The sequence below is a fragment of the Streptomyces sp. SAS_270 genome, assembly GCF_052543295.1.
The window spans coordinates 57,549-115,219 of sequence record NZ_JBMNDS010000002.1 but is presented as its reverse complement, the minus strand read 5'-3'; the positions used below and the strand labels follow the sequence as shown (position 1 = coordinate 115,219).

48 protein-coding genes and 2 tRNA genes (2 of these 50 cut by a window edge) are annotated in these 57,671 nt (G+C 70.7%); 27 read left to right on the top strand and 23 right to left on the bottom strand.

Translation table 11 applies throughout. The features are described 5' to 3' along the window. On the bottom strand, window positions 1-6 hold the 5' portion of the coding sequence (locus tag ACN6LB_RS01945; RefSeq protein ID WP_356132215.1) for a hypothetical protein. Its footprint begins 306 nt before the window's first position; only the first 6 of its 312 coding nucleotides appear in the window; the start codon lies at window positions 4-6; its stop codon lies beyond the left edge, outside the window. A gap of 448 nt (window positions 7-454) precedes the next feature. Here ACN6LB_RS01945 and ACN6LB_RS01940 point away from each other — a divergent pair, with 448 nt between their 5' ends. Next, complete coding sequence (locus tag ACN6LB_RS01940) at window positions 455-1,381, top strand: bifunctional DNA primase/polymerase (protein ID WP_445024259.1); 927 nt, start codon at window positions 455-457, stop codon at window positions 1,379-1,381. Window positions 1,382-1,502: 121 nt separating this feature from the next. Here the strand turns inward: ACN6LB_RS01940 and ACN6LB_RS01935 are convergent. Together ACN6LB_RS01935 and ACN6LB_RS01930 are read right to left on the bottom strand one after the other, a co-directional pair. Beyond that, window positions 1,503-1,589, bottom strand: a tRNA-Ser gene (locus ACN6LB_RS01935). Window positions 1,590-1,636: 47 nt separating this feature from the next. After that, window positions 1,637-3,172: a S1C family serine protease gene (locus ACN6LB_RS01930; protein ID WP_445024258.1), complete on the bottom strand. Its 1,536-nt coding sequence runs from the start codon at window positions 3,170-3,172 to the stop codon at window positions 1,637-1,639. Between the two features lie 257 nt (window positions 3,173-3,429). Here ACN6LB_RS01930 and ACN6LB_RS01925 point away from each other — a divergent pair, with 257 nt between their 5' ends. The 3 genes from ACN6LB_RS01925 (at window position 3,430) to ACN6LB_RS01915 (ending at window position 6,222) form a co-directional block, all read left to right on the top strand. Next, window positions 3,430-4,239, top strand: a complete 810-nt coding sequence (locus ACN6LB_RS01925; protein WP_356132197.1) for a glycerophosphodiester phosphodiesterase — start codon at window positions 3,430-3,432, stop codon at window positions 4,237-4,239. A gap of 158 nt (window positions 4,240-4,397) precedes the next feature. Further along, on the top strand, window positions 4,398-5,114 hold the full coding sequence (locus ACN6LB_RS01920) for an ATP-binding protein (protein WP_445024257.1): 717 nt from the start codon (window positions 4,398-4,400) through the stop codon (window positions 5,112-5,114). Between the two features lie 142 nt (window positions 5,115-5,256). Further along, the gene (locus tag ACN6LB_RS01915) at window positions 5,257-6,222 is read left to right on the top strand and encodes a DUF5926 family protein (RefSeq protein WP_356132189.1); all 966 of its coding nucleotides are present in this window, start codon (window positions 5,257-5,259) and stop codon (window positions 6,220-6,222) included. Window positions 6,223-6,453: 231 nt separating this feature from the next. On the opposite strand, the gene ACN6LB_RS01910 is transcribed toward ACN6LB_RS01915, so the two are convergent. Continuing rightward, window positions 6,454-7,167 (bottom strand): hypothetical protein, encoded by a 714-nt coding sequence (locus tag ACN6LB_RS01910; RefSeq protein WP_445024256.1) that lies wholly within the window; start codon window positions 7,165-7,167, stop codon window positions 6,454-6,456. Between the two features lie 56 nt (window positions 7,168-7,223). Next, window positions 7,224-7,889 carry a bifunctional DNA primase/polymerase gene (locus tag ACN6LB_RS01905; RefSeq protein WP_445024255.1) on the bottom strand — a complete coding sequence of 222 codons (666 nt, stop codon included), beginning with the start codon at window positions 7,887-7,889 and terminating at the stop codon, window positions 7,224-7,226. 471 nt (window positions 7,890-8,360) lie between these two features. On the opposite strand from ACN6LB_RS01905, the gene ACN6LB_RS01900 reads away from it, so the two are divergent. The 4 genes from ACN6LB_RS01900 (at window position 8,361) to ACN6LB_RS01885 (ending at window position 14,354) form a co-directional block, all read left to right on the top strand. After that, window positions 8,361-9,881 (top strand): PP2C family protein-serine/threonine phosphatase, encoded by a 1,521-nt coding sequence (locus ACN6LB_RS01900; protein WP_356132459.1) that lies wholly within the window; start codon window positions 8,361-8,363, stop codon window positions 9,879-9,881. Between the two features lie 98 nt (window positions 9,882-9,979). Beyond that, window positions 9,980-11,455 carry an aminopeptidase P family protein gene (locus tag ACN6LB_RS01895; protein WP_445024254.1) on the top strand — a complete coding sequence of 492 codons (1,476 nt, stop codon included), beginning with the start codon at window positions 9,980-9,982 and terminating at the stop codon, window positions 11,453-11,455. 157 nt (window positions 11,456-11,612) lie between these two features. After that, on the top strand, window positions 11,613-12,980 hold the full coding sequence (pdxR, locus tag ACN6LB_RS01890; RefSeq protein WP_445024253.1) for a MocR-like pyridoxine biosynthesis transcription factor PdxR: 1,368 nt from the start codon (window positions 11,613-11,615) through the stop codon (window positions 12,978-12,980). Between the two features lie 81 nt (window positions 12,981-13,061). Beyond that, complete coding sequence (locus ACN6LB_RS01885; protein ID WP_445024252.1) at window positions 13,062-14,354, top strand: MFS transporter; 1,293 nt, start codon at window positions 13,062-13,064, stop codon at window positions 14,352-14,354. On the opposite strand, the gene ACN6LB_RS01880 is transcribed toward ACN6LB_RS01885, so the two are convergent. The 4 genes from ACN6LB_RS01880 to ACN6LB_RS01865 all read right to left on the bottom strand — a co-directional run bounded on the left by ACN6LB_RS01880 (window position 14,329) and on the right by ACN6LB_RS01865 (window position 18,185). After that, window positions 14,329-15,171: a triphosphoribosyl-dephospho-CoA synthase gene (locus ACN6LB_RS01880; protein ID WP_445024251.1), complete on the bottom strand. Its 843-nt coding sequence runs from the start codon at window positions 15,169-15,171 to the stop codon at window positions 14,329-14,331. The two genes, ACN6LB_RS01885 and ACN6LB_RS01880, sit on opposite strands and share 26 nt — an antisense overlap. Before the next feature lie 201 nt (window positions 15,172-15,372). Then, entirely contained in the window at window positions 15,373-15,981 is a 609-nt protein-coding gene (locus ACN6LB_RS01875) for an acyl-CoA-like ligand-binding transcription factor (RefSeq protein WP_445024250.1), read from the bottom strand. Next, entirely contained in the window at window positions 15,978-17,600 is a 1,623-nt protein-coding gene (locus ACN6LB_RS01870) for an MFS transporter (protein WP_445024249.1), read from the bottom strand. The genes ACN6LB_RS01875 and ACN6LB_RS01870 overlap by 4 nt, the downstream gene beginning before the upstream one ends. Before the next feature lie 129 nt (window positions 17,601-17,729). Continuing rightward, on the bottom strand, window positions 17,730-18,185 hold the full coding sequence (locus tag ACN6LB_RS01865) for an ATP-binding protein (protein WP_445024248.1): 456 nt from the start codon (window positions 18,183-18,185) through the stop codon (window positions 17,730-17,732). Window positions 18,186-18,434: 249 nt separating this feature from the next. Here ACN6LB_RS01865 and ACN6LB_RS01860 point away from each other — a divergent pair, with 249 nt between their 5' ends. The 9 genes from ACN6LB_RS01860 to ACN6LB_RS01820 all read left to right on the top strand — a co-directional run bounded on the left by ACN6LB_RS01860 (window position 18,435) and on the right by ACN6LB_RS01820 (window position 28,582). Next, complete coding sequence (locus ACN6LB_RS01860) at window positions 18,435-19,280, top strand: hypothetical protein (protein WP_445024247.1); 846 nt, start codon at window positions 18,435-18,437, stop codon at window positions 19,278-19,280. A gap of 159 nt (window positions 19,281-19,439) precedes the next feature. After that, window positions 19,440-20,186, top strand: a complete 747-nt coding sequence (locus ACN6LB_RS01855; RefSeq protein ID WP_445024246.1) for a YcnI family protein — start codon at window positions 19,440-19,442, stop codon at window positions 20,184-20,186. Between the two features lie 105 nt (window positions 20,187-20,291). After that, entirely contained in the window at window positions 20,292-20,942 is a 651-nt protein-coding gene (locus tag ACN6LB_RS01850) for an SCO family protein (RefSeq protein ID WP_356132155.1), read from the top strand. Between the two features lie 68 nt (window positions 20,943-21,010). Continuing rightward, the gene (locus ACN6LB_RS01845) at window positions 21,011-21,454 is read left to right on the top strand and encodes a copper chaperone PCu(A)C (protein ID WP_445024245.1); all 444 of its coding nucleotides are present in this window, start codon (window positions 21,011-21,013) and stop codon (window positions 21,452-21,454) included. Between the two features lie 13 nt (window positions 21,455-21,467). Then, window positions 21,468-23,522: a copper resistance CopC/CopD family protein gene (locus ACN6LB_RS01840; RefSeq protein WP_445024244.1), complete on the top strand. Its 2,055-nt coding sequence runs from the start codon at window positions 21,468-21,470 to the stop codon at window positions 23,520-23,522. Window positions 23,523-23,530: 8 nt separating this feature from the next. Then, window positions 23,531-24,871, top strand: coding sequence for an iron uptake transporter deferrochelatase/peroxidase subunit (gene efeB, locus ACN6LB_RS01835; RefSeq protein WP_445024243.1), 1,341 nt, complete (start codon window positions 23,531-23,533; stop codon window positions 24,869-24,871). A gap of 70 nt (window positions 24,872-24,941) precedes the next feature. Beyond that, window positions 24,942-25,874 carry a prephenate dehydratase gene (pheA, locus tag ACN6LB_RS01830; RefSeq protein ID WP_445024242.1) on the top strand — a complete coding sequence of 311 codons (933 nt, stop codon included), beginning with the start codon at window positions 24,942-24,944 and terminating at the stop codon, window positions 25,872-25,874. A 624-nt stretch (window positions 25,875-26,498) separates the two neighbouring features. Next, complete coding sequence (gene serS / locus ACN6LB_RS01825) at window positions 26,499-27,776, top strand: serine--tRNA ligase (protein WP_356132143.1); 1,278 nt, start codon at window positions 26,499-26,501, stop codon at window positions 27,774-27,776. Next, complete coding sequence (locus ACN6LB_RS01820; protein ID WP_356132140.1) at window positions 27,773-28,582, top strand: HAD family hydrolase; 810 nt, start codon at window positions 27,773-27,775, stop codon at window positions 28,580-28,582. Before serS ends, ACN6LB_RS01820 begins: the two co-directional genes overlap by 4 nt. A gap of 61 nt (window positions 28,583-28,643) precedes the next feature. On the opposite strand, the gene ACN6LB_RS01815 is transcribed toward ACN6LB_RS01820, so the two are convergent. The 6 genes from ACN6LB_RS01815 to ACN6LB_RS01790 all read right to left on the bottom strand — a co-directional run bounded on the left by ACN6LB_RS01815 (window position 28,644) and on the right by ACN6LB_RS01790 (window position 32,891). After that, window positions 28,644-28,728: transfer RNA gene (locus ACN6LB_RS01815), tRNA-Ser, on the bottom strand. Between the two features lie 280 nt (window positions 28,729-29,008). Next, entirely contained in the window at window positions 29,009-29,248 is a 240-nt protein-coding gene (locus tag ACN6LB_RS01810; protein ID WP_445024241.1) for an SGM_3592 family protein, read from the bottom strand. 129 nt (window positions 29,249-29,377) lie between these two features. After that, window positions 29,378-30,097 (bottom strand): ABC transporter permease, encoded by a 720-nt coding sequence (locus ACN6LB_RS01805; RefSeq protein ID WP_445024240.1) that lies wholly within the window; start codon window positions 30,095-30,097, stop codon window positions 29,378-29,380. 10 nt (window positions 30,098-30,107) lie between these two features. Continuing rightward, entirely contained in the window at window positions 30,108-31,019 is a 912-nt protein-coding gene (locus tag ACN6LB_RS01800; RefSeq protein ID WP_356132131.1) for an ABC transporter ATP-binding protein, read from the bottom strand. Then, on the bottom strand, window positions 31,016-31,921 hold the full coding sequence (locus ACN6LB_RS01795) for an ABC transporter permease (RefSeq protein WP_356132127.1): 906 nt from the start codon (window positions 31,919-31,921) through the stop codon (window positions 31,016-31,018). The genes ACN6LB_RS01800 and ACN6LB_RS01795 overlap by 4 nt, the downstream gene beginning before the upstream one ends. After that, complete coding sequence (locus tag ACN6LB_RS01790) at window positions 31,911-32,891, bottom strand: ABC transporter ATP-binding protein (RefSeq protein ID WP_356132455.1); 981 nt, start codon at window positions 32,889-32,891, stop codon at window positions 31,911-31,913. Before ACN6LB_RS01790 ends, ACN6LB_RS01795 begins: the two co-directional genes overlap by 11 nt. 270 nt (window positions 32,892-33,161) lie before the next feature. On the opposite strand from ACN6LB_RS01790, the gene ACN6LB_RS01785 reads away from it, so the two are divergent. The 7 genes from ACN6LB_RS01785 to ACN6LB_RS01755 all read left to right on the top strand — a co-directional run bounded on the left by ACN6LB_RS01785 (window position 33,162) and on the right by ACN6LB_RS01755 (window position 40,371). After that, window positions 33,162-34,004, top strand: coding sequence for a M24 family metallopeptidase (locus tag ACN6LB_RS01785; RefSeq protein ID WP_356132124.1), 843 nt, complete (start codon window positions 33,162-33,164; stop codon window positions 34,002-34,004). Next, window positions 34,001-35,755, top strand: a complete 1,755-nt coding sequence (locus ACN6LB_RS01780; protein ID WP_445024239.1) for an SDR family oxidoreductase — start codon at window positions 34,001-34,003, stop codon at window positions 35,753-35,755. The genes ACN6LB_RS01785 and ACN6LB_RS01780 overlap by 4 nt, the downstream gene beginning before the upstream one ends. After that, window positions 35,752-36,657, top strand: a complete 906-nt coding sequence (locus ACN6LB_RS01775; protein WP_445024238.1) for a metal-dependent hydrolase — start codon at window positions 35,752-35,754, stop codon at window positions 36,655-36,657. The genes ACN6LB_RS01780 and ACN6LB_RS01775 overlap by 4 nt, the downstream gene beginning before the upstream one ends. A 53-nt stretch (window positions 36,658-36,710) precedes the next feature. Next, a complete protein-coding gene (locus ACN6LB_RS01770) occupies window positions 36,711-37,655 on the top strand; it encodes a MerR family transcriptional regulator (RefSeq protein WP_445024237.1) in 945 nt (314 codons plus the stop codon). Window positions 37,656-37,777: 122 nt separating this feature from the next. Further along, window positions 37,778-38,326: an RNA 2'-phosphotransferase gene (locus ACN6LB_RS01765; RefSeq protein WP_445024236.1), complete on the top strand. Its 549-nt coding sequence runs from the start codon at window positions 37,778-37,780 to the stop codon at window positions 38,324-38,326. A gap of 93 nt (window positions 38,327-38,419) precedes the next feature. Then, window positions 38,420-39,322 (top strand): LLM class flavin-dependent oxidoreductase, encoded by a 903-nt coding sequence (locus tag ACN6LB_RS01760; RefSeq protein WP_445024235.1) that lies wholly within the window; start codon window positions 38,420-38,422, stop codon window positions 39,320-39,322. A 161-nt stretch (window positions 39,323-39,483) separates the two neighbouring features. Continuing rightward, on the top strand, window positions 39,484-40,371 hold the full coding sequence (locus ACN6LB_RS01755; protein WP_356132106.1) for a Cof-type HAD-IIB family hydrolase: 888 nt from the start codon (window positions 39,484-39,486) through the stop codon (window positions 40,369-40,371). 30 nt (window positions 40,372-40,401) lie between these two features. Here ACN6LB_RS01755 and ACN6LB_RS01750 read toward each other — a convergent pair whose 3' ends face one another. The 6 genes from ACN6LB_RS01750 to hisC form a co-directional block, all read right to left on the bottom strand. Continuing rightward, window positions 40,402-41,448: a peptidoglycan DD-metalloendopeptidase family protein gene (locus ACN6LB_RS01750; RefSeq protein ID WP_445024234.1), complete on the bottom strand. Its 1,047-nt coding sequence runs from the start codon at window positions 41,446-41,448 to the stop codon at window positions 40,402-40,404. Between the two features lie 211 nt (window positions 41,449-41,659). Beyond that, on the bottom strand, window positions 41,660-43,384 hold the full coding sequence (locus ACN6LB_RS01745; protein ID WP_445024233.1) for a sensor histidine kinase: 1,725 nt from the start codon (window positions 43,382-43,384) through the stop codon (window positions 41,660-41,662). A gap of 44 nt (window positions 43,385-43,428) precedes the next feature. Beyond that, window positions 43,429-46,935, bottom strand: coding sequence for a thiol reductant ABC exporter subunit CydD (gene cydD, locus ACN6LB_RS01740; protein WP_445024232.1), 3,507 nt, complete (start codon window positions 46,933-46,935; stop codon window positions 43,429-43,431). A gap of 100 nt (window positions 46,936-47,035) precedes the next feature. Beyond that, the gene (gene cydB / locus ACN6LB_RS01735) at window positions 47,036-48,043 is read right to left on the bottom strand and encodes a cytochrome d ubiquinol oxidase subunit II (RefSeq protein WP_445024231.1); all 1,008 of its coding nucleotides are present in this window, start codon (window positions 48,041-48,043) and stop codon (window positions 47,036-47,038) included. 20 nt (window positions 48,044-48,063) lie between these two features. Continuing rightward, the gene (locus tag ACN6LB_RS01730; RefSeq protein ID WP_445024230.1) at window positions 48,064-49,572 is read right to left on the bottom strand and encodes a cytochrome ubiquinol oxidase subunit I; all 1,509 of its coding nucleotides are present in this window, start codon (window positions 49,570-49,572) and stop codon (window positions 48,064-48,066) included. A gap of 308 nt (window positions 49,573-49,880) precedes the next feature. Next, a complete protein-coding gene (hisC, locus tag ACN6LB_RS01725; RefSeq protein WP_356132087.1) occupies window positions 49,881-50,960 on the bottom strand; it encodes a histidinol-phosphate transaminase in 1,080 nt (359 codons plus the stop codon). A gap of 408 nt (window positions 50,961-51,368) precedes the next feature. Here hisC and ACN6LB_RS01720 point away from each other — a divergent pair, with 408 nt between their 5' ends. The 3 genes from ACN6LB_RS01720 to ACN6LB_RS01710 all read left to right on the top strand — a co-directional run bounded on the left by ACN6LB_RS01720 (window position 51,369) and on the right by ACN6LB_RS01710 (window position 54,854). Beyond that, window positions 51,369-52,481 (top strand): LacI family DNA-binding transcriptional regulator, encoded by a 1,113-nt coding sequence (locus tag ACN6LB_RS01720; protein WP_356132084.1) that lies wholly within the window; start codon window positions 51,369-51,371, stop codon window positions 52,479-52,481. 256 nt (window positions 52,482-52,737) lie between these two features. Further along, window positions 52,738-53,805, top strand: a complete 1,068-nt coding sequence (locus tag ACN6LB_RS01715) for a metallophosphoesterase (protein WP_356132081.1) — start codon at window positions 52,738-52,740, stop codon at window positions 53,803-53,805. 182 nt (window positions 53,806-53,987) lie between these two features. Continuing rightward, the gene (locus ACN6LB_RS01710) at window positions 53,988-54,854 is read left to right on the top strand and encodes a hypothetical protein (protein WP_445024229.1); all 867 of its coding nucleotides are present in this window, start codon (window positions 53,988-53,990) and stop codon (window positions 54,852-54,854) included. Between the two features lie 95 nt (window positions 54,855-54,949). Here the strand turns inward: ACN6LB_RS01710 and ACN6LB_RS01705 are convergent, their stop codons facing one another. Together ACN6LB_RS01705 and thiC are read right to left on the bottom strand one after the other, a co-directional pair. Continuing rightward, a complete protein-coding gene (locus ACN6LB_RS01705) occupies window positions 54,950-56,482 on the bottom strand; it encodes a VWA domain-containing protein (RefSeq protein ID WP_445024228.1) in 1,533 nt (510 codons plus the stop codon). A 79-nt stretch (window positions 56,483-56,561) separates the two neighbouring features. Next, a protein-coding gene (gene thiC / locus ACN6LB_RS01700) for a phosphomethylpyrimidine synthase ThiC (protein WP_356132073.1) crosses the window boundary here: on the bottom strand, window positions 56,562-57,671 show its 3' portion. 693 nt of this gene lie beyond the right edge of the window; 1,110 of the gene's 1,803 nt are visible here — the last part of the coding sequence; its start codon lies off the right edge, out of view — the gene reads right to left on this strand; the stop codon is at window positions 56,562-56,564.

Below are 57,671 nucleotides of genomic sequence, written 5' to 3'. Positions count from 1 at the left end.
TGCCATGTGAATTCCTCCAGAACCGGGTGTACGCCCCGGCGATGCACCGGGAGGTACGGAAGTACGGCTTGTTCCAAGGCAGTTGGCCGACCGCCTCGGTACTGATCACAACGTCGCGAGACCAGAATTGCCCACCGAATCCCCGGCGAACCACCCCGGAAGCACCCATTCCCCCTGAAGCGTGAGGACATATCGATAAACCCTCTTCGCGACGACAAATCCGCAGCTCAGGCGTGAGCAGGTGACCCCAGCCCAAGCGCCGCACGGGCTGAATCGTTTCGGCACATTTTCGGCCAATCCCACCTCGGGGCGGCCAGTGGGCATGCCAGGACAGAGCGGGCTCGCCTTCGATCCGGGGCGGCACTGAGCACGGAGGCGGCGCTCACCCCCCCTCGAAGTCACTCCACCCGCGAACCCCCTTCCCTTTTTCGAACACCCGTACGAACATGGAGTCATGGCCACCACCGACCGGAAGGCCACGACCCTGGCCCTGGCCCACGCACTGTCCGCCGCCGAACGCGGACTGGCGGTCATTCCGCTGTCCCGGACGAAGCTCCCGGCCCTGCGCTCCCCGCACCGCGACTCCGCCGCCCCCTCGCCCCTGCCCGCGCCTCCGTTCGAACAAGCGGGCTCCCCGCCCCCGCCCTGCCATGGCGAATGCGGCCGCTTCGGACACGGCGTCTACGACGCCTCGACCAATCCCCGTCGCATCCGCGAGCTCTTCGCCGCCGCCCCCTGGGCCACCGGTTACGGCATCGCCTGCGGGCTGCCCCCGCACCACCTCATCGGCATCGACCTCGACACCAAATCCGATACGGACTCCTCTGCTGCCCTGCGCGAACTGGCCCTGCGCCACCTGTTCACGATCCCGGCCACGGTCGTCGTACTGACCCCCAGCGGCGGCCGCCACGTCTGGCTGAGCGGCCCGCCGGACGTGGTCGTCCCCAACTCGGCGGGCCGGCTCGCCCCCGGCATCGACATCCGCGGCGCGGGCGGCTACCTGGTCGGCCCCGGCTCACGCACCGAACACGGCGTCTACGGCACGGCTCCGGGAACAGCGCATCTGGCACCCGCGCCCTGCCCACCCGAACTCCTGCGCCTGCTCACGCCCCCGGCGCGCACACCCCACCGCGCGCCTTCCGCGACCGGCCGGCATGGCCAGGGCCTGGTGCAGTTCGTACTCGCCGCGCACGAGGGCCAACGCAACACCCGCCTCTTCTGGGCCGCTTGCCGCGCCTACGAGAACGGCATCGGCCCCGAACTCGCCCACGCCCTCACCGAAGCCGCCGTCCGCACAGGCCTCACCGAACGCGAGGCCCGCTCCACCCTCGCTTCGGCGGCCCGCATGTCGACACCACACCGAGGCCAAGAACCCGACTGACCGTCAGCGGGCCGCACAGCACCTCACGCCGCCGGGCCGGACCGGTCGCGGGACCGCCCACAGGACCGGACAAACCGAGAGCCTCCGACCAATATCACTGGCCAGAGGCTCTCAACCACTGCGGTGGGTGTGGGATTTGAACCCACGGTCACATCGCTGCGACGACGGTTTTCAAGACCGTTCCCTTAGGCCGCTCGGGCAACCCACCCCGCGCCGCCCACGCAGGGTGGGTGGTGCGGGGACAAGACTAACCGGTCAGCTGTCGCCCTCGCGCTGGCCGAGGGTTACGTCGGTGGTGTGGGTCTTTCCGTCGCGGGTGTAGGTGAGCTTGACGGTGTCGTCGGGGCGGTGGGTCCAGATCTCGCCGATGAGGGTGGGGCCGCTGTCGATCGGCATGTCGTCGAGCTTGGTGATGACGTCGCCGGGCTTGAGGCCGGCCTTGTCGGCGGGGCCGCCGGAGGTGATGGCGTCCGAGTTGCCGGCACCCTGCTCGGTGATCTTCGCGCCGTCCGTGCCCTCTTCCAGAGAGACCGACGCGCCGATGACGGGGTAGACCGGCTTGCCCGTCTTGATGAGCTGCTGGGCGACGCTCTTCGCCTGGTTGATCGGGATCGCGAAGCCCAGGCCGATCGAGCCGGACTGGCTGGTGCCGCCCAGACCGCCGCTGCTGGAGGACTGGATTGCGGAGTTGATGCCGATGACCGAGCCGTGGGCGTCCAGGAGCGGACCGCCCGAGTTGCCCGGGTTGATCGAGGCGTCGGTCTGCAGGGCGCTCATGTACGAGGCCTTGCTGCTGGCGCTGCCGTCGCTGGAGGCCACCGGGCGGTTCTTGGCGCTGATGATGCCCGTGGTCACCGTGTTGGACAGGCCGAACGGTGCGCCGATCGCGATCGTCGAGTCGCCGACAGCGACCTTGTCGGAGTTGCCGAGCGCGAGGGGGTTCAGGTCCGACGGCGCGTTCTTGAGCTTGATGACCGCGACGTCGTAGCCCTGCGCGTGGCCCACCACCTCGGCGTTGTACTTCTTGCCGTTGGGGAAGGTCGCCGTCAGCTTGCCGCCGTCGACCGCTTCCGCGACGACGTGGTTGTTGGTGAGGATGTGCCCCTGCTTGTCGAAGACGAACCCGGTGCCGGTGCCGCCCTCGCCGCTGCTGCTCTCGGCCTCGATGGTCACGGTGCTCGGCAGTGCCTTGGCGGCCACGCCCGCGACCGTGCCCGCGTCGCGCTTGACGTCGCCGCCGCTGTCGGAGGCCGAAACCGTTGTCGAACCGGACGAGTTGTCGTTGCGGTCGGCCAGCGAGTAGCCGATGCCGCCACCCACGCCGCCCGCGACCAGCGCGGCGACCAGGATCGCGGCGACCAGGCCACCGCGCCCGCCGCCGGACTTCGGTGCGGGCGCCGCCTGCTGGTAGGAGGAGCCCCAGCCGGCCCCGGACCCGCCCCCGTCGGCGTACGACGGAGTGGCGGGCGGCGGGGGCGGCCAGCCCGCCTCCGCGGCGGAACCCGGTGCGCCGGCGCCGTGCCCGTACGCCTCCGAACCCTGCACACCCTGATCCTGCGCCTCGGGGCCCTGGCCGGCAGCGGACGCGTACGCCGGCTGTCCCGCGAAAGTCGCCTGCTGCTCCGGTGCGGCGGGGGCGTGCGGAGGCACCGCCGGGATCGGGGTCGTCGGCGCGCCCCCCTCGGGCGGAGTGGTTCCCTCAGCGTGTGCGGAAGCAGCGGGAGTGTCCACCGGCACAGGAGGTGCGGACGGGGCCGGCGGTACTGCGGTGCCCTCGTTCTCGGTGCTCACAGCTCTTCTCCTCGATCCACGGCTGTTGTTCTCGGTCGCACTCGGTCACGCTCATTCACGCTTGTCGACGGTCCGGCGCGATTCAGCTGTGCATGTGCTTTTGTATGCCGTCAGCTTTTCCCACCGGCCGTCAGAGCACCATAAGCGGTAGCTGTGGGTCCGAGGCGATCCTTTATATCGGAGCTTTCCGGCGAAACGGACTCATTCGTGACGCCTCCGCCTGCACGCCTACCCCTTCGCGGTGGCACCATGACGCGGTGACCCACGCACGACAGCACCCGATTCAGGTCGTCGCCCACCGCGGAGCCTCCGAAGAGGCCCCCGAGCACACGCTGGCCGCGTACAAGAAGGCGATCGAGGACGGCGCCGACGCCCTTGAGTGCGATGTACGACTGACCGCGGACGGCCACCTCGTCTGTGTGCACGACCGCCGCGTCAACCGCACCTCGAACGGCCGCGGCGCGGTCTCCGCCCTGGAGCTCGCCGACCTCGCGGCACTGGACTTCGGCGCCTGGAAGAACCGCGACGAGGCCCCCGACTGGGAGTACGCGCCTGAGGACCGTGAGGACACCTCCGTACTCACCCTGGAGCGACTGCTCGAACTCGTCGCCGACGCGGGCCGTCGCGTGGAGATGGCGATCGAGACGAAGCACCCCACGCGCTGGGCGGGCCAGGTCGAGGAGCGGCTGCTGCACCTCCTGAAGCGCTTCGGCCTGGACGCCCCCGACTCCGCCGCCGAGTCGCCGGTGCGCGTCATGAGTTTCTCGGCGCGCTCGCTGCACCGCATCCGGGCCGCGTCCCCGACCTTGCCCACGGTCTATCTGCTGCAGTTCGTCTCACCCCGGCTGCGCGACGGACGGCTGCCCGCCGGTGTCCGGATCGCGGGCCCCTCGATGCGGATCGTGCGCAGCAACCCCGGGTACATCGAGCGTCTCAAGCGGGCCGGGCACCAGGTGCACGTATGGACGGTGAACGCGCCGGAGGACGTCGATCTCTGCGTTGAGCTGGGCGTCGACGCCATCATCACCAACCGCCCGCGCGCGGTGCTGCGGCAACTGGGCCGCTGACCCCGCACCGTTCACGACTCAACAGCGCGCCCATTAACCCCGCATCAACGCCCACACCTCGCCCAAGCGTCATGCCGCCGCCATCCCCACCGTCGAAATCAAGCCACCCGATTACAGGGAGTGCACCGGCGCGTTCGTTCCGTATTCGATCGTTACGAGTGCGTCAGCACACATGGATTGGCCGGTTTCCGGTCCAGTCCAAAGGGGCATCCACACCGTGGCGTGGGGCAAAGGAGGTCTCGGGGGTGGCGTTGGTGGTGGCACAGGAGGTGCCCACGTCGTCGAGCATGGCCGTACCCCATGGCCCTGCGGGCGTGGGGGAAGCAAGACACCGGATGCGGGATCAGCTGCGCTCCGGTGGCGTGGCGGAACCGGTCATCGACGATGCCGTACTGATCCTTTCCGAACTGCTGAGCAACGCGTGTCGGCACGGTCGGCCGCTCGGCGACGCGTTGGCCGGAGACGGTGACGTCCGCGCCGCGTGGCGCGTCGATCCGTCCGGAAGACTCACCCTTGAGGTGACGGACGGCGGTGGTCCGACCCGTCCGGTTCCGGCCACGCCCTCGGTCACCGCACACGGCGGCCGCGGGCTGAACATCATCACGGCACTGGCCAAGGACTGGGGCGTACGCGACGACGCCCGTGGCGAGGTCACCGTGTGGGTGGTCGTGCAGGACGACGTGAGCGCGGCGCAGGGCGCCGACGACTTCGCTACGCGCGTCATGTCACCGTCCCCCTCACCGCCGTCCCCGGCGGCATCGGCTTCGGCTTCGTCGTCCCCCGTGTCGATCCCGGCCGCGCGACGGCAGCCACTGCTGCCCGGCACCGCGATACCCGGCCTGGACTTCGCGGACGCTTTCGAGGACCTGGACTGAGCGGACCCGCCCACAGGGGACGACTCGGTGCGTCGACCCGGTGCGTCGACCCGGTGCGTTGTCCACAGGGTCCCGTCGGCCGTCGTACGAACGGCTAGGCTCGCGCTCGTACGAGACGCGCCGTAACCGGGAGACACCCACGATGGCCAAGAAGCGACCCCAGACGAAGGCCCAGCGGCCTCAGCTGCAGGACGGGGAGATCCCGGTCGTAGGGGCTCGCGAGCCCTGCCCGTGCGGCAGCGGCCGCCGCTACAAGGCCTGCCACGGCCGCGCCGCCGCGCACGCCGTGACCGAGCTGGTGCAGCGCCCCTTCGAAGGGCTGCCCGGCGAGGGCGACTGGATCGCGCTGCGCGAGCTGGTGCCCGCCGCGACGGTCGAGCTGAAGCTCAGGGAGAGCCTTCCCGAGGGAGTCCCCTCGGTCACGCTCGCCACCGTCCTGCCGATGGCGTGGCCGGCACTGCGCCGCGACGACGGCTCGGTGCTGATCGGGCTGCAGAACGACACGCCTTCCGGTGACCTCAGCCGCGATCTCGCGGACACCCTTCAGCGCGCGCTCACGGCGAAGCCCGGTACGCCGGTCGAGGGGCGGCGCGCCACGGGCGACGGGCCGCGGTTGCAGGATCTGCTCGACCCCGAAGGCGCGTTCGAGCCAGTTGTGCACTCGGGCTTCGAGTTCTGGGTCCCGGACTCGGAGAACGCGAGCCCCGAGGTGGCCGCTTCCCTGGAGCGGGCCAACGCCGCGGCCATCCCGACCGTGAAGCTGACCGGCGTGGACTCCGCGTACTGGTGCGAGACGCCCGACAAGAACCACCTGCGCTGGGTCATGCCGCACCCGGAGGAACAGCTTCTGGACGCTCTCGCGCGGCTGCACGCGGCCGGTGGATCAAGCCTCGGCGAGGGCACCCGACTGGTCGGTTCCTTCCGTGCGCACGGGCTCACGGTGCCGGTCTGGGACCTGCCGACGGGGGTCACGGCCCAGGACATCGAGAAGCCCGCGGCGGAGTTCGCCGAGCGCCTCGCGACCGCTCTGGCCACGGACGCGCCGCTGACCGCGGACGAGCGCCGGGCGCGCGGCGGCCTCACCAATCGACAGGTGACTCTCAGCTGACACACAGACGGGGCGCTGACCGACCAGTCAGCAGTCCGGCGCCCCGCACAGTGGGTGACTCCTGTCACAACTCCCCGTTGTGACAGGTAAATCCGTGTCCGAATAGCCGAGATCGAATTTGCGAACCGCCGATCTCTTGTTACCGTTCGAGTAGCCCGGTTGCTGGTGCATCCCCCGTCGCCAGCAACCGGGTCTTTCCATGTCCGGCCAGCGGCTGCCGTCCGTCCGGCCTCAACCAGCGCTCTGATCAGCCGAGTTGTCCGCTTCACTCGCGCTGCCCGCGCCACTCGTACGACTTCCCGAGCGCAGCATCAGCGGCGCACTCCCGGCGCTCTTCGCGAACTCCGCGACCGCCGTGTACGCCCCCGCGTCCCCCGTCGTGCGCTCCCTGGGCGTCTCGCACGCCCCGGGCTCGTCCTCCGCGTCCACGACGCAGTGCATCTCCACGGTGCGCCCGTCGGGCTTCATGAGGCTCAGCACGGAACTCAATTCCTCACCCGAGGCGTTGCGGTAGTAGGTGCGCGCCCAGGTGTCCCGTCCCTGCGTCAGGACACAGGTCTGTGCCTCGATGCCGTCGGGGGAGGAGAGTTCGGGCCCGCAGCCGGCCGCGGTGGCCAGACCGAGGCCGAGCAGCAGGGAGGGGCGTCCCGATTCGGACGCCCGCGCCCCGCCGTCGCCGCGGCCCGCAGAAGCGCCGGAACCGCCCTTGTCATCGGCGCCCGAGGCATCGGCGCCCGAGCCGTCAACCCGTGAGGCATCAGCCCGCGGGACATCGGCAAGCGAGCCGTCGGCGCGCATGCGTACGGCCGCGGGCCCCCCGTCGCCCACGGGCCCCGCGGACGCCACGGCCAGAGGCAGCGCGACCGTGGCCGCCACGACGCCCGCGAGCACGAGCAGACGGACCCTTCGGGGGTCTGAGGGGCGGGCCCCGGAATGACGCAGCATGAGAGGGAAGATAACTACGCCGGGCGGGCGCCCGGTTCACCGCGCGCCCGACATCCCTACAACTCGGGCGCGCTCACACCCGTACGAGTGAGAGCTTCGACCACGGTGTCCACCACGGCCTCCACATCGGGCACCCACGGAGCGGCCGAGCCGGCCAGTGGAGCCCGCTCCCAGCGGATCTGTCCCTGGCCCGTCTCGGACGGCGGCAGCGCGATGTAGCCGCCTTCCCCGTGGAAGCGCAGGGAGCCCGGAACGAAGTCCTGGGCGTAGAGCAGCTCGCCCAGTTGCTCCATCGAGTACGGCGCCACGAGCAGCGCCCAGCGCGTGGGGGTCGCGACGACCGGACCGAGGCGCATGCCCGCCTGGTCGAGCGCCACGAGTGCGCGAGCCGCCGCGAGGGCGGGCAGGCTCACCGCGCAGGGGGCGGTGCCTCCGGTGGCCAGCACGATCGGTGCCGACGGCCGGTTCGTCCACCACCAGCGGACCATGCGCTCGTCCGTGGTCGCGGCGAGGAGGCCGGGGTCGAAGGGGTGGGCGCCGGGCACCGTGCATTCCGGGTCCGGGCAGCCGCAGCGGGCACGCCCCTGCGGATCCGGAGCCACACCCGGGAGTACGGGCCACTGCCATTCGGTCGCGAAGGTCAGGGCCGCGCTGAGCATCTCAGGCCTCCCGTTGTTTCGCCTGGACAGGAGCCTGCGTCGCCTTCCGAGGATCTCGCGCATGAGCGCTCGTTCCTTTCCGTTGCACGCCTGGCAACACTGTGGACCATCACACCATGTGTCGATCACTTCACTGTGCGTACCTACTGGCGCATCACACCCCTGCTGGAGACAAGGGGAACCCCTATGGGCCGAGCGTCTGGCTGCGTCCGCGTCCATACCGCGTCTGGCACAAGCATGGGCATGGCGCGGGGTGGCGGAGTCTGGCGTTTCGCGTCCCGCGTATTTCTCTCCGCCTCCGCCACGGGAGGATGGGGCACGGTCGTCGGTGGTTAAGACGCCCGGGTCCGTTGCCAGGTTCCCGGGTGGATCTCGACCACCCCTGGCCTTCACCGAGTACGTACCCATCACGACCGCTGTGACGCTCCGTCGAGCAAGGCCAGTCGACCGCAATAAGCCGTTACCCGAGTCAGTTTTAAGCCAACTTTGCATTTCCGCAAGTGGCCCATGGACACCAGGAATCCCAGCAGGACAATGCTGGACATCCCCTCACGAGTGCGTGTACATGTGGAGACACCGCTAGCGGCGCAGAACGACATGGGGGTTTGCGATGCTATTGAGCAATACGCACCGGTCGGAAAGCCGGACGCCATGAGTGCGCCTCACCTTCCGAAAGTGGCCGGAATCGATTCAACGGTCCCCGCGCCCGCACACACTGTCGCGCCGACGCCATCTGTCACGGGTACCCCTTCGGCCACCTCTTCCATCGGCCCGGGTGCCGTTCTCCAGGACCGACTCGCAGGCTGGGTCTCCGATCTCACCACGCTCCACGAACTCACCGAACGTCTTGCGCGCACCGCAGCACTGGACGACGCACTCCAGGAAGTGCTGCGCGCCGGAGCCGCCCTCGTGGGCGCCCGGCGCGGCCTCGTCGTCCTGGAGCCGGCCGACGGACTCGGTCCCGACACCACCATCGGCCTGGGCCTGGGCCGGGCCGATCTCGGTCACATCGAGACCGTGCCGCGCAGCTCCATGTCGTACGGCAAGCTCCTCGACACACCGGCCGGGCTGCCCGGTGGCGACGCCGAGATCGCCCGGCCCGACCTGTTCGCCGAGGACGGGCTCGACCCCCGCCACCGCGAGGTGGCCGCCCGGCTCGGCTACGCGGCGAGCTACGCGCTCCCCCTGTCCACGCCGGCGGCGGGCCGCCTCGGTGCGGCCGTATGGCTCTACGACGAGCCCGCCGAACCGGTGGAGCGCCAGCGCCATCTCGTCGGCCTCTACGCCCGGTACGCGACCGAGCACCTGGCACGGCTGGTGGAACTGGAGCGCACGCGCGCGTGCATGGCGACCATCTCCGAGGAGCTGCTGCCCCCGCGGCTGCCCCGGGTCGCCGGCGTCCAGCTCGCCGCCCGGCACCGCACGGGTCCGCGCGGCGGCGGCGACTGGTACGACGCGCTGCCGCTGCCCGACGCCGCGCTCGGCCTCGCGGTCGGCTCGGTCACCGGGGCGGGGCCCAGCGCGGTCGCCGCGATGGGACGGCTGAGAGCCTCCCTGCGGGCGTACGCCGTGATGGAGGGCGAGGACCCGGTCGCCGTCCTGTCGGACCTGGAGCTGCTGCTCCGGCTGACCGAGCCCGCCCGGTCCGCGACCGCCCTCTTCGCCTACTGCGAGCCCGCCCTGCGCAAGATCACCCTGGCCGGCGCCGGACACAGCCCGCCGCTGGTGATCGGCGAGCGGCGCACGGAGTTCGTGGAGACCTCCGTGTCGGCGCCGCTGGGCATGCTGGCCTGCTGGGAGGCGCCGAGCGTCGAACTGTGCGCGGAGCCCGGCGAGACCGTGCTGCTGTACACCGACGGCCTGCTGCACCGCACCGGCGACCCCATGGACCGCGCCTTCAGCCGGCTGCACGCGGCGGCGGCCGGCGTCCCCAGGGCGCTGCGCGGCGACCCTGACGCGATCGCCGACCACGTGCTGCGCACGGTGCTGCCGGACGGCCTGGACAAGGCGGGCGGCGAGGAGGACGTGGTGCTGCTGGCGGCGCGCTTCGAGTGAGGCCGGCGAGCCGCCTGTAACAGGTCTTCCGGCCCTGGGCCCCCTTCCGTACGACCGTACGATGGATGGGGTCCAGTGCCGTATCAAGGAGGATGACCGTGGCGGACGAGCTCACCCCGGAGAACCCGGAGACCCCGGAGAACCCGGAAGAGTCTGAAAAGCCCATCAAGCAGCGCAAGAACGGCCTGTACCCGGGCGTGTCCGACGAGCTGGCCGAGAGCATGAAGTCCGGCTGGGCCGACACCGAGCTGCACGGTCTGGAGCCGGTCGAGCAGGCCGGGCACACCGCGCGCCGCCGCTCCGCGCTCTCCGCGCGCTTCCCGGGCGAGCGCCTGGTCGTCCCCGCGGGCAACCTGAAGACCCGCTCGAACGACACGGAGTACCCCTTCCGGGCGTCGGTCGAGTACGCGTACCTCACGGGGAACCAGACGGAGGACGGCGTCCTCGTCCTGGAACCCACCTCCGACGGTCATGACGCGACGATCTACCTGCTGCCGCGCTCCGACCGCGAGAACGGCGAGTTCTGGCTCTCCGGCCAGGGCGAGCTGTGGGTCGGCCGCCGCCACTCCCTCGGCGAGGCCGAACAGCTGTACGGCATTCCCGCCTCGGACGTGCGCGAGCTGGCCGGGAAGCTGACGGAGGCCACCGGTCCGGTCCGGGTCGTACGCGGCTACGACGCCGGCATCGAGACCGCGCTGAGGGACAAGGTGACCGCGGAGCGCGACGAGGAGCTGCGGGTCTTCCTCTCCGAGGCGCGGCTGATCAAGGACGAGTTCGAGATCGGTGAGCTGCAGAAGGCCGTCGACTCGACCGTGCGCGGCTTCGAGGACGTCGTGAAGGTCCTCGACAAGGCGGAGGCCACCTCCGAGCGCTACATCGAGGGCACCTTCTTCCTGCGCGCGCGGGTCGAGGGCAACGACATCGGCTACGGCTCGATCTGCGCCGCGGGCGCGCACGCCTGCACGCTGCACTGGGTGCGCAACGACGGCCCGGTGCGCTCCGGCGACCTGCTGCTGCTGGACGCGGGCGTGGAGACGCACACGCTGTACACGGCGGACGTGACCCGGACGCTGCCGATCGACGGCACGTACACGGAGATCCAGAAGAAGATCTACGACGCCGTGTACGACGCCCAGGAGGCAGGTATCGCCGCCGTGAAGCCGGGCGCCGGCTACCGCGACTTCCACGACGCCGCCCAGCAGGTGCTGGCCGAGAGGCTCGTCGAGTGGGGGCTCCTGGAGGGCCCGGTCGAGCGTGTTCTGGAGCTCGGGCTGCAGCGCCGCTGGACCCTGCACGGCACCGGTCACATGCTCGGCATGGACGTCCACGACTGCGCGGCCGCCCGCACGGAGCACTACGTCAACGGCACGCTGGAGCCGGGCGTGGTCCTCACGGTCGAGCCCGGGCTGTACTTCCAGGCGGACGACCTGACGGTGCCCGAGGAGTACCGCGGCATCGGCGTCCGCATCGAGGACGACATCCTGGTCACCGCGGACGGCAACCGGAACCTGTCGGACGGGCTGCCGCGCCGCTCGGACGAGGTCGAAGCATGGATGGCCGCCCTGAAGGGCTGACATAGTGCCCTGCGAGGGCTGATACGAGACTGACGGCCGGGTGTCCTCACAGGCACCCGGCCCTTGGTGTGCCCGGGAGGCCGCGGTGGCCTTCCGGGTTTTTGGGGTGCCTGTAGAGGTGCCTTTTGGGCGCGGTGCCTAGGGGGGCGGCTTTTTCGTGGACGGCTTCTGGTCCGGTGTCGGGGTGGATCTGCATCTGGAGCCGGATGCGGCGGCAGGGCGCAGGGCGGGGCTGGAGCGGGCGCTGCGCGACGCCGTGCGCGACGGGCGGCTCGCCCCGGGCACCCGGCTGCCCGCGACCCGGCGGCTCGCGGCCGAGCTGGGCATCTCGCGGGGCACGGCGAAGGCGGCGTACGACCAGCTGGTCGCCGAGGGTTATCTGACGGCACGTCAGGGGTCGGGCACCGAGGTCGCGCTGCTGCCCGCCGCCTCGCCTGGGGCGCCGGGCGGGGGTGCACGCGCGCGTGCACCCCGTTTCGACCTGCGCCCCGGCAGTCCGGACGTCGGCGCGTTCCCGGCGGCCGCCTGGCTGCGCGCCCTGCGCCGCGCCATCGCGACGGCGCCCTCCCTGGCGTACGACTACGGGGACCCGCGCGGCCGGATCGAGCTGCGGACCGCACTCTCGGGCTATCTGGGACGGGCGCGGGGCGTCATCGCGCCGCCCGAGCACATCGTGATCACTTCGGGGTACGTGCAGGGGCTCGCCCTCCTCACGCGCGTGCTGGACGGCAGGGTGATCGCCATGGAGGACCCGGGTCTGCCGTTCCACCGGGAGGTGGTGCGGCACAACGGGGGCACCGTGGCGCCGCTCCCGGTCGACGAACGGGGCGCCCGCGCCGACGGTCTGGCGGAGGAGGCCGCGGTCGTCGTCACGCCCGCCCATCAGTACCCGACCGGCGTCACGCTGCACCCCGAGCGGCGGCGGGCGCTCACCGACTGGGCACGCGCGCGTGGAGGTCTGATCGTCGAGGACGACTACGACGGGGAGTTCCGCTACGACCGGCAGCCGGTCGGCGCCCTCCAGGGCATGGCGCCGGGACAGGTGGTGTACCTGGGCACCGCCTCCAAGACGCTCGGGCCCGCGCTGCGGCTCGGCTGGATGGTGCTGCCACCGCACCTCGTCGACGCGGTCGCCGACGCGAAGCTGCACAGCGACCACCACACCGAGTCCATCGGTCAGTTGGCCCTGGCCGAAATGATCACCAGCCATGCCTACGACCGTCACGTCCGCGCCTGTCGGCTCCGCTACCGACGCCGCCGCGACCAGCTCCTCGACCGCCTGGGGACGCGCCGCCGCGTCCAGGGAATCGCGGCGGGCCTGCACGCCCTCGTCGACGTGCCGAACGAGGCCGAGACCCTGGCCCGCGCCGAGCAGGAGGGTCTCGCGATCGGCCGCCTCGGCGACCACTGGCACACCCCGGACGACGACCGCCCCCAGGGCCTGGTCGTGGGCTACGGGACGCCTCGGGAGCGCGCCTTCCCGGAGGCCCTGGAAGCGTTGGGGCGGGTGTTGGACGGGGAGTGAGCACACTCGGCGAATTGGGCCAAGAAATGGCGCGCAGATTGGTGCTGTTTAGGGGTCCATCCAGACCATAGCGTCATAGGCATGACGAATCGCGTCGTACGTGTCGCAGGTACCGCCAAGGCGAGCCGCCTCGTTCCGCCCGCCGGACCGCAGCGGGTCCTGGCCGGGGCCCAGCTGGCCAACTCCGTGGGGGACGGGGCCTATTACGTGACCTCCGCGCTGTACTTCACGCACGTGGTCGGGCTGGCGCCCGCGCGCGTGGGGCTCGGGCTGACCGTCGCCTGGGCCGTGGGCTCCGTGGTGGGCGTACCGCTGGGGCGGCTGGCCGACCGGCGCGGGCCGCGTGGCACGGCGGTGCTGCTGGCGCTCGCGACCGGGGCCGCGGTGGCGTCCTTCCTGATCGTCCGCGGGTTCGTCCCGTTCGTGCTCGCGGCGTGCGCCTACGCGTCGGCGCAGTCCGGGCTCGCGGCGGCCCGGCAGGCACTGCTCGCCGGGCTGATCCCCGCCGGGGAGCGCACCGGGCTGCTGGCCCACCTCCAGTCGACGCTCAACGCCGGTCTGGCGGTGGGCGCGGGCCTCGGCGGACTCGCGCTGCGCGCCGGGACGCAGGCCGCCTACCTCGGGGTGTTCGCGCTGGACGCGGTGAGCTTCCTGCTCTGCGCGGCGGTGCTGCTGCGGCTGCCGTCCGTGACCACCGCGCCCGCACCCCGGGAAGCCGTCTCCCAGGAGCGCGGGAGGAGCGTCCTGCACGACCGCCCGTACGTCGTCGTCACGTTCCTCAACACCGTGCTGCTGCTGCGGATGCCGCTGCTGAGCCTCGGCATCCCGCTGTGGATCACCGAGCGGACGGACGCGCCGACCTGGCTGGTCTCGGCCCTGTTCGTACTCAACACCGGTGCGGTGATGGTCTTCCAGGTGCGGATGGCCCGCGGGGTCACGGGCCTCGCGACCGCCACGCGTGCGATCCGCCGCTCCGGCCTGGTCATGCTGGCCTCATGCGCGGTGTTCGCCCTGTCGTCGGGTGTGTCGCCGTGGACGGCCGCCGGGATCCTGGTGGCGGGTGCGCTGCTCCAGGTCGTCGCCGAGATGCTGCAGTCGGCGGGTTCCTGGCAGCTGGGCTTCGACCTCGCGCCGGCCGACCGCATGGGCGAGTACCAGGGCTTCTTCGGCACCGGCGTCACCGTGGCCCGCACGATGGGCCCGCTGGTCCTGACGGCCCTGCTGGTGGGCTGGGGCGCGGCCGGATGGCTGCTGCTGGGCGGGGTGATGCTGGCGGCCTCGTACGCGATGGGACCGGCGACGCGGTGGGCCGCCGGACGCCGGGTCACGGCCGCCGCGGAGGTGGCCGTCACGCACCCCGTGCCGGCGTGCTGACCACCGCCACCGGCAGCGCGTCCACGAACAGGGCCCCCGCCAGCAGCGCTCCGCTGCCGCGGGGGCTCCACGCGCGCGTGTGGAGGTCGTCGTCGAAGGCGGTGAGGGCCGCGCGGCCCTCCTGCGTGGCACTGCCGCCCGCTTCCAGGACCGTACGGGCCCCGGCCTGGACGTGACGCAGGCCGAGCGGGCCCGCCGTGTACAGCAACTCGGTGTCCTGAAGCGTGGACATGACGGTGAGGAGGGCGTCGAGCCGGGCGTCCGGCTCGCCCGCGCTCGCCGCACGCGCCGTGGTGAGCGCGGCCAACGCCCGGCGTACGTGCGGGAACCCGGCGCGTGCTTCTCCTCGCGCGCCCGCCGCGCCGTACTTCGCCGACACGGTCGACCCGCGGGAGGGCCGCCGCGGTGCGCGCCGGTCGGGGTGCGCGGCGATGCGCTTGGCGGTCGCCGTCACGTCGGTCCCCGTGGCGCGGGGGTCGAGTGCCGCCGCCGCGACCAGGAACCCGAGGACCCACAGGGCCCCGCGGTGGCCGCCGCCCGCCAGGGCCACCGAGTGCTCGGTGGACCGGCCGATGGCGCCGAGCTCCGTCCGGAGTCCGGGCGTGGGCGCGCCGGTACGGCGAGCGGCGGCCGCCATGGCCGCGAGGCCGGGCGCCAGCGCCATGGCCGACCAGCGCAGGGAGCAGTGGTCCCGGCGGGTGGCTCGGGCGCCGAGATCGCGCGGGTCGGGCAGTCCGGGCTTGGGGGCCAGCTCCAACTGCCGTGTCAGCGCGGCCACGGCGGCCTGCGCCAGCGTCTCGTCCTCGCGGCTGGTCATGGGCGCGCCCTACGAGGACGCCGACGGGGACGCGCTGTCACCGGGCGCGCCGCTCGGCGGCGTACCCGTGGGGGCGTCGCTCGATGCGTGTCTTTGTGGTTTCCCGTCATGACCGCGAAATTAGGAACGGCACCCGTCAAGGGCATGGGTCGGGGCTGTCACTGACCTGAGAATTCTGAGAAACCTGAAGCAGGCGCGGATCTAGAAGTCCAACCCGCGTGACAGCAGCGGTAGATGACGTTCGTAGAGCGCCGCCAGGTCCTCCGTGCCGCCGCCGTCCACCCAGTGCCGTACCAGCGTCGTGAACACGGCGATGATGGCCGCGGCCGCGCACTTGACCTCCAGGTCGGCGGCGTCGCGGCCGGTGCGCTCGGCGATGATCGCGGCGATCGCGTCCTCGCTGCGCTGCTGCTCGGCCACGGAGCGGGCCCGGATCGCGGGGTCGGAGAAGCTGATCCGGGTCCGCAGCAGCAGTTCCTCGCGGTCCTGCTCCAGCATCTGGCCCAGCGGACCCTTCAGCGAGTGCAGGACCGCGTCCACGATCGGCTCGCCGGCCGGGCGGGCCCGGATCGCCTCGGCTAGCGCGGGGTCGTACTCGTCCTGGACGACCACGTCCTCCTTGGTGGGGAAGTACCGGAAGAACGTGCTCGGCGAGATCTCTGCCGCCTCCGCGATCTGGTCGACCGTCGTCGCCTCGTACCCGTGCTCGGCGAAGAGGCGGTAGGCCTCACGGCGGATGCGCTCAAGGGTCTTCTGCTTCTTGCGTTCCCTCAGACCGAGGGGCGCGGCGGAGGTCTCGTGCGTCGTCATGCCACCGATTCTGCTTGCTCCGGCGCGACACCGGCCACTGCCCGGGAGACATCGGGCAGAGCAGCGGCGGCGGACGGGCCGGACCGACCGGAAGCGGCAGCGGGCGAGCCGGACCGACCGGAGGCCGCGGACCGGCCCGGCAGGAAGAGTGCGGCCAGCACGGCGGCGACCAGGGACATCGCCCCGCAGGTTGCCAGGACCAGGTTCATGCCGTGGACGAAGGCCTCGTGCGCGGAGGTGGTGAGGCCCGCGTCGTGCAGCTGTCGCGCGACCGCGTCCGCCCCGGTGACCGAGTCCCGCGCCGCGTCCGCCGCCCCGGCAGGGAGGCCTTCGGTACGGATCCGGTCCAGGTAGCCGTAGCCGAGGAGACTGCCGAGGCCCGCCACGCCGAGGACGCTGCCGAGTTGCTGCACCGTCTCCAGCAGGCTCGTCCCCGATCCGGCGTGGTCGGCCGGCAGGGACCCCATGACGAGGCTGGTCGCGGGGACGACGGCGAGGCCGAAGCCGAGGCCGGTGAGGGAGAGCCAGAGCGCGGCGAACCCGTAGCCGTCCGAGCCGCTCGTGGTGGCCCCGAGCGCGGCCCCCGCGGCGAGCACGAGCATGCCGGACGTGATGACGGCCCGGGCGCCGAGCCGGGGTACGACCGTCTCGCTCGCCGTGGCGGCCGCCATGAGGCCGCCGATCAGGGGCAGTACGCGCAGGCCGGTGGCGAAGGAGTCGTTGCCGAGGACGGCCTGCAGGTACTGCGGGACGACGAACAGGATGCCCATCACGGCGAAGTTCACGAAGACCGCGATCAGCGTGCCCCACAGGAAGCGGCGGTCCGTGAACAGCTTCAGGTCGACGAGCGGGTGCGTGACGCGGCGCTCGCGGACGACGAACGCCGTGAGGAGGCCGGCCGCGGCGGCGAGTGCGCCGAGGACGGCGGGGTCGGTCCAGCCGTCCTGCGGGATCAGGATCGTGCCGTACACCAGTGCGGTGATGCCGAGGGCACTCAGTACGGCGCCGGGGGCGTCGAAGGGGACGGTGTGCTCGCGCCTGCTGTCGCTCGGCAGCAGCCACAGTCCGGCGACCATGGCGAGGGCCGCGACCGGCACGTTGAACAGGAACACCGAGCTCCAGTGGAAGTGGTCGAGCAGCCAGCCGCCGACCAGTGGGCCGATGGGCATGCCGAGGGCGGTGGCGGCGGTCCAGACGGCGATGGCCTTGGGCAGTTCGTCCTTGGCGAAGACGCGCGGCAGGATCGCCATGGACAGCGGCATGATCGCGGCGGCGCCGAGACCGAGCACGGCCCGCGCCGCGACGACCGTCGCGGGCGACCCGGCGAGCGCGCCGCCGAGCGAGGCGAGCCCGAAGAGGCCGATGCCGCCGAGCAGCAGCCGTTTGTGGCCGTACCGGTCGCCGAGCAGGCCGACGGGGAGCATCGCCACGGACAGGGTCAGCAGATAGCCGCCGCCGATCCACTGCAACTGCGCGCTGTCGGCGTGGAGATCACCGGCGAGGGTGGGCAGGGCGACGTTGATGATCGTGCCGTCGAGGCCGACGATCAGCACGCTCAGGGTGAGGGCGGCGAGGGCGAGCCAGCGGCGCGGCGACCGGGCGAGGGCGGGAAGGGACATGTGGACCTCCTGATGGGAGCAACCTGATGCGAGGTTACTGCCAACTGAGAGTCCACTGTCAATATTTAGTTGGCTATCTTTTGGAAGTTCACTGTCACAAAAGCGGGCTGTCCGGAGCCCGCCCCACCGCTACGCCGTCAGCAAGGAGGGGTCCTTCTTCCACTTGAGGATCTTGTCGAAGCTCACCACCGCACCGCCGCGGCCCGGCTTGTTGCCGATGTGCACATGGTCGGCGAGTTCCTGAATCAGACACAGGCCCCGGCCGTGCTCGGCATCACTGCGGGCCTGCCGGATCGCGGTGCGCGCGCGGCCCGCGGGGAAGCCCGGCCCGGAGTCGGTGACCTCGATACGGCACTTCTCGCCGTCGAGATAGGCGGTGACGCGATAGGCCTCGGACCACTGGCCTTGGGCGGTGTCACCGCCGTGCTCGACGGCGTTGGCGCAGGCCTCGCTGAGCGCGACGGAGAGGTCGTAGGAGACGTCCGGGTCGACGCCCGCGGTCTCCATCGTGCCGAGCAGAAGACGCCTGGCGAGCGGAACGCTCGCAGCCTCGCGCCGCAGATGGAGTGACCACCAGATGCTCATGCTCCAGCCTCCCGGCCGCGGCTCGACATACCGTTACGTATTGCCGCCCGCGCCCTCGCGCAATCGCCCGGTTACCGTAATACCGCCCATACGGCGGATGCGCACGCGACAGGCGCCGTTGTATGTGCTGGCGGCTCCCCCCGACGGACGCGCGACCGGTTGCGCACAGAACATGACCTTCCGGCATGTACGGCACCTTGCGGACCTGCCGTAGGGAGCGGGTGAGCGCAGTGCGATGATGAGCCCGCCATGACTGCCCCCCACCAGCGCAGGGCGCGCTCCGGTAGCGATCTCCGGATTCTGCGGGCCGCGGTGTTCGCCGCGGTCTGCGTCGTGCTGGCCGCGGCAGGCCATGGCATCGCCTCCTGCGCCACGGTTCCCTGGTGGACGCTGGCGGCGGGATTCCTCACCGTCTTCGTGGTGGCTGCCCCGCTCTCCGGGCGCGAACGCTCGCTGCCGGGCATCGCGGCCGTCCTCGCCGTCGGCCAGACCGCGCTGCACACGCTCTTCGGACTCGGCCCGCACACCGTGACGACGGCCACCGGCTCGCTGTCCATGGCGGACGCCTCGCTGGTCGCACGGGCCGCACGGATCGTGTGCGGCACGTCCGCGGCGGCCATCACGCCCGCCCAGGCCCAGAAGATCCTCACCGACGCGCGGCTCGACACGGGCATGACGCACTCGATGCCGTCGATGGCGTCCGCGGGGTCCCCGCAGTCGATGCACTCCGGGGACGCCGTGTCGTCCGCCGTCGGCTCCTCGATGTCGGTGCTGCCGTCCCTGTCGATGCTGCTCGGCCACGTTCTCGCGGCCGTCGCCGCCGGATGGGTGCTGCGCCGCGGGGACTTGGCACTGCTACGGCTCATGCGGCTGTCCGCGCACGGCGTCGCGGAGGGCGCGCTCGTACGCTCCCTGCGCGGGGCACTCGCGCTGGTACGCGCCCTGCGCGCGGGTCTTCCCGGTACGCCCTGCCCCGCACCGCGCACGCCGCGCACCGCGCTCCTCACCACACCGAAGCTCCGTACCAGGGCACTTCAGCACACAGTGGTCCGGCGCGGGCCGCCCTCCTCCACCGCGTTCGTCCTCGCTGCCTGACACGGCGCACCACTCCACTCCGCTCGTCCGCGGAAGGGGCCGGCCGCAGCCGTGCGGCACGCGCGCGTGCCCGTCCTCCACAGCGCCCTGGCGGCGCCCTGCGGCGCGCACGCGCAGCCCTTTCCCTGGACCCTCGTTGAAAGTGGAGTGTTTCCTGCCATGAAAGCAACCCGTATCGCCGCCGCCGGTGCCGCCGCCGCCTCGGCCGTCCTCGTCCTGTCCGTCCCCGCCTTCGCGCACGTCAGCGTGCAGCCGGAGGGCGCGGCCGCCAAGGGCGGGTACGCCACCGTCGACTTCAAGGTCCCGAACGAGCGCGACGACGCCTCGACCAGCAAGCTCGAGGTGAACTTCCCGGCCGACCACCCGCTCGCCTCCGTGATGGCGCAGCCCATCGACGGCTGGAGCGTCAAGGTCACCAAGGCCAAGCTGGCCAAGCCGCTCACACTGCACGGCGAGAAGATCGACGAGGCGGTCTCCAAGGTCACCTGGACCGCCACCGGCAAGGGCATCCAGCCGGGCTACTTCCAGAAGTTCCCGCTCTCCATCGGCGCCCTCCCGGAGAACGCCGACGAACTCGTCTTCAAGGCCATCCAGACGTACGACAACAAGGAGGTCGTGCGCTGGATCGAGCCGCAGAAGGAGGGCGCGGAGGAGCCCGAGAACCCGGCTCCCGTGCTGGCGCTCTCCGACGCGTCCGAGGGCGACCACCACGGCTCCGCCACCGCCAAGGACGCCTCGGACACCTCCGACGACGCCAAGGCCGCCGCCAAGGACACCACCGAGGCCGCCGCCTCCTCCGACAGCAGTGACACCACCGCCCGCGTCCTGGGCGTCGTGGGCATCGTCGTCGGTGTCGCGGGCGTGGCGTTCGGCGTCCTGGCCGGCCGTCGGCGCACCACCGCCTGACGCTCACGCACTCCTGCGGTGTACACCGTGGGGTCGTACGGCCACGTCACAGCGGTCGTACGACCCCGGTGCACACCGGGGCCCTCACATCTGGGACATTTTTCTATGCGCAAGAAGACGTATGCCGCGGCCGTCCTGCTCGCCGCCGCCGCTCTGACACTGACCGCATGCGGCAGCGACAGCAGTGACAACGCCGTCGCCACCGTGTCCGCGGAGGCCGGTTCGGACAAGGCCGCGACGGTGCTCGACAAGCCGTTCGAGAAGCCGGACCTCGTCCTGACCGACACGCACGGCAAGAAGTACGACCTGCGCGCGCAGACCAAGGGCAGGCCGACGCTGGTCTACTTCGGCTACACCCACTGCCCCGACGTCTGCCCGCTGACGATGAACAACCTCGCCGTCGCCAAGAAGCAGCTGTCCAAGGCGGAACAGGCGAAGCTCCGGATCGTGTTCGTGACCACCGACCCGGACCGCGACACCCCCGCCGCGCTCGGCAAGTGGCTCAAGGGCATCGACTCCGACATGGTCGGTCTGACCGGCGACTTCGCCACGATCCAGGCGGGCGCCCGCACCATGGGCATCTCCATCGAGCCCACCTCGAAGGACAAGAACGGCAAGCTCGTCTCCGTGCACGGCACCCAGGTCATCGCGTTCTCGCCGAAGACCGACGGGGGCTATGTGCTCTACGGCGAGAGCGCCACCGTGGACGACTACACCAAGGACCTCCCCAAGCTCATCAAGGGGGAGAACCCGTGAGGCGCCCGACACATGATGTGGGGCGTCCCGCAGGACGTGCGAAGCATCTGACGGGCCCCGTCGCGGTCATGGCCGCGGCGCTCGTCCTGGCGGGCTGCGGCGGCTCGGACGACAACGCGTCGGGCTCCGCCCCTTCCATGAAGCCCCGTCTGAAGGTCACCGGCGCCTACATGCCGGCCCCCACCATGGCCACCATGGCGGCCGGCTTCTTCACCGTCACCAACTCCGGCGGCCCCGACACGCTCACCAAGGTCACCAGCGACCTCTCGGACGACGTCACGCTGCACTCCACCAAGGGCGGCGCGATGGAGGAGGAGAAGTCCTTCGCCGTGCCCGCCGACGGCGCGCTCGACTTCGCCAGCGGCGGCAACCACGTCATGTTCGAAAAGCTCACCCACAAGCCGAAGCAGGGCGAGAAGGTGTCGGTGGAACTGCACTTCGCCAAGTCCGGCACGGTCGAGGTGTCCCTGCCGGTGAAGGCAGCGACGTACAACCCTAAGACCGGGCACTGAGGTAGGGATCACCGTGACGCCGACCATCGCTCCCCGTTCCGCCTCACCCGCCCGTTCCCGGGGCACCGCACGCCGCGCCCCGCGGATACGCACGCTGGTGCTGCTCGTCCTCGCCGTCATCGGCGTGCTCATGGCCGGCGCCGCGCCGGCCTCCGCGCACGCCGCACTGACCGGCAGCGACCCCCAGCAGGGAGCGGTGGTCGACAAGGCACCCGCCCAGGTCTCGCTCACCTTCTCCGAGAAGGTCGCGCTGTCCGACGGCTCGCTGCAGGTGCTCGACCCCAAGGGCAAGCGCGTCGACACCGGCAAGACGTCGTCCGAGGGCGGGACCACGTACGGCGTGAAGCTGCGCACAGGCCTGCCCGACGGCACGTTCACCGTCACCTACCAGGTCGTCTCGGCGGACAGCCATCCCGTGTCGGGCGCCTTCACCTTCTCCATCGGCGCGCCCTCGCAGACATCCGTCGCGCTGTCGGACCGGGCAGTGGGCGGCGGAGTCGTCGGCGGCCTCTACGGCTTCGCGCGCTACCTCTCGTACACCGGTTTCATCCTCATGGTCGGCGGCGCCGCGTTCGTGCTGGCCTGCTGGCAGCGGGGCGCCGGCGTCCGTCCGGTGCAGCGGCTCGTCGTCTCCGGATGGCTCGCGCTGACCGCGGCCACGCTCTGCCTGCTGCTCCTGCGCGGCTCCTACGTCGGCTCCGGCAAGGTCGGCGACATCTTCGACGTGACTCTGCTCGGGCAGGTGCTCCAGACCAAGGCGGGCGCGGCGCTGGTCTCACGGCTGCTGCTGCTCGCCGCGGCCGCGCTGTTCATCGCGGTGCTCTTCGGGGCGTACGTGCGAAGCGAGGGGGACGAAGAAGACGCCGCGGACGACGAGGACGGCAGCACCGACCAAGCGGACCGGACCGCCGAGAAGAAGGACCTCACCTTCGGACTCGCGATCGGCGGCACCGTCGTCGCGGCGGGCCTGGCCGCGACCTGGGCGATGGCCGAGCACGCCTCGACCGGCATCCAGCCGAGCGTCGCCATGCCCGTCGACGTCGTGCACCTGCTGGCCGTCGCCGGCTGGCTGGGCGGCCTGGCGGCCCTGCTCGTCACGCTGTACCGGGTGCCCGCCGACGCACAGATCGACGCCGCGGCCGTACGGCGCTTCTCGCGCGTCGCGTTCGGCAGCGTCACCGCCCTGGCCGCGACCGGGATCTACCAGTCCTGGCGCCAGGTCGGCTCCTGGTCGGCGCTGACCGACACGACGTACGGGCAACTGCTGCTCGTCAAGGTCGGCCTGGTGGCCGTACTCGTCGGCATCGCATGGATCTCACGGCGCTGGACAGCGCAGCTGACGGGGGTTTCGGGCCTCTCGGAGCTTTCCGAGGCTGAGGAGACCCAGCAGGCGCAGGGGGCCAAGAAAGCGAAGGGAGCGCGGGCTTCGGGGGCCGTGGGGACCGCCGTCGCCGAGCACGGGACGAACCCGGTCACCGTCTCCGCCGAGGCCGGGGACTCCCGGCGCGCGGCCCAGCTCGCCAGGCAGCAGGCCGCCATGGACACCGCGCACGAGAAGCGCGTCCGGGACGCCGACCCGGCGCGCTCGGGACTGCGCCGCTCCGTGCTCGCCGAGGCGGGCGTCGCCGTCGTCCTGCTCGCCATCACCACCGTGCTGACGTCCACCGAGCCCGGCCGGACGGAGCAGGCCGCCAAGCAGGCCACCGCGGCCACCTCGCAGCGCTCCGGACCCCTGTCCCTGAAGCTGCCCTTCGACACCGGCAGCGAGGACGGCAAGGGCACCGTGCGCCTCACCCTCGACCCCGCCCGCGTCGGCGGCAACGACATGCAGGTCTACGTGGACCGGCCCAACGGCAGGGCCTTCGACATCCCCGAGGTGAAGGTCGCCTTCACCCTCGACGCCAAGGACATCGGCCCGCTGTCCGTGGTCCCCGACCGCATCGCCACCGGACACTGGACCGCAGTCGGCGTGCAGATCCCCCTCGCGGGCGAATGGGAGATCGCGGTGACCGTGCGGACCTCCGACATCGACCAGACGACCGTCACCAAGAACGCGCAGATCGGCTGAACCTGACCATGGCTGACCAGTCCACTCCGGAGGTCACTCCCGCGGCTCCGAAAGCCTCCCTGAAGACAGACGTTTCCTCCGAGGCCTCTTCGAAGACGACCGTTTCCGAAAACACCCCTCCCAAGGGAGGCGTGTCGCGTCGGCGACTGCTCGGCACGGCCGGGGCCACCGGCCTCGCGCTGGGGGCGATCGGCGGCGCCGCGGGCTACGCGTCGGCGCCCTCCGGCGAGAAGGCGGCCCCACTCACCTCGCTCGGCGCGGACGAGGTGATGTTTCACGGGAAACATCAGCCCGGCATCACCGACGCCCTGCAGGCCCACGGCCACCTCGTCGCCTTCGACCTGGCCGCCGGCACGGGCCGCAAGGAGGCGGCCGCGCTGCTGCGCCGCTGGTCGGCGACCACCCAGCGGCTGATGGCGGGCGAGGCGACCGGTCAGGACGACACCGACGTCGCCCGCGACTCGGGACCGTCCTCCCTCACCGTCACCTTCGGCTTCGGACACAGCTTCTTCGCGCGTACGGGACTGGAGAAGCAGCGTCCGGTCGCTCTCGACCCGCTGCCCGACTTCTCCTCGGACCACCTCGACAAGGCACGCAGCAACGGCGACCTGTGGGTGCAGATCGGCGCCAACGACGGCCTGGTCGCCTTCCACGCCCTGCGCGCGATCCAGAAGGACGCGGGCAGCGCCGCCCGTGTGCGCTGGCAGATGAACGGCTTCAACCGCTCGCCCGGCGCCACCGCCCGGCCCATGACGGCCCGCAACCTGATGGGCCAGATCGACGGCACCCGCAACCCCAAGCCGTCCGAGTCCGACTTCGACCGGCGCATCTTCGTCCCCGCCTCCGGCTCGGCCGACCCGGCGTGGATGGCGGGGGGCTCGTACGCCGTCGTACGCCGGATCCGCATGCTCCTCGACGACTGGGAGAAGCTCTCGGGCAAGGCCCAGGAGGACGTCATCGGGCGGAAGAAGTCCGACGGGGCGCCGTTGTCCGGCGGCACCGAGACGACCCCGATGGACCTGGAGAAGACCGGCGCCGACGGCAAACTGATCGTCCCCATCGACGCGCACTCACGGATCACCCGGCCCGACCAGAACGGGGGCGCGGCGATGCTGCGCCGCCCCTTCTCCTTCCACGACGGCATCGACGCGGACGGCGTGCCCGACGCGGGACTGCTCTTCGTCTGCTGGCAGGCGGATCCGGTACGCGGCTTCGTCCCGGTGCAGCGCAAGCTCGACCGGGGCGACGCCCTGTCGCGGTTCATCCGGCACGAGTCGAGCGGCCTGTTCGCGGTGCCGGGCGGGGCGGCGCAGGGGGAGTACGTGGGGCAGCGGCTGCTGGAGGGGTGACGGTCACTCCTCCAGGCGGCGGTTTCCACAGGCACGAGCCGTGTCGCGCCAGGCCCATTAGGGTGAGGACATGCCCGCCAGTTACGCGTATCTCGGTCCCGAAGGCACCTTCACCGAAGTCGCCCTGCGCACGCTTCCGGAGGCTGCCACCCGCGAGCTGGTCCCGATGGTGTCGGTGCCCGCCGCGCTCGACGCCGTGCGCAGCGGCGAGGCCGAGGCCGCGTTCGTGCCCATCGAGAACTCGGTGGAGGGCGGCATCACCACCACCCTCGACGAGCTGGTCGCCGGCACACCGCTGATGATCTACCGCGAGGTGCTTCTCTCGATCACCTTCGCGCTGCTGGTCAGGCCCGGCACGAAGCTGTCGGAGATCAAGACGGTCACCGCGCATCCCGCCGCCCAGCCGCAGGTGCGCAACTGGATGAAGACAAACCTCCCGCAGGTGATCTGGGAGTCCGCGGCCTCCAACGCGGACGGCGCGCGCCTGGTCCAGGAGGGCCGGTACGACGCCGCCTTCGCCGGCGAGTTCGCGGCGGCCCGCTACGGCCTGGTGCCGCTGGAGACCGGGATCCATGACGCGGAGAACGCGCAGACGCGCTTCGTGCTGGTCGGCAGGCCGGCCCGGCCCGCGGCGCCGACGGGCACCGACAAGACGTCCATCGTCCTGTGGCAGCGCGACGACCACCCCGGTGGGCTGCGCGACCTGCTGGACGAGTTCGCCACCCGGGGCGTCAACCTGATGCTGCTGCAGTCCCGCCCGACGGGCGCGGGCATCGGCAACTACTGCTTCTGCATCGACGCCGAGGGCCACATCTCCGACCGGCGGGTGGCCGAGACCCTGATGGGGCTGAAGCGGATCTGCCTCCAGGTGCGCTTCCTAGGGTCGTATCCGCGCGCGGACATCGGGGTCGAGGACGCCGGCGCCGTGCTGCCGGGGACCTCGGACGACGAGTTCATGGCGGCGGCGGACTGGGTGGCGCGCTGCCAGGACGGCCGCTTCTAGCGGTCCGTCGCGTCTGCGGGCGGAGCCTGCGCTCTGGGCGGGGCTTCGCTCGGCCCTGCTCTTTCCTCTTCCACAACCCTCCACAGGTCCGGACCACCAGTCCTACCTGCAGATTTTCACTGTCCACAGAAGTTATCCACAGGGTCGCTTCTCGACCTGGGGACAAGTCGACAACGAAGCACTACATCGTCGACAAATCGGTCTACGGCCCCCAAGTTCCTCCACAACCCCGCAGGTCACCCCTCGTCCACTCTTTTCCATCGATCAATCCTTTGGGGCGAACCATTTCCACTCGAACGTGGGTGTAGAGATGGTTTGATCCGGGAATTCTTCGTCCCGCATGCGGCTTTCGGAATGATCAATTCCGACGTCCACAGATCTTCCGCACAGCCTGTGGATAACTCACCAGAGGTGTGGATTCCTGTGGACAACGCGCCCCCAAGTCCCGCTCCCCGCAAGGAAATCGAGTCAACCGGAACTGCCCATCCGCCCCCTTTCAGGGGTTACCCCCCTTTTCCCTTGACTCGATTACGCAAGTCTGGCATTTCGGTCAAAACGACACAGGAAGCGGCGTACTGCAATATCGAGTCGTGAGCCCGAACCGCACACCGGTAGCCTTGAGGGGTGATTGACCTTCGCCTGCTCCGTGAGGACCCCGACCGTGTTCGCGCCTCCCAGCGCGCCCGTGGAGAGGACGTCGCCCTCGTCGACTCCCTCCTCTCCGCCGACGAGCGGCGCAGGTCGTCCGGCGTCCGCTTCGACGAGCTCCGTTCCGAGCAGAAAGCGCTCGGCAAGCTGATCCCCAAGGCCTCCGGCGACGAGAAGGCCGAGCTGCTGAAGAAGGCGGGCCGGCTGGCCGCCGACGTCAAGGCGGCCGACGCCGCGCAGGGCGAGGCCGACGAGGAGACCAAGCGCCTCCTCCTCCAGCTCGGCAACCTCATCCACCCCGACGTCCCGGTCGGCGGCGAGGAGGACTTCGTCGTCCTGGAGACGCACGGCACCATCCGCGACTTCGGTGCCGAGGGCTTCGAGCCCAAGGATCACCTGGAGCTCGGCGAGGCGCTCGGCGCCATCGACGTCGAGCGCGGCGCCAAGGTGTCGGGCTCGCGCTTCTACTACCTGACGGGCGTCGGCGCGCTCCTGGAGCTCGCGCTCGTCAACGCGGCGATCGCGCAGGCCACCGAGGCCGGCTTCACGCCGATGCTGACCCCCGCGCTGGTCCGCCCGCGCGCCATGGAGGGCACCGGCTTCCTCGGCCAGGCCGCGGAGAACGTGTACCACCTGGAGAAGGACGACTACTACCTGGTCGGCACCTCCGAGGTCCCCCTCGCCGCGTACCACATGGACGAGATCCTCGACGCCGACAAGCTCCCGATGCGCTACGCCGGCTTCTCGCCGTGCTTCCGCCGCGAGGCCGGCACGTACGGCAAGGACACCCGCGGCATCTTCCGCGTGCACCAGTTCGACAAGGTCGAGATGTTCTCGTACGTCGACCCCGCGGACGCGGAGAACGAGCACAAGCGGCTCCTGGACTGGGAGAAGCAGTGGCTGACCGGCCTGGAGCTGCCCTTCCAGGTCATCGACGTGGCCTCGGGCGACCTCGGCGCGTCGGCCTCCCGCAAGTACGACTGCGAGGCGTGGATCCCGACCCAGGGCAAGTACCGCGAGCTGACCTCCGCCTCGAACTGCGACGGCTTCCAGGCCCGTCGGCTCTCCGTGCGGATGCGCGACGGCAAGAAGGTCCAGCCGCTCGCGACGCTCAACGGCACGCTGTGCGCCGTACCGCGCACGATCGTCGCGATCCTGGAGAACCACCAGCAGGCCGACGGCTCCGTGCGGGTGCCCGAGGTGCTGCGTCCGTATCTCGGGGGACGAGAGATCCTGGAGCCCGTGGCCAAGTGAGCAGCCCCGCTCCCTTCCCTTACAAGCTCGTCGCGACCGACCTCGACGGAACGCTGCTGCGCTCCGACGACAAGGTCTCGCAGCGCACGCGTGAGGCGCTCGCCGCGGCCACCGCGGCGGGCGCCGCGCACATCGTCGTCACCGGGCGCGCGGCGCCCTGGACCCGCCACATCCTCGACGACCTCGGCTACGAGGGCATCGCGGTCTGTGCTCAGGGCGCGCAGGTGTACGACGCCGGGGCGCACCGGCTGCTGACGTCGGTGACCCTGGACCGTCAGCTGGCGGGGGTGGCGCTGGCCAAGATCGAGGCGGAGGTCGGTCCGCTGTATCTGGCGGCGAGCCGTGACGGCCTGGACGGCGAGGTGCTGGTGGGTCCGGGATACGCGGTCACCGGCTCGCTCCCGTCGACGCCGTTCACGGACGCGTCCGACCTGTGGACCGCCCCGCTGAACAAGATCTACATACAGCATCCCGAGCTGTCCGACGACGAACTGGCCGAGGCGGCCCTCAGGGCCGCGGGCGGCTTCGTCGGCGTGGCCATGGCGGGCGCGGGCATCGTGGAGCTGCTCCCCCTCGGCCTCTCCAAGGCGACGGGACTGTCCCTGGCGGCACGCCGTCTGGGCGTGAAGGGCGCGGACACCATCGCCTTCGGCGACATGCCCAACGACATCCCGATGTTCGCCTGGTCGGCGCACGGAGTGGCGATGGCGGGCGCCCACGACGACCTCAAGGCAGTCGCGCACGAGGTGACGTCCTCGAACGACGAGGACGGCATCGCGGTGGTGCTGGAGCGGTTGCTCGGCTAGGACCTGTCCGGCCGGACGGGTCCGCCGCTGGTTGCTGTGCCCTTCGGGCGCAGACGTGGTGCGGAGGATGCGCGGATCGAACGCGCGCGGGGAAATCCCCGATCATGGCTTAGCGGGCCAGTGCCTTACCTCTCGGCCAATCCTCCGGGTGGGCGGTCCGCGCGAAGAACGCACGCTCGAAGCGACCGCCCCGGGCAACTCTCTGTGCGGAACGGACCCGCCGGAGGCGTAACTACTCCGGGGTCCGTCGCGAGCTGCCCTGTCGGGAGCTCGACGTACTGCTGCTGATGGGCATCGTCGCGCTCCTCTCCCAGCGGGTGGCGCCTGCCGAACCGGCGGCGTGGACAGAACTACTGTGCCCGTACGCCGAGTTGGGCGCCACCGAATAAACCGTGACAAGCCACGATGAACGGCGCCCGGAGGCGACTACCGCCGGCGCCATCTGCGCCGGCGCCCCTTGCTGAAGAACCAGCCCGCGGGCGGCTCGTCGGAGCGCCATGGCTCGGGGTCGGGTCCCCCGTCGCGCCAGCGGGCGGCGAGCATGCGGGCGCGGGCGGAGGGCTCGGACGTCTCCGCGGACCGTATGAAGTTCTCGTCCAGTACGACGTCGTCCCAGACGCCCCCGGACTCCGCCTGTCCTTCGCTCTTCGGTTCCTCGACCGCCATCCCCGCTGCCTCCTAGCCGCGCATCCCCTCGGCCCAGTGTGACCGGAGCCAGGTGAAGCCGATGTCAAGAAATCCAGCTCCACGCGCGCGTACCGGGTGACAGCGGGCACGCGCGCGTGGAGCACTGTTTCACTCCTCGCCGGCCAGGGTCAGCGTCCGCAGTTTCTGCCCCGCGTACCAGGTGGCGAGGACGGTGACCACGACGAGCAGTACCGTCGCCGTCGGCAGGCCCACCTCCGAGGTGACGAGGTCTCCGCCGGTGACCTTGTGGGCCACGGCGAGCGCCCACTGCTGGACGCTGAGGGTGCGTGCTCCGGCGACCAGCGACCCGAAGAGGGCTTCCCAGACCAGTGCGTAGACGAGTCCGAAGACCACCGCGTGCCGGGTCACGGTTCCCAGGAGCAGGAACATCGCCGCGTACGCGATCGAGGCGACCAGGGCGGCCACGGTGTAGGCGACGGCGATCTGCTGGCCGTTGCCGTTGAGGATCATGCCGGCGATGAAGGTCGGCACCGCGGAGAACGCCATGGTGACGGCGACCGCGACGATCAGCTTGGTGAAGATGATCGTGGGCCGCTTCAGGGGCTTGGCGAGCAGGTACACCACCGAGCCGTCGTCGATCTCGGGCCCGATCGCGCCGGTGCCCGCGATGACGCCGATGATCGGCACCATCGTGGCGAGCGCGAAGCCGCCGAGGACGTCGGAGGCGACCTGGTCGTCGGCGCCGGTCAGCAGGCGCACCACCGAGGCGATCACGATCAGCAGGACGGGCAGGGCGCCCAGGATGAGGGCCCGGCGGCGGCCGAGCAGGCCTCGGTAGGTGAGTCGGGCGACTGTGGGGTCGTACATGTTCGGCCTCCTACGCCGCGACGAGATACGAGAAGACGGATTCGAGCGACTCGTCGGACGGCGAGACCGTCAGCAGTCGGATGCCGTGGTCCTTGGCGACCCGGGGCAGCAGAACCGTGAACCGGCCGAAGTCGACCGCCTGGATGCGCAGCGCGCCCTCCGCGAGGTCCACCTCGATGCCGGATGTCGAGGGGTCGGCGATCAGCGCGGCGGCCAGGGCACGGTCGTCGCTGGAGCGCACCAGGTAGCGGTGCGGGCGGTCGGTCATCAGGCGGCGGATGCGCCGGAAGTCACCGCTCGCCGCGTGCCGTCCGGCGACGATCACCTCGATGTGCGCGGCGAGTTGCTCGACCTCTTCGAGGATGTGGGACGAGAACAGCACGGTGCGTCCCTCGTCGCCCATGCGCCGCAGCAGGTCCATGAGCTGCATGCGCTGGCGCGGGTCCATGCCGTTGAAGGGCTCGTCGAGCAGCAGCAGCGACGGGTCGTGGACGAGCGCGGAGGCCATTTTCACGCGCTGCCGCATGCCCTTGGAGTACGTGGAGATCTTGCGGTCCTGCGCGTACTCCATCTCGACCGTGGCGAGCGCCTTCTGGGCGGCCTTGTCGCCGAGGCCGTGCAACTCGGCGTTGGCGACGACGAATTCGCGGCCGGTGAGGAAGTCGTACATCGCCTCGCGCTCGGGGACGATGCCGATGTGCCGGTAGATCTCTTCGTTGCGCCAGGTCGGCCGGCCGTCGAGCGTGACGGAACCCGTGGAGGGGGCGAGGAAGCCGCCCATCATGTTGATGAGGGTGGACTTCCCGGCGCCGTTCGGGCCGAGCAGGCCGGTGACGCCCGGGCCGATCGTCATGGTGATGTCGTTGACGGCCACCACGTTGCCGAACCAGCGGGAGACATGGTCGATGTTCAGCGTGGTCACAGTCCGACCTTTCGGTAGCGGCGCATCAGGAGGCCGTAGCAGGCGGCGATGAGCCCCAGGACGACGACGAGGAAGACGACGCCCTGTCCGGAAGAGGGGCCTTCCGCTCCGGGGTAGGCGGAGGTCGCGCCGAGGAAGGCGGACTGCACCCCGTCGATGAGCGTGATGGGTGAGAACAGGCCGATCCAGGGGATGGCCGTGGTGCTGTTCTGCGAGTCTGCGATGGCCTGGAGGGTGGAGACGGCGCCGTAGGAGATGGTCAGGACGGCGATGACGGCCGCGATGCCGAAGCCGCGGCGGGGCGTGATCGCCGAGATGACCAGGCCGATGCCGGCGAAGAGCAGGGAGAGCAGTGCCACGGAGACCAGCCCCTGGGCGAATCCCTTCGTCTGGTCCGAGAAGTCGAGCTTGGCCAGCAGGGCCCCTACGTAGAGCACGAGTAGGGGAGCGGCCGTGAGGGCGAACAGCGCCGAGGCGAGGGCCGCGTACTTGGCGCGTACGTAGTCGGCGGTTTCGATAGGGCGTGAGAAGTACAGCGGCACGGTCTTGAAGCGCAGGTCCCGCGAGACGGACTGGGGTCCCTGCGAGGCGACGTAGAGGCTGATGACGGCCTGCATGACGACCGCGTAGCGCGTGTAGTCGAGGGGCAGGTCGTTGGCCTTGGTGGCGACGGCGACCGCGACCATGATGGCCGCGGGCACGCACATCACCACGAAGAGCAGCATCGGCAGCACCTTGGACTTGACCGAGCGGCCGAGGCCGTAGGCGCCGCGCAGGGACTGCGAGTACAGCGAGCGGCGGGCGTAGGCGCGGCCGAGACGGGGGCCGTCGTAGTTGCGGTAGCCGATGTTGTGGATCCGGGTCTGGTCACCGCGCTGGGTGAGGGGCTGCTCAACCGCCATGGCCGACCGCCTCCTTTCGCTGCTCGTCCTGCGCTCGTTGTGCGTCGCTCTCGGCGAAGACCTCCGCGATGTGGTGCCTGCGCTGTTCCATCCGGACCAGGCCGAGGCCGAGGTCGGCGACGACGTCGCGGACGAGGTCGTACGTCTCCTCGCCCTCCGCGGTCAGCAGCAGGATGTGGCCGGCGCCCGGCAGTCCGCTGCCGTCGTGCGTCTCGATCCCGCGCGCGTGCAGCACCTCGCGCACCGCGCGGGTGCCGTCCGGGTGTTCGTCGGTGTCGGTGACCTCTAGGGCGAGGGTCGCCGTGGACTGCGTGAAGTCCGTGGTGGAGCTGGAGCGCAGAAGTTTGCCGCCGTCGATGACGACGACGTGGTCGCAGGTCCGCTCCAGCTCGCCGAGGAGATGGGAGGTGACCAGGACCGAGATGCCGAAGTCGGTGTGCACGCGGCGGATCAGGCCGAGCATCTCGTCGCGGCCGACGGGGTCGAGGCCGTTGGTCGGCTCGTCGAGGAAGACGACCTGGGGGTCGTGGACGAGGGCCTGCGCGAGCTTGACGCGCTGCTTCATGCCCGTCGAGTAGCCGCCGATGGGGCGGTAGCGCTCCTCGTACAGGCCGACGTGGCGCAGGGTGTCCGCGGTGCGCTCGCGGGCGGCGGCCGGGGGCAGCCCGGACATCCGCGCCATGTGCACGACGAACTCGGTCGCCGAGACGTCGGGCGGCAGGCAGTCGTGCTCCGGCATGTACCCGACCCGCTCGCGGATCTCGCCACCCCTGGTGGCGACGTCGAGGCCGAGCACTTCGGCACGGCCCTCGGTGGCGGGGGACAGACCCAGCAGAATCTTGATCAGTGTGGACTTGCCGGCTCCATTGGCTCCGACGAGTCCGGTCACACCGGGCCCGACGTCCACGGAGAGCCGGTCAAGAGCGGTCACCCTCGGGAACCGCTTGCTCAGGCTTTCGGTCGCGATCACAGTCACGTCCACGACGCTAGTGGCGCACGCCACAGCAGTCGTCAACCCGTGGAGCTGTATCGGCATCACTCTCCAGTCGTACGGGCCCGTAGGGGTCCCCCTCAGGTCGAACACGCCCGGGGTTTTCCACAGGCAGCCGCATGCCTATTGACGCAGCCTCTAACAATTGTCACATTCATCAGTGTCAAGTTACGGGCGCGTAGCGCACACGCCGGGTACGGCCGGACAGGCGACGGGCACGGTACGGACGGACATGGGACGGACGGTGGCATGACTACTGCTGTGGCAGGTGAACTCTCCACGGAGCTGCGGGGGTTCCGGGAAGTGCAGCGCCTCGCGTACGAATGCGCGGAGGCCGTCGCGGCGCAGCTGAAGCCCGGCGTGACCGAGCGCGAGGCGGCGCGCATGCAGCGCGTGTGGCTGCGTGAGCGCGGGGTGCGGGACTGGTTCCACCTGCCGTTCGCCTGGTTCGGTGACCGCACGGCGTTCGTGAACTTCCGGATACCGCTGCAGTTCTTTCCCACCGACCGGCGGCTGGAGCCCGGGATGCCGTTCATCCTGGACATGGCGCCGGTCCACAGGGGATACACGGCGGACATCGGCTACTCCGGCTCGCTGGGCATCAACCCCGTGCAGGACAGACTGCTCGCCGACCTGGAGGCGCACCGGGAGCTGCTCCTGCGCGAGGTGCGCGAGCGGCGCCCGCTGCGGGAGATCTACGAGGACGTGGACCGGCTCATGGTCCGCCAGGGCTATGCGAACCGGCATCGCGCCTACCCCTTCGGGGTGATCGCCCACAAGGTCGGCCGGGTCAAGGAGCGTTCCTGGTCGCCGCATCTGTTCGGGTTCGGCACGCAGTCCCTCAAGGGGCTGGCGAGCGACGCGGTCCACGGGCACCGCGACGGCTGGTCGCCGCTGTGGTCGCCGTACAGGTTCTCCGACCATCCGCCCCGGCCCGGGCTGTGGGCGGTCGAGCCGCATCTCGGATTCCGGGGTACGGGCGCGAAGTTCGAGGAGCTCCTGGTCGTCACCGACTCCCGGGACCCGGAGCAGAGCGCTTTCTGGCTGGACGACGATCTGCCGCACGTGCGGCGCTGGGCGGAGGACAAGTGAGTCTCACGGGGGCGCGCGAGCGCTGGGTGCGGACGGGCGGAGTCGAGCTGTGCGTCGCCGAGTTGGGCGACGACACACAGCCCACCGTGGTGCTCGTGCACGGTTATCCGGACAGCAAGGAAGTGTGGTCCGAGGTCGCACCGCGCCTCGCCGAGCACTTCCATGTCGTGCTGTACGACGTGCGTGGGCACGGCAGGTCCACGGCGCCGCAACCGCTGCGCGGCGGCTTCACGCTGGAGAAGCTGACGGACGACTTCCTGGCGGTCGTGGATGCGGTCAGCCCGGACCGGCCGGTGCATCTGGTGGGCCACGACTGGGGTTCGGTGCAGTCGTGGGAGTTCGTCACTGTCGAGCGCACCGAGGGCCGGATCGCGTCCTTCACCTCGATGTCCGGACCGTCCCTCGACCATTTCGGCCACTGGATCAAGGAGCGCGTGAAGCGGCCCACTCCGCGCAGGATCGGTCAACTACTCGGCCAGGGCGCCAAGTCCTGGTACGTGTACCTGCTGCACACGCCCGCGCTGCCCGAGCTGGCCTGGCGCGGCCCCCTCGGCAAGCGCTGGCCGAAGATCCTGGAGCGCGTCGAGAAGGTGCCCGCGGGCGACTACCCGACCCGGTCGCTGGCCTCGGACGCCGCGCACGGCGCCTGGCTGTACCGCGACAACGTCAGGGCGCGCCTGAGCCAACCGCGCGCCGACGCGTACGCCCACGCGCCCGTGCAGCTCATCACGCCCCTCGGCGACGCCTTCCTTTCCGAGCGGCTCTACGACGGCCTGGAGGAGTGGGTCCCGCAGCTGGTTCGCCGCACGCTCCCGGCCAAGCACTGGATCCCGCGTACCCGCCCCGACCAACTGGCGGCCTGGATCACGGAGTTCGTGCACGCCAACGAGGGCCGCAGGCCGCTGCCGACGGTGAGCGGCAAGTACGCCGACCGGTTCGGCGGGCAGCTCGTGCTGGTCACCGGCGCGGGCAGCGGCATCGGGCGGGCCACCGCCTTCGCGTTCGCCGAGGCCGGCGCGCGCGTGGTCGCCGTGGACCGCGACGCGGAGGGTGCCGCCCGCACGGCCGAGCTGGCACGGCTGATCGGCTCCCCGGAGGCCTGGGCGGAGACCGTCGACGTCTCCGACGAGCAGGCCATGGAGGAGCTCGCCGAGAAGGTCGCCGCCGAGTACGGCGTGGTGGACGTACTGGTGAACAACGCCGGGATCGGCCTGTCCGGGTCCTTCTTCGACACCACCGCGCAGGACTGGAAGAAGGTCCTCGACGTCAACCTGTGGGGCGTGATCCACGGTTGCCGTCTCTTCGGCAAGCAGATGGCGGAGCGCGGACAGGGCGGCCATATCGTCAACACGGCGTCGGCGGCGGCGTACCAGCCGTCCAAGGCGCTTCCCGCGTACAGCACCTCCAAGGCGGCGGTGCTGATGCTCAGCGAGTGCCTGCGCGCGGAGCTGGCCGGCCAGGGCATCGGTGTCTCGGCGATCTGCCCCGGCTTCGTGAACACCAACATCACCTCGACCGCGCACTTCGCAGGGGTCGACGCCGACGAGGAGAAGCGGCGCCAGAAGAAGTCCGCCAAGCTGTACGGGCTGCGCAACTACCCGCCGGAGAAGGTCGCCGACGCGATCCTGCGCGCCGTCGTCCGCAACCAGGCGGTCGTGCCGGTCACCCCGGAGGCGCGCGGCGCCCGTCTCATGTCCCGCTTCGCGCCCGGGACGCTGCGCGCGATCGCCCGGATGGAGCCGCCGCTGTGAGCGACGAACAGCACACGATCGCCCCGCGCCGGGTCTCCTTCGACTGGGAGCGGACCCCGCTGCACTGGATCCCGGGCGAGCCCACCGCCACCCATGTCATCAACGTGCTGCATCTGCTGCTGCCGGCGGGCGAACGGTGGTTCGTGAAGGTCTTCAAGGAAGGGCTGCCGCTGGTCACGGACCCCGAACTCCTCGCGGACGTCAAGGGTTTCATGGGGCAGGAGGCCACGCACAGCGTGCAGCACTCCTACGTCCTCGACCACCTGGCCGCGCAGCACCTGGACACCACGGACTTCACGAAGTACGTCGACTTCCTCTTCGAGAAGCTGCTCGGCGAGAAGCCTCCTCCGGGGCTTCCGATACCGGCTCCGGAGTGGCTGCGCTTCCGGCTCGCGGTGGTCGCCGCGATCGAGCAGTTCACGGCGGTCCTCGGCGACTGGGTGCTGGCCGCCGAGGCGCTCGACCGCGCCGGCTGCGACGAGGTCATGCTCGATCTGCTGCGCTGGCACGGCGCCGAGGAGGTCGAACACCGCGCGGTCGCCTTCGACATGTACCAGCACTGCGGCGGCGAAGGCCTGCCCCGGTACGCGCGCCGGGTGGCGGGCATGGCGGTCACCGCGCCGGTGCTGTTCTACCTGTGGGCGTGGGGCGCCGCCTATCTCATACGGCACGACCCGAAGCTCGCCGGGCGCCTGCGCTACTCACTGGCCGCACACAACAGAGCCGTACGAAAAGGGTTGTTGCCCACCTGGAGGGAGCTCGGCGCGGCCATGCCCCGGTATCTGCGGCGGTCGTACCATCCCTCGCAGGAGGGCTCGCTGCGCAGGGCCGTCGCGTATCTGGCGCAGTCTCCGGCGGCGCGGACCGCGGCGGGGGCGATCGGACGCACGGCCATCGCGTGACACCTTCGGGCGCCTCGAAACGGCACGGCAGGGCGGGGAAGGGCGGGCAGCGGATGAACGACGAGTCGGCCGGCGGCGCGTACCGGATCGAGGATCTGGCGCACCGCAGCGGCGCCACGGTCCGCACGATCCGCGCCTACCAGGACCGCGGGTTGCTCCCCCGCCCCGAGCGGCGCGGCCGCGCCAACGTGTACGCGGACGCGCATCTGGCCCGGCTGCGACAGATCGCCGACCTCCTCGACCGCGGCTACACGCTGGCCTCCATCAAGGAACTCCTGGAAGCCTGGGACGCGGGCCGGGGCCTCGGCGGGATCCTCGGCCTGGTCGCGGAGATCCACGGGCCGTGGACCGACGAGAAGGCCGTCCGCATCTCGCGCGCCGAGCTGGACGAGTTGTTCGGCGGCAGGCCGGACGACGCGGCCGTGGCCGACGCCGTGGAGCTCGGCGTGCTGGAGCGCGTCGCGGACCGGACCGACGCGTACGTGGTGCCCAGCCCCCAAGAGCTGTCCGTGGCCGTCGAGTTGCACGAAGCCGGGGTCCCGCTGTCCGCGATCGCTGGCCATCTGCGGGAGTTGAGGGGTCAGGTCGAGCACATCGCCTCGCGTTTCCTGGAGTTCACGACCGAGCACGTGTTCGCGCGCTATCTGGGCGAGCACCCGCCGACCGACGCGGAAGCGGCCGAGGCGGCCTCCCTCGTACGACGTCTGCGCCCGCTGGCGCAGCAGACGGTGGACGCCGAACTCGCCCGGGCCATGCAGTTGTTCGCCACCCGGCACCTGCGCCGCCACCTCGGTGCTGAGTCGGCCCAGCCGGATGGAGAGGACACGCGAACACTGGAGATCCCGGCCACCACAATGCGGGCTGTGCAGAGCCTGGTTGGCGCGGAGGGTGTCGCCGCGTTCGTCGCCGCGGCCGCCGAACGGGAGGTGCAGGCCAGGACCTTGGACCACCTCGCTTCAAATCATGCCAAAACGAACAAACTTGACGAACTGCCCTAATCTGCAGATCAGTTGTCCACAGAATCGCCAATTCCCCTGTGGATAACCACACTTGGCTGTGGATCAAACCTTCGCTCCAAAATCAAATGCGTGAGCAGCGTCTCTCCAGGCACTCTGAGGAGATGGATGAAAGACGCACCGTAAAGGTGTCGAAGTACCTCTCGAAGCATCTGCGACATCAGCCCGAGCGCATCGGGCTCGCGCTCGACGAGGGCGGCTGGGTCGAGATCGACACACTGATCGCCGCGGCCGCCGCGCACGGGTTCCACTTCACGCGCGCCGAGCTCGACCACGTGGTCACCGCGAACGACAAGCAGCGTTTCGCCGTCGAAGGCGCCCGGATCCGCGCCAGCCAGGGCCACTCCGTCGACATCGACCTCGGCCTGCCCCCGGCCACCCCGCCCGCGTACCTCTACCACGGCACGGTGCCCCGCAGCCTCGACGCGATCCGCGCCGAGGGTTTGCTCCCCATGAACCGGCATGCCGTGCACCTCTCCCCGGACCGCGAGACCGCCACCCGCGTCGGCGCCCGCCGCGGCCGCCCCGTCGTCCTGTCCGTCGACACCGGCGCCATGCACCGTGACGGCCACGTCTTCCACGTCAGCGCGAACGGGGTCTGGCTCACCGAGGCCGTACCCCCGCGCTACCTGCGCTTTCCCGATCCGCGCTGACCGGCCGCCGCGACACCGCTGCGCGGCGCGGGCGTGGCCCCGCACCGGGGCACGGCGCGGCAGCACCCCCCGCCGCCGCTTAGGCTCAGTGGCATGAGTCTGCGTCTGAGCACCGTGATCCTGCCGTACGTCCGCTGGCACGAGGGCGGTCGTTCCACCTGGCAGCGTGCCGAGCAGCTCGGCTTCCACACCGCGTTCACCTACGACCACCTGTCGTGGCGGACCTTCCGGGACGGGCCGTGGTTCGGCGCCGTACCGACCCTGACCGCCGCGGCCGCCGTCACCGACCACCTGCGCCTCGGCACCCTCGTGACCTCGCCGAACTTCCGGCATCCCGTGACCCTCGCCAAGGACCTGATCTCCCTCGACGACATCTCCGGCGGCCGGATCACCCTGGGCGTCGGCGCGGGCGGCACCGGCTTCGACACCACCGCGCTCGGCCAGGAGCCCTGGACGCCGCGCGAGCGCGCCGACCGCCTCGCCGAGTTCGTCCCGCTGCTCGACCGCCTGCTCACAGAGGACTCCGTCTCCTACGGCGGCGACTTCTACTCGGCGCACGAGGCCCGCAACATCCCCGGCTGCGTCCAGCGCCCCCGGCTGCCCTTCGCGGTGGCCGCCACCGGACCGCGCGGACTGAAACTCGCCGCGCAGTACGGACAGGCGTGGGTGACCACCGGCGACCCCCGGCTGTACGAAACGGGGACTCCTGAACAGTCGATTCAAGCCATTCGTGGACAGGCCGAGAAGCTGGCCGACGCGTGCGCCGCGATCGGCCGCGACACGAAGGAACTCGACAAGATCCTCCTCACCGGCTTCACCCCGGACCGCGGCCGTCCGCTGGAGTCCCTCGATGCGTTTGTCGACTTCGCGGGCCGCCACGCGGAGCTCGGCTTCACCGACATCGTGATCCACTGGCCCATCCCCGACTCGGACTTCGCCGCGGACGAGAAGGTCTTCGAGCGCATCGCCATGGAAGCCACCGCCCAACTCGGCTGAGCGCGCCGCCGACTCGGCGCAGGGCCCCGCGGGCTGAGCCGAGAGCCCGGTCGGCCGGGCGGAGAAACCCGGTCGACCGACCGGGAAACGCGGTGTGCGACCGCGCAGGTGAGGACGGTAACCACTCACCTGTGCGGACCGCCGCACGCCCGTGCGCGCATATGCGGGAGAATGGCGGGGTGACCTCAGCGACTCGACGGCCCGAGATCCCGGCCTCCACCGTTCCTCCCCGGCTGATCGCCACGGACCTCGACGGCACCTTGCTGCGCGACGACAAGTCCGTCTCCCCGCGCACGGTCGCCGCACTCGCGGCCGCCGAGCAGGCCGGCATCGAGGTCTTCTTCGTCACCGGCCGCCCGGCCCGCTGGATGGACGTGGTCGCCGACCATGTCCACGGCCACGGCCTGGCGATCTGCGGCAACGGCGCCGCCGTGGTGGACCTGCACGGCGGCCCCGGCGGCCACCGCTTCGTGAAGGTCCGGGAACTGGCACCCGCCATCGCGCTCGACGTGGCCCAGACGCTGCGTGCCGCCGCGCCCGGCACCGCCTTCGCCGTCGAGCGCACCTACGGCCTCCACCTGGAGCCGACGTACCCGTCGCTGCACATGGAGCCCCCGGAGCAGTTCGCACCCGCCGAGAAGCTCCTCGCCGAGGACTCCCTCGACGCCGACCAGCCGGTGCTCAAGCTGCTCGCCTATCACGCGGAGCTCGCCCCGGACGACTTCCTCGCGCTCGCCCGCGACGCCGTCGGCGACCTCGCCTCCATCACCCGGTCGAGCCCCAGCGCCCTCCTGGAGATCAGCGGCCCCGGTGTCTCCAAGGCCAGCACGCTCGCGCTGTGCTGCGCCGAGCGCGGCATCGCCCCCGAGGAGGTCGTGGCCTTCGGGGACATGCCGAACGACGTCGAGATGCTCACCTGGGCGGGCGCGTCGTACGCGATGGGCAACGCGCACCCCGCCGTGATCGCGGCGGCCTCCGGACGCACCGTCGCCAACAACGACGACGGAGTGGCGGTCGTGATCGAGCGGCTCATCGCCGAGCGGCTGTAGCCGCCCGGACCGCGGCCGGACCGCGGTCGCCTACAGCGGGACCCCGTGCTCGGCCAGCCACGGCACGGGGTCGACGCCCGAGCCCAGTTCCGGCGTGAGCCGTACCTCGAAGTGCAGGTGCGGCCCGGTCGAGTTGCCGGTCGTTCCCGACTGTCCGATCCACTGCCCGGGCCCCACCCGCTCCCCCTGGTCGACGGTGACGGCGGCGAGATGCGCGTACTGCGTGTAGTAGCCGCCCTCGTGCCGGATCACGATCTCGATGCCGAAGGCACCGCCGCAGGAAACCTTCACCACACGGCCCGCGCCGACCGCCCGCACCGGCGTGCCGATGGGTACCGCGAAGTCCTGCCCGGTGTGCCGGTGCGCCCAGCGCTCGCCCCCGCTGCCGAAGCCCGCGGAGAGTTCGTACGTCTCCACCGGCGCGACCCACGCGCGCGTGGAGCCCGCATCGGGCTGGTCCAGACGTACGGAGCCACGGCACGAGCCCGCCGCCACGGAGGCGTCCGCCCGGCCCTGGAGCGCCGACCGCGCCTCGTCGAGCTTGGCTGCGACGGTCCGCTTGATCTCGGCCAGTTCGCCGCTGCGCTTCTCCAGCGCCTGCCACTGCGACGCGGCCTTCGCCTCGTCGGTGGCGAGTCTGGCCTCGGCCCGGCGGCTCTTGGCGACCGCGTTGTTCACCGCCAGATCCGCCTGCCACACGGCGCGCTGACCGCGCATCAGCTCCTCGGGGCTGTCCGCGAGCAGCAGCTGCGCCGTGTACGGCAGGTCGCCGCCCTGCCGGTACTGGGTGCGCGCGATCCGGCCGAGGTCCTCGTGCAGCACCGCGATGTCCTGCCGTTCGCGCGCCAGAAGCTGTTCGAGGCGTTGCGCCCTGGCCCGCTGTGCGTCGGCTTCCTTCCGGCCCGCCTCGTACTGCTGCGCCGCGAGGGAGGCGTCCTCGTACAGCCGCGCCACCTGGGCGCTGAGGCCGGAGTCGTCGCCCGACTCGCCCTCGGCGTCCGCGGGCCGGGTCACGGCCACCACGAGCGCGCACAGCAGCGCCGGCACGAGCAGGGGATGGCGGCGAAGTGAGCGCATGTCAGCGATCGTGTCCTGCGTCCGGGGCCGCGGTCCTGTTCAAGTCGTACGCCTGGGGGACACGACGCCCCTGTTCGGCCCAGCGGACTCGGCCGAACAGGGGTGTGGTCCGGGCGTGTTGAGCGGGGGAGCGAAGGCGGCCTGCCATGGGGCGTACCAGGCGGGCGGGCACGGTGAAGCGGTCAGTGGGGCGGTCGGCACGGTGAGGTGGTCAGTGCGGCGCCTGCCACACCACCACCGTGCCGCTCCGGCCCTCGTCCTCACCGGCCCCCGGTCCGAACCAGCTGTCGCCGCCCAGGGACTCGGCGCGCCGCTTGAGGTTGCTCAGGCCGCTGCGCCTGCCGCCGTCGGGGATGCCGACGCCGTCGTCCGTGACGGTGAGCCTTACGCCCGACCGTCCGTCCGGCAGGAGCGCGCTCGCGTCGACGACGACGTCGATGCGGGAGGCGCCGGCGTGCCGGAAGGCGTTGGAGAGGGTCTCGCGCAGGGCCGCGATGAGGTTCTTGCCGGTCAGCTCGCCGACCGCGGTGTCGACGGGGCCGACGAAGCGGTGCGAAGGCCTGAAGCCGAGGGGTACGGCGGCCAGCTTGATCTCGCGCAGGACGCGGGTGCTCAGGCCCGACGGCACCTCGGCGGGCCCCTCCTGCAACGCGAAGACGGCGGTGCGGATCTCCTGGATCGTCACGTCCAGTTCGTCGACGGCCTTGCCCACGCCCTTCTGCACGTCGGGCACCACCGACCGCCGCTGGGCGCTCTCCAGCATCATCCCGGTGGCGAACAACCGCTGGATGACGAGGTCGTGCAGGTCACGGGCGATTCGGTCGCGGTCCTCGTACACCGCGAGCCGCTCCCGGTCGCGCTGCGCCTCGGCCATCATCAGCGCGAGCGCGGCCTGCGCGGCGAACCGCGCGGCGAGCGTGCGCTCGGTCTCGGTGAACGGGCAGCCGCCGCGGGCCCGCGGGGTGACGAGGCTCCCGAGCACCCGGCCGCCGCTCTGCAGCGGCAGCATCATGGTGGGCCCGAAGGCGCGGGCGAGATCGGTGGGCATGCGTGGGTCGGTGGCCGCGTCCTCGACGAACACGGCCTCACCGTCGAGGAGTTCGGCCACCAGCTCGCTCTCGGGCGGAATGACCACGCCGAGCACCTTGGAGGGGTGCTCCGCGGCGACGGCGACGATCTCCAGGCCGCCTTCCGCGGCGGGCAGCAGCACGATCCCGGCCGCCGAGCCGGAGAGCCTTCGGGCCTGTTCGGCGACGACCTGGAGGGCGTCGTCCGCGTCGCCGCCCGAGAGGAGTGCCGTGGTGACGGCCACCGAGCCGTCGATCCAGCGTTCGCGCTGCTGAGCGGCCTCGTACAGCCGGGCGTTGCCGATGGCGATGCCGGCCTCCGTGGCGAGCACCCGGACCATGTCGAGGTCGTAGTCGTCGAACGGTGCGCCGCCGTGCTTCTCGGTGACGTAGAGATTGCCGAAGATCTCGCCCTGGACACGGATGGGCACCCCCAGGAAGCGGCGCATCGTCGGGTGGTGCTCAGGGAATCCGCACGAGCGCGGATCCTCGGTCAGATCCGTGAGCTTCACCGGTTCCGGGTCGTGGATCAGTGCCCCGAGGAGACCCGTCCGTCCGTCGGGCAGCCGTCCGATCAGCCGGGCGGTCTCCTCGTCGGCCCCGTGGAAGACGAAGTCCGTGAGTCCTTCCCCGTCCTCGCCGACGACCCCGATGGCCGCGTACCGCGCGTCCGCCAGCTCGGCCGCCGTCTCGCAGATCCTCTCCAGCGTGGAATGCAGCTCCAGCCCGGTGCCGACCGACCGCATCGCCTCCAGCAGCTGCGGCACGCGCGCGCTCAGCCCTCCGGACAGGCCGTGACCGTTGCGGGTTGCCGGGGCCGCCGCGTCCGGGCTGCCTTCGGGGGCGGGCGAGGCGGAGGCTGCTGACATGCCTTGAGAGTAGTTAGTCCTTTATATAAGGGAAAGTCGGAATTCTATGGTCGAGCCGCTCCCACCAGCAGCTCTCCAGCCGCCTCCTGCTCGACCATCGCGCGCAACGGCCCGTCCACGACGGCCAGTTCCGCGAACGGACCCCGCTGCACCACGCGCCCCTCCGCCAGCACGACGACCTCGTCGACCGCGTCCAGCCCGGCCAGCCGGTGCGTGATCAGCAGCGTCGTACGGCCCTCGGTCGCAGCCAGCAGATCCGCCGTGAGCGCGTCCGCCGTCGGCAGGTCGAGGTGTTCCGCGGGCTCGTCCAGGACGAGGACGGGGAAGTCGGCGAGCAGGGCGCGGGCGAGCGCCAGCCGCTGCCGCTGCCCGCCGGACAGCCGGGCCCCGTGCTCGCCGATCATCGTGTCCAGCCCGTCGGGCAGTCCGTCCGCCCAGTCGAGGAGCCGGGCCCGTGCGAGCGCGTTGCGCAGCTCGGCCTCGCTCGCGTCCCTGCGGGCCAGCAGCAGGTTCTCGCGCACCGAGCTGTCGAAGAGGTGCGCGTCCTGGGCACAGAGCCCGACCATGCGGCGTACGGCGTCGGTGTCCATCTCGCGGGCGTCCGTGCCCCCCAGGGTGTAGGTCCCGGCGCCCGCGTCCAGGAACCGCAGCAGCACCTGCGCGAGCGTCGTCTTGCCGGACCCGGAGGGGCCAACGACGGCGATCCTGCGGCCCTGTCCGAGCGTGAGGTCGACTCCGGCGAGCGCGTCCCGGTCCTGTCCTCCGTAGCGGGCGTCGATGCCCTTGAGGACAAGCGGGAAGGGGGACGCGGGCGTCGGCCGGGGCCGCTCCGGTTCGCGTACGGGGTCGGGCGCGTCCAGCACCTCGTACACGCGCTCCGCGCTCTTGCGCACCCGCTGCCGGTGCTGGACGGCGAGCGGCATCCCCAGGACGGCCTCGAACGCGGCCAGCGGGGTGAGGACGACCACGGCCATCGCCACACCGCTCAGCCGCCCGGCGGCGACCGCCTGGGCGCCCACGAGGGCCGTGGCCGTCACGGTCAGCCCCGACACGAGCGCGGTGAGCCCGTCGCCGAGGGCAGTGGCGGTGGCGGCTCGGGAGGCGATGCGGGTGAGCACGGTGTCGGCCTGCCGTGCCTGTGCGGTACGGGCGGGCAGCGCGCCGGCGACCGTCAACTCGGCCGTTCCCGTGAGGAGGTCGGCCACCCGGGTCGCCAGGACGCCTCGCGCGGGAGCCAGCCGGTGTTCCGCGCGGCGTGCCACGGCGCCGGTCACGAGCGGGACGCCGACCCCGGCGGCCAGCAGCCCGGCGGCGAGGACGGCCCCGGCCGCGGGCAGCAGCCAGACGGTGAAGGCGACGGACGCCGCGGACACGACCGCCGCCGCCCCGGCGGGCAGCAGCCACCGCAGCCAGTAGTCCTGCAGCGTGTCCACGTCGGCGACGAGCCGCGACAGGAGATCGCCGCGCCGGGTCGTGCGCAGCCCGGCGGGCGCGAGCCGTTCGAGGCGCCGATAGACCGCGACCCTGGTGTCGGCCAGCATCCGCAGCACCGCGTCGTGCGACACGAGGCGCTCGGTGTAGCGGAAGACGGCCCGCCCGATGCCGAACGTCCGCGTCGCCGTCACGGCCACCATCAGATACAGCACCGGGGGCTGCTGGGAGGCCCGTGAGATGAGCCACCCGGAGGTGGCCATCAGCCCGACGGCGCTGCCCAGCGCGAGAGCGCCGAGCAGGAGGGCCAACGCGAGCCGGCCGCGTCGGGCTCCGGCCATGGCACGCACCCGTCCGAGCACGCCATGCCGTACGGCGGTGTCCGCGTCGGCAGCGCCCTCGGTCTCCTCCGGGTTCGCGGCCTCAAAGGCGCCGAAGTCGTCCTGGTGAAGCGGCGACCGGACGGGCGCGGAGGCGCCGTGGCCCCCCTCCGTGGCCTCCAGTCGCACCACCCGGTCCGCAACCGCCAGCAGCGCGGGCCGGTGCACGACGAGCAGGACCGTCCGCCCCACGGCGAGCCTGCGCACCGCGTCGACGACCTCCGCTTCCGTCACACCGTCGAGCGCGGCCGTCGGTTCGTCGAGCAGCAGGACCGGCCGGTCCGCGAGGAACGCCCGGGCGAGCGCGAGCCGTTGCCGCTGGCCTGCGGAGAGTCCCGCACCGTCCTCACCGAGGACCGTTTCGGTCCCGTCGGGCAGCGCGTCCACGAATGTCAGGGCTCCGGCGTCGGAGAGGGCACTGCGCACCGCGGCGTCGTCGGCGTCGGGCCGTGCGAGCCGGACGTTCTCGGCAATGGATCCGGCGTACAGATGGGGCCGCTGCGGAACCCACGCGACGCGTGAGCGCCACTGCTCCGGATCGGCCGCGGCGAGATCGACTCCCCCGACGCGCAGGTGTCCGGCGGTCGGCTCCACAAAGCCCAGCAGGACGTTCAGCAGCGTGGTCTTGCCGGCGCCGCTCGGGCCGACGAGGGCGACCGTCTCCCCGGGCGCGACCGAGAAGGAGGCTTGCGAGACGGCGTCCGTCGCTCGCCCCGGGTAGCGGACCGAGACTCCGGCGAAGGAGATCTCCCCGTCCCCCACGACCGCGGTGCCGGGCTCCGGGAGTGATGTCTCCAGGACGGCGAAGATCTCCTCCGCTGCCGCGAGTCCCTCCGCGGCAGCGTGATACTGCGCTCCCACCTGCCGCAGCGGCAGATACGCCTCGGGCGCCAGGACGAGGATGACGAGGCCCACATAGAGGTCCGTCTCGCCGTGGACGAGCCGCATTCCGATGGTCACCGCGACCAGGGCGACCGAGATCGTGGCGAGCAGTTCCAGTGCGAAGGACGACAGGAAGGCGATCCGCAGCGTCCGCATGGTCGCCTGGCGGTACTCGCCGGTGATCCGCTTGATCGACTCGGCCTGCGCCTTGGCCCGGCCGAACACCTTGAGCGTGGGCAGTCCCGCGACCACGTCCAGGAAATGTCCCGACAACCGTGACAGCAGCCGCCACTGACGGTCCATCTGCGAGCGCGTGGCCCAACCGATCAGGATCATGAAGAGGGGGATCAGCGGCAGGGTGCCGACGATGATCGCCGCGGACACCCAGTCCTCGGTGACGATCCGCGCGAGCACGGCCACCGGGACCACGATCGCGAGCCCCAACTGCGGGAGATAGCGCGAGAAGTAGTCGTCGAGTGCGTCGACTCCCCGTGTGGCGAGGGCGACCAGCGAGCCCGTGCGCTGTCCGCTCAGCCATCCCGGGCCGAGCCGCGCGGCACGCTCCAGGAGCCGCCCGCGCAGCTCCGACTTCACCGCCGCGCTCGCCCGGTGCGCGGCGAGCTCGGTGAGCCACGCGGCGGCCGCGCGGCCCATGGCGACCGCTGCCAGCAGGGCCAGCGGTGTACGCAGTTCGGTGACCGACATCCCGTGCTGGAAGGCGCCCACCACCACCTCGGCGATGAGCATCGCCTGGGCAATGACCAGCGCCGCTCCGGCAACCCCCAGCCCCACGACCGCCATGAGGAAGAAGCGTGTGGCGCGGGCGTACCGGAGCAGACGCGGATCAATTGGTTTCACGTGAAACACACCCTTGGCTCGTCAGGCATGTTTCACGTGAAACATGCCGTGCGTCGGACTCAGTGCGCGAGACCAGCGCATAGGACTCGATACACCGGCCTCAGTGCGCCACATCCGCGGCGATGTGCTGCGTACCGATCCGCTTGCGGAACACCCAGTAGGTCCAGCTCTGGTAGAGCAGGACGAGCGGCGTCGCGATCCCCGCACACCAGGTCATGATCTTCAGGGTGTACGGACTCGACGAGGCGTTGGTGACGGTCAGGCTCCACTCGTCATTGAGCGACGAGGGCATGACGTTCGGGAAGAGCGTCAGGAAGAGCATCGCGACGGCCGCCACGATGGTGAGTCCCGACAGCGCGAACGCCCATCCCTCCCGCCCCGCATTGACCATGATCAGCGCCACGACCAGGGCGACGACTGCCACCACCAGGGCGACCAGCGACTTTCCGTCTCCGTTGTCGACCTGCGTCCAGAGCAGGAAGACCAGCGCCAGAACGGCGGTCACCAGCCCGAGTCGCAGCGCCAGCTTCCGCGCCCGCGTCCGGATGTCCCCGACGGTCTTGAGACCGACGAACACCGTCCCGTGGAAGGTGAACAGCGTCAGCGTGACCAGACCGCCCAGCAGCGCGTACGGGTTGAGCAGGTCCCAGAGGTTGCCCACGTACTCGAAGCTGGCGTCGATCTTCACTCCGCGCACGATGTTGCCGAAGGCCACGCCCCACAGGAACGCCGGGATCAGCGAGGTCCAGAAGATCGCCGTCTCCCAGTTGCGCTGCCAGTTCTCCTCGGGCCGCTTGGCGCGGTACTCGAAGGCGACACCGCGCACGATCAGGCACACCAGGATGACCAGCAGCGGCAGATAGAAGCCGGAGAAGAGCGTGGCGTACCAGTCCGGGAAGGCGGCGAAGGTCGCACCGCCCGCCGTGAGCAGCCACACCTCGTTGCCGTCCCAGACGGGCCCGATCGTGTTGATCAGCACCCGCTTCTCGGCACGGTCACGGGCCAGCAGCTTGGTGAGGATGCCGACCCCGAAGTCGAAGCCCTCCAGGAAGAAGTATCCGATCCAGAGGACCGCGATGAGGACGAACCAGACGTCGTGAAGTTCCATGACTCAGCAGCTCCCTGGGCCTAGTACGAGAAGGCCATCGGCTTGTCGGCGTCACGGGTGTCGCCGCCGATCTTCGTGGGCGGGTTGAGGTCGGCCTCGGTGAGCTCGGGCGGGCCGGCCTTGACGTACTTCACGAGCAGCTTGACCTCGACGACGGCGAGGATCGCGTAGAGCGCCGTGAAGACCAGCATCGAGGTGAGCACCTCGCCCTGCGAGACACCGGGGGAGACCGCGTCCCGGGTCTGGAGCACGCCGTAGACGACCCACGGCTGACGGCCCATCTCCGTGAAGATCCAGCCCCAGGAGTTGGCGATCAGCGGGAAGCCCAGCGTCAGGATCGCGAGGCGCCAATACCACTTGGTGAGCGTCGGACCGAGCGCCTTCTTCCGGAAGAGGACCAGATGCGGCACCTCGTCGTCACCGACCCTCAGATGCTGCGGCAGCATGAACTTCTTCCTGGTCAGCCAAAGTCCGGCCAGGCCGATGGCGAAGGACGTCATGCCGAAGCCGATCATCCACCGGAAGCCCCAGTACGCGACCGGGATGTTCGGCCGGTAGTCACCGGGCCCGAACTTCTGCTGCTCGGACTTGTTGACGTCGTTGATGCCGGGGACGTACGAGCTGAAGTCGTCGTTGGCGAGGAAGGACAGCAGCCCCGGGATGTCTATGGCGACCTTGTTGTGTCCGGCGGCGACGTCGCCGTAGGCGAAGACCGAGAAGGGTGCTGGTCCCTCTCCGTCCCACAGTGCCTCGGCCGCGGCCATCTTCATCGGCTGCTGCTTGAACATGACCTTGCCGAGGGTGTCACCGCTGATCGCGGTGAGCATTCCGGCGATGACGACGGTGACCAGGCCGAGTCGCAGCGAGGTCTTCATCACGGGGATGTGCTTCTTGCGGGTCAGGTGGAAGGCGGCGATGCCGACCATGAAGGCCCCGCCCGTGAGGAAGGCCGCCGAGAGCGTGTGGAAGGCCTGGGCGAGAGCCGTGTTCTGGGTCAGGACGTGCCAGAAGTCGGTGAGTTCGGCGCGGCCCCTCGCCTTGTTGATCCGGTAGCCGACGGGGTGCTGCATCCACGAGTTGGCAGCGAGGATGAAGTACGCCGACAGGATCGTGCCGATCGAGACCATCCAGATGCAGGCGAGGTGGATTTTTTTCGGCAGCTTGTCCCAGCCGAAGATCCACAGCCCGATGAAGGTGGACTCGAAGAAGAAGGCGATGAGGGCCTCGAAGGCGAGCGGTGCGCCGAAGATGTCACCGACGAAGCGCGAGTAGTCGGACCAGTTCATGCCGAACTGGAACTCCTGCACGATGCCGGTGACGACGCCCATCGCGATGTTGATCAGGAAGAGCTTGCCCCAGAACTTGGTGGCCCTGAGGTACTTCTCGTTCTCCGTGCGCACCCAGGCGGTCTGCAGGCCGGCGGTGAGCGCGGCGAGAGAGATCGTCAGGGGAACGAAGAGGAAGTGGTAGACGGTGGTGATGCCGAACTGCCATCGCGCCAGCGTCTCCGGCGCCAAAGCCAATTCCACGTCGTCAGTCTCCTTACGTCGCCGCGGCCACACGCAGTTTGCCCCGTTGATCACACACATCACAGGAGCAACCGGGACACGCTTGTGAACGCGTTCACATTCACAAGCAAGTATGCCGCATACCCGTTCGACAATGGAGAGGCGGGGGGTACCTCGCTGTGGACCGGTCGGCCCTGGCGCCGCGAACAGCTGGTCCCGGGCACCGCGAACAGCCGGCCCGGGCACTCGCCCGGGCACAGCCGCTCGCCTCCACAGCCCACCCTTGAGACGCGAGGAGGTCCTCCTGGGGGACTGGGCATGAGCCCGGCTCAGAGCTCCTTGCGGAACCCCTCCGTCACCTTCAGGAAGATGTCGTTCGCCTCGGTCTCGCCGATGGTCACCCGCACTCCCTCCCCGGCGAAGGGCCGCACCACGACCCCGGCCTGCTCGCAGGCGGCCGCGAAGTCGAGCGTGCGCTCCCCCAGCCGCAGCCACACGAAGTTGGCCTGCGTCTCCGGCACCGTCCACCCCTGGCCGCGCAGCGCCTCGACCACGCGCGTGCGCTCGCACACCAGCGAGCCGACCCGGCCGAGCAGCTCGTCCTCGGCGCGCAGCGAGGCGACCGCCGCGTCCTGCGCCAGCTGGCTCACGCCGAAAGGCACCGCTGTCTTGCGCAGCGCCGCCGCCACCGGCTCGTGGGCGATCGCGAAGCCGACGCGCAGACCCGCGAGGCCGTACGCCTTGGAGAAGGTGCGCAGCACACAGACGTTCGGGCGCTCGCGGTAGAGCTCGACACCGTCCGGCACGTCGTTGTCGCGGATGAACTCGCGGTAGGCCTCGTCGAGCACGACCAGCACGTCACCGGGCACCCGGTCGAGGAACCGCTCCAGCTCGGCCCGGCGCACCACGGTGCCGGTCGGGTTGTTCGGGTTGCAGACGAAGATCAGCCGGGTCCGGTCGGTGATCGCGTCCGCCATCGCGTCGAGGTCGTGCACATCGCCCGGCGTCAGCGGCACCTTCACCGAGGTCGCGCCGCTGACCTGCGTGATGATCGGGTACGCCTCGAAGGACCGCCAGGCGTAGATGACCTCGTCGCCGGGGCCGCTGGTGGCCTGCAGCAGCTGCTGCGCGACCCCGACCGAGCCGGTGCCGGTGGCCAGGTCGGAGAGCGGGACTCCGAAGCGCTCCGACAGCTCGTTCATCAGCCCGGTGCACGCCATGTCCGGGTACCGGTTGAAGCTGCCGGCCGCGGCGGTCACGCTCTCCATCACGCCGGGCAGCGGCGGATAGGGGTTCTCGTTGGAGGACAGCTTGTACGCCACCGGACCCCCGGCCGCGGCGGGCTTGCCGGGCTTGTAGGTGGGGATTCCCGCCAACTCGGCACGCAGCTTGGGGCTCGTCTCGCTCACCGCAGTCCTCCTCGTGACCCTCACCGGCTCATCATCGCCACCGGCTTCCAATACTTCTCACCTTATGAGGATTCAGCGCCGGTGCGAATGCCCTGTGGACAACCACATGCGCCCCACGGGCATCAGCGCACGAAGGCGTACGAAAGGGGGGCGCGCCGTTCGTTTCGGCACGCGCCGGTAGCTCACTCCGTGGCGCGCATCGCTCGTGAAGGTGAGTTGAGACCTCTTCGAAACATCGCCGACTTGGCAGGCCCATGCGTGCCGACAAGTCACGTCCTGCCATTGGATCGTTCAACTCCCTTTGTTTCCAAGGCAGTTGTAGTGGAATGACCATGCAGAAACGTGCCTGTCAACGAGTGCATATGCGTCCGCACTACCCCACCGCATGAGCCCTACTATCGGCTCGCCATGACAGCAGCAGGGAAGCACCAGGTGAGCCGGGCGGAGACCACCCGCCGAGGCGGTCGGCCGGGCCGGGCAGGCATCAGAGACGTGGCCGCGGCCGCCGGAGTCTCGATCACGACTGTCTCCGACGCCCTCAACGGCAAGGGCCGGCTCCCGGACGCCACCCGACGCCATGTCCGCGAGGTCGCCGACCGGCTGGGCTATCGCCCGTCGGCCGCGGCCCGAACCCTCCGTACCGGCAAGTCGGGCCTCATCGGCCTGACCGTGACGACGTACGGGGATGAACCTTTCACCTTCACCGAGTTCGCGTACTTCGCGGAGATGGCAAGAGCCGCCACCTCGGCCGCGCTCGCCCGGGGCTACGCCCTGGTCATCCTCCCCGCGACCTCGCGCCACGACGTGTGGTCGAACGTCGCCCTGGACGGCACGGTCGTCATCGACCCGTCCGACCAGGACCCGGTGGTCAGCGAGCTGGTCCGGCAGGGCTTACCGGTCGTCTCCGACGGCCGCCCCGCCGGCGCGCTCCCGGTCACCGCCTGGGTCGACAACGACCACGAGGCCGCCGTCCTCGGCATCCTCGACCATCTGGCCGACGCCGGCGCCCGCCGCATCGGCCTCCTGACCGGCACCACCACCGACACCTACACCCACCTCTCCACGACCGCATACCTGCGCTGGTGCGAGCGGGTGGGCCAGGATCCGGTGTACGAGGCCTATCCGGCGCACGATCCGTGCGCGGGCGCCGTAGCCGCCGACCGGCTGCTCGCCCGGCCCGACCGCCCCGACGCCGTCTACGGGCTCTTCGACCCCAACGGCACCGACCTGCTCGCCGCGGCCCGGCGCTACGGTCTGCGCGTACCGGACGACCTGCTCATCGTCTGCTGCAGCGAGTCCACCGTCTACGCCGGCACCGAGCCGCCCATCACGACCCTGTCCCTCAAACCGCGCCGGATCGGCACCGCGGTGGTGCAGCTCCTCATCGACGCCATCGAGGGACTCGAATCGGACCAACCGGTCGAACAGGTGATACCGACCGAGCTGATCGTGCGGACGTCCTCCGAGCGCCGCTCGCCGCGAACGACGGTCAGTCCGCCCCGATCGCCCGAGGAGGAGTAAGCGGTTGCGGGCGTCGGCGACCGATGGCCGACGCCCCGCGGGCTTCCGACGGGGCGTCCACTCGACGCCTCCTGTGGATAGCCCCGCCCAATTCGGGCGAAAACCCCGGTGAACTGGGGTCCTTCTCCGATTCACCACCCCTGGGTCATCACATGGCGCGATCCGCATTCCTATGATGGGCCCACGACACCGCGGGCCGCTGCGACCAGGCAGTCCGATCCGGTGCAGATGCGGCGCGATGGTGGTGGAGGGGTCGATGACTCAGGGGGCCGGTCAGGGACCCGAGGTGGTGCGGACGGACACGTTGCGCGACTTCCGGGTGCCCGCATACGTCCACGAGACCGGTCCGTACGCGCAGAGCACACCCCCCGGCGAGGCCGTCACCCCGGCCGCCGCCGAGGGGTACACGCCCACGCGGCGCGATCTGCCCGTCATCAACCGGGGTGACACGGTTCAGGTGGCCGTCGACCCCGAGGCCGTACCGGCTCCGCCGCCGGGCGACGGGCCCGGCCCGCTGTACGTCGTGGGTGACGTGCACGGCTACCTCGACGAACTGGTCCTCGCGCTCCACGAGCAGGGCCTGATCGACTCCTCGGGCCACTGGTCCGCCGGCACCGCCCGGCTGTGGTTCCTCGGCGACTTCACCGACCGCGGCCCGGACGGCATCGGCGTCATCGACCTCGTGATGCGACTGTCCGCCGAGGCAGCCGCGGCCGGCGGCTACTGCAAGGCGCTCATGGGCAACCACGAGCTGCTGCTGCTCGGCGCCAAGCGGTTCGGCGACACCCCCGTCAACTCCGGCGCGGGCACCGCCACCTTCCAGGCCGCCTGGCTGCTCAACGGCGGCCAGAAGACCGACATGGACCGCCTCCAGGACCACCACTTGCAGTGGATGGCCCGCCTCGACGCCATGGAACAGGTCGACGGGCACCTCCTGGTGCACTCCGACACCACCGCCTACCTCGACTACGGCGACTCCATCGAAGCCGTCAACGACACCGTCCGCGAAACCCTCACCCGCAACGACGCGGACGAGTGCTGGGACCTCTTCCGCAAGTTCACCAAGCGCTTCGCCTTCCGCGACGACGGCGGCGCCGAGGCCGTCCGCGAACTGCTCGGCGCGTACGGCGGCACCCGTATCGTGCATGGTCACAGCCCCATTCCCTACCTTCTGGGCGAGGTCGGCTCCGAGGACGGCGAGGACGACGCGGGCCCCGTGGTCGAAGGACCCCACGTCTACGCCGACGGTCTGGCCATCGCCATGGACGGCGGAGTGACCATGGCCGGAAAACTGCTGGTCCAGCACCTTCCGTTGGATAGCTGAGCTCTCAACGGGCAGGCGTCCCGCCACGAAGGACTTCGCTGGCCAGAGGGCAATTTCCGGAAACCCCCTGTCACCGCGTGCCGTCACCGCTCTACCATCGGCTTATCCGTAGCAGGCTCCCCTCCGTTTCTGCCCGACGGCTCGTCAGCGTGCGAGCCCCAAGCCCTACGGAGCATCGGGGGATGCAGATGAACAGCGTTCCGCAGCACCTGCTGAGCGAGGACCGCCAGGAATACGAGCGGATCCTCGATGAGGCGCTGCGCTCCGCCCCACACCGCCCGGAACTGGCCGCTGTGGGACAGCGGCTCAACCCCGAACAACTGCGCACCATGGCGCTCAACGCCACCGTGCTGATCACGGCGTCCGCGACGACGGAGTACCAGCACTACGTGAAGGTCCGTGAGGAACTGCGCCAGCCGGCGCAGTCCCCCTCCACCGTGAGCGAGGAGACCGGTTCCGCGGAGCCGGGCACGGCCGCGGTGGGGCTCGCCACCACCATGGGAGAAGTCGGCGAAACCGCCGGGGCCGGCGCCATCGCCGTCGTCGCGGTGCTCGCTCCCCTGCTCGCCGGCACCGCCGCGGTGATCTTCCTGCTCGTGGGCTACATCCTGAAGATGCTCGACCCCGAGCCGACCATCGCCAAGACTCTCCTCACCACGGGATGGGTCTTCGGCGCCATCACCGCGGCCGCCATCCTGGTCGCCGCGGTCGGACTGCTGCTGACGGCACTGCGCAACAGCTCCTCCTCGCTCCAGGCCGGAGCGCGCGGCGAGTTGTACGAGGAGGTGGCCCGGGCCAGGGAAGCCTGGCACGACGCCCTGCTGGAGCGCGGCATCCTGCCGTTCCTCCGGGAGGCACTCGCCGATCCGGGCTCGGCAGCACTGGGACGCCGTCCTTCACCGGCGCCCAGCCGGATACCGCAACTCGGCTACGACCGGCCGGGGTTCAGCAGCCCCGACGGCGGGCCCGCGGCAGGTCCGCGCCCGAGCTTCTCCAGCCCGGACTTCACCAGCCCGGACTTCGGGGGGCCCGAGCACCAGCCGGAGTAACGCCCGGAGGCCGGGCCCGCATCCCATGAACGCGGGCCCGACTTCCGGCATGCGCGGCTACGGGGACAGGAGATACGCGCTACCGAGCGGCGGCTTCACACGATGCCCAGGTGCCGCGCCGCGGTGATCCAGGACGGGAACTCGGACAGAAGCCGGTCATACAGCTCCGGGTCCGGGACGGTGCTGATGTCGTCCACGGCGAAGAAGCCGACGTTGTCGACGCGGCGGCCGGGCAGAGTGTCGAACCGTTCGAGTACGCCGTAGTTGGACCGCCCCAGTCCCACGAACTGCCAGAAGATCGGCTCCTCGACCGCTTCGCGCAGTTCCTTCTCGATCTCCTTGTTGCGGTAGACCCCTCCGTCGGAGAAGAACAGCACCAGCGTGGGATCGACAGCCGGATTCTCCCGTACATACGTGCGAACTTCGGCGATCACCTTCTGTTCCTCGTTCTGGATGCCCACCGCCCGCATGTCCACCTGACCGGGCATCAGCCCCTTCTTCGGCTTCTTGCGGCGGAAGAGGCTCAGCTCGCCGACCCGTACGTGGAGCTCCAGCCACTCCGGGAGTTCACCGAGGGTCAGGTCCGGCAGGCGCGCCGGGCTGGAGGCGAACGTCCACGCCTGCATCACCCCGTCGTCGTCCAACTGGGCGGAGACCGCGGCCATCCGCTCCACCACGTCCACGACGACACCCTTCGAGTACAGGAACGACATGGAGCCCGAGGCATCGAGAACCAGGAGGACCCGCGCCGTCACCCCTGCCGCACCGTGCTTCCTCAGACTGACCGCCACCTGCTCCTTGCGCAGGGAGAGCCGCTTGCGCATGTCGACGGGCAGCCGCTCCTCACCCTTGCTGAGGCGCGGGGCGGAGGCAGAGACGGGGACGGGGGGTGCCGGTTGCGATACGGGACTGGAAGGCGCCGGAGGTGTGGGAGGCATGGGCGGGGCTGTTGGTGGGGCTGCAGCCGCAGCTGACGGCGCGGCGCCGGGCGGAGAGGCCGGGACAGCCGTCTGCGCAGCCCCCGCGGCCCCAGTGACGCCGACGGCACCCTGCGCCGTCCCAGTCCCAGTCGCAGCCCCAGTCCCCGTGTCCGTCTCCTCGTCGACGCTGATGCCGAAGTCGGTGGCGAGGCCCGCGAGTCCGGACGCGTACCCCTGCCCGACCGCACGGAACTTCCACCGGCCCGCGCGCAGATACAGCTCGCCTCCGATGAACGCCGTCTCCGTCGTGGCCTCCATCTCGAAGCGCGCGATCTCCTGCTGCGTCCCGGCGTCGAGCAGCCTCAGCGTCAGCCCGGCGAGGTCGCCGAAAGTCCCGCCGTCGGCCGAGGCGCCCAGGACGACCCGCTCGATCCCCGGCTCCAAGGCCGACAGGTCCACCTCGACCGTGTCCGTCGTCGCCCCGGCGGCCCGCTGCTTACCGAGATGCCGTACGGCGCCGGAGGCGTGCTGCGGCTGGTTGTAGAAGACGAAGTCGCCGTCGTCCCGCACCCGTCCGTCGGCGCCGAGCAGCAGCGCCGAGGCATCGGCGTCCGGCGCACCGGCTCCCCCGGACCAGCCGAGCACGGCCTGCACTGCGGCGGCGTCAACCGGCAGGTTGCCGCCCTTGCTCATCAAGGTCGGTGTCATGCGCCCAGTCTGCCCACAGAACCCGGCCCCGGCTCCGTCCGCTGCACATTGCGGCGCAGCGGACGGCTCCGGCCGGGCCTCAGTCCGCCAGCGGCAGATAGACCCGGTTGCCCGCGGCCGCGAACTCCTTCGACTTCTGGGCCATGCCCTCCTCGATCTCCGTCTTCGTGCCTCCGTGCTCACGGCGGATGTCCTGCGAGATCTTCATGGAGCAGAACTTCGGGCCGCACATGGAGCAGAAGTGGGCCGTCTTGGCGGGTTCGGCCGGGAGGGTCTCGTCGTGGAACTCCCGTGCCGTGTCCGGGTCGAGAGCCAGGTTGAACTGGTCGTCCCAGCGGAACTCGAAGCGTGCGTCGGACAGCGCGTCGTCCCACTCCTGCGCACCTGGGTGCCCCTTGGCGAGGTCGGCTGCGTGGGCGGCGATCTTGTAGGTGATGACGCCGGTCTTGACGTCGTCACGGTTGGGCAGGCCCAAGTGCTCCTTGGGCGTGACGTAGCAGAGCATGGCCGTGCCCCACCAGGCGATCATCGCGGCACCGATGCCGGAGGTGATGTGGTCGTACGCCGGCGCGACGTCCGTCGTCAGCGGGCCGAGCGTATAGAACGGAGCTTCATCACAGATCTCCTGCTGAAGGTCGATGTTCTCCTTGATCTTGTGCATCGGGACATGTCCCGGGCCTTCGATCATGGTCTGAACATTGAAACGCTTCGCGATCGTGTTGAGTTCCCCGAGCGTCCGCAGCTCCGCGAACTGAGCCTCGTCGTTGGCGTCCGCGATCGACCCCGGCCGCAGACCGTCGCCGAGCGAGTACGTGACGTCGTACGCGGCGAGGATCTCGCAGAGTTCCTCGAAGTTCTCGTAGAGGAACGACTCCTTGTGGTGCGCCAGGCACCAGGCCGCCATGATCGAGCCGCCGCGCGAGACGATTCCGGTCTTGCGGTTGGCGGTGAGCGGCACGTACGCGAGGCGCACTCCGGCGTGGACCGTCATGTAGTCCACGCCCTGCTCGGCCTGTTCGATGACCGTGTCCTTGTAGATCTCCCAGGTCAGCTCCTCGGCGCGGCCGTCGACCTTCTCCAGTGCCTGGTAGAGCGGCACGGTGCCGATGGGGACGGGGGAGTTGCGCAGGACCCACTCGCGCGTGGTGTGGATGTTGCGGCCGGTGGACAGGTCCATGACCGTGTCGGC

Bases quoted from the DNA above. Each gene is read 5' to 3' on its own strand.
- ACN6LB_RS01940 (WP_445024259.1), top strand. From the start codon at position 455: ATGGCCACCACCGACCGGAAGGCCACGACCCTGGCCCTGGCCCACGCA.
- ACN6LB_RS01915 (WP_356132189.1), top strand. From the start codon at position 5,257: ATGGCCAAGAAGCGACCCCAGACGAAGGCCCAGCGGCCTCAGCTGCAG.
- ACN6LB_RS01910 (WP_445024256.1), bottom strand. From the start codon at position 7,167: ATGCTGCGTCATTCCGGGGCCCGCCCCTCAGACCCCCGAAGGGTCCGT.
- ACN6LB_RS01905 (WP_445024255.1), bottom strand. From the start codon at position 7,889: ATGCGCGAGATCCTCGGAAGGCGACGCAGGCTCCTGTCCAGGCGAAAC.
- ACN6LB_RS01900 (WP_356132459.1), top strand. From the start codon at position 8,361: ATGCTGGACATCCCCTCACGAGTGCGTGTACATGTGGAGACACCGCTA.
- ACN6LB_RS01885 (WP_445024252.1), top strand. From the start codon at position 13,062: ATGACGAATCGCGTCGTACGTGTCGCAGGTACCGCCAAGGCGAGCCGC.
- ACN6LB_RS01880 (WP_445024251.1), bottom strand. From the start codon at position 15,171: ATGACCAGCCGCGAGGACGAGACGCTGGCGCAGGCCGCCGTGGCCGCG.
- ACN6LB_RS01875 (WP_445024250.1), bottom strand. From the start codon at position 15,981: ATGACGACGCACGAGACCTCCGCCGCGCCCCTCGGTCTGAGGGAACGC.
- ACN6LB_RS01870 (WP_445024249.1), bottom strand. From the start codon at position 17,600: ATGTCCCTTCCCGCCCTCGCCCGGTCGCCGCGCCGCTGGCTCGCCCTC.
- ACN6LB_RS01865 (WP_445024248.1), bottom strand. From the start codon at position 18,185: ATGAGCATCTGGTGGTCACTCCATCTGCGGCGCGAGGCTGCGAGCGTT.
- ACN6LB_RS01860 (WP_445024247.1), top strand. From the start codon at position 18,435: ATGACTGCCCCCCACCAGCGCAGGGCGCGCTCCGGTAGCGATCTCCGG.
- ACN6LB_RS01855 (WP_445024246.1), top strand. From the start codon at position 19,440: ATGAAAGCAACCCGTATCGCCGCCGCCGGTGCCGCCGCCGCCTCGGCC.
- ACN6LB_RS01850 (WP_356132155.1), top strand. From the start codon at position 20,292: ATGCGCAAGAAGACGTATGCCGCGGCCGTCCTGCTCGCCGCCGCCGCT.
- ACN6LB_RS01845 (WP_445024245.1), top strand. From the start codon at position 21,011: ATGGCCGCGGCGCTCGTCCTGGCGGGCTGCGGCGGCTCGGACGACAAC.
- efeB (WP_445024243.1), top strand. From the start codon at position 23,531: ATGGCTGACCAGTCCACTCCGGAGGTCACTCCCGCGGCTCCGAAAGCC.
- pheA (WP_445024242.1), top strand. From the start codon at position 24,942: ATGCCCGCCAGTTACGCGTATCTCGGTCCCGAAGGCACCTTCACCGAA.
- ACN6LB_RS01810 (WP_445024241.1), bottom strand. From the start codon at position 29,248: ATGGCGGTCGAGGAACCGAAGAGCGAAGGACAGGCGGAGTCCGGGGGC.
- ACN6LB_RS01805 (WP_445024240.1), bottom strand. From the start codon at position 30,097: ATGTACGACCCCACAGTCGCCCGACTCACCTACCGAGGCCTGCTCGGC.
- ACN6LB_RS01795 (WP_356132127.1), bottom strand. From the start codon at position 31,921: ATGGCGGTTGAGCAGCCCCTCACCCAGCGCGGTGACCAGACCCGGATC.
- ACN6LB_RS01785 (WP_356132124.1), top strand. From the start codon at position 33,162: ATGACTACTGCTGTGGCAGGTGAACTCTCCACGGAGCTGCGGGGGTTC.
- ACN6LB_RS01770 (WP_445024237.1), top strand. From the start codon at position 36,711: ATGAACGACGAGTCGGCCGGCGGCGCGTACCGGATCGAGGATCTGGCG.
- ACN6LB_RS01765 (WP_445024236.1), top strand. From the start codon at position 37,778: ATGGATGAAAGACGCACCGTAAAGGTGTCGAAGTACCTCTCGAAGCAT.
- ACN6LB_RS01760 (WP_445024235.1), top strand. From the start codon at position 38,420: ATGAGTCTGCGTCTGAGCACCGTGATCCTGCCGTACGTCCGCTGGCAC.
- ACN6LB_RS01755 (WP_356132106.1), top strand. From the start codon at position 39,484: ATGCGGGAGAATGGCGGGGTGACCTCAGCGACTCGACGGCCCGAGATC.
- ACN6LB_RS01750 (WP_445024234.1), bottom strand. From the start codon at position 41,448: ATGCGCTCACTTCGCCGCCATCCCCTGCTCGTGCCGGCGCTGCTGTGC.
- ACN6LB_RS01745 (WP_445024233.1), bottom strand. From the start codon at position 43,384: ATGTCAGCAGCCTCCGCCTCGCCCGCCCCCGAAGGCAGCCCGGACGCG.
- cydB (WP_445024231.1), bottom strand. From the start codon at position 48,043: ATGGAACTTCACGACGTCTGGTTCGTCCTCATCGCGGTCCTCTGGATC.
- ACN6LB_RS01720 (WP_356132084.1), top strand. From the start codon at position 51,369: ATGACAGCAGCAGGGAAGCACCAGGTGAGCCGGGCGGAGACCACCCGC.
- ACN6LB_RS01715 (WP_356132081.1), top strand. From the start codon at position 52,738: ATGACTCAGGGGGCCGGTCAGGGACCCGAGGTGGTGCGGACGGACACG.
- ACN6LB_RS01710 (WP_445024229.1), top strand. From the start codon at position 53,988: ATGCAGATGAACAGCGTTCCGCAGCACCTGCTGAGCGAGGACCGCCAG.
- ACN6LB_RS01705 (WP_445024228.1), bottom strand. From the start codon at position 56,482: ATGACACCGACCTTGATGAGCAAGGGCGGCAACCTGCCGGTTGACGCC.